Annotated in this window: 52 protein-coding genes, 2 tRNA genes and 1 riboswitch (1 of these 55 cut by a window edge); of the genes, 31 read left to right on the forward strand and 23 right to left on the reverse strand. The window is 70.6% G+C overall.

Annotation, left to right across the window (positions count from 1 at the left end; translation table 11 throughout):
* Nucleotides 1-157 precede the first annotated feature (157 nt).
* Nucleotides 158-358: a hypothetical protein gene (locus ACFV9O_RS23295; RefSeq protein ID WP_385420798.1), complete on the forward strand. Its 201-nt coding sequence runs from the start codon at nt 158-160 to the stop codon at nt 356-358.
* Nucleotides 359-443: 85 nt separating this feature from the next.
* Here the strand turns inward: ACFV9O_RS23295 and ACFV9O_RS23300 are convergent, their stop codons facing one another.
* Nucleotides 444-1,841 carry an ABC1 kinase family protein gene (locus ACFV9O_RS23300; RefSeq protein WP_385420800.1) on the reverse strand — a complete coding sequence of 466 codons (1,398 nt, stop codon included), beginning with the start codon at nt 1,839-1,841 and terminating at the stop codon, nt 444-446.
* Between the two features lie 41 nt (nt 1,842-1,882).
* Entirely contained in the window at nt 1,883-3,037 is a 1,155-nt protein-coding gene (locus ACFV9O_RS23305) for a ThiF family adenylyltransferase (RefSeq protein WP_385420924.1), read from the reverse strand.
* Nucleotides 3,038-3,272: 235 nt separating this feature from the next.
* Between ACFV9O_RS23305 and ACFV9O_RS23310 the strand changes: the two genes are divergently transcribed.
* From ACFV9O_RS23310 to ACFV9O_RS23325, 4 genes are all read left to right on the forward strand, one after another.
* Nucleotides 3,273-3,869: a M48 family metallopeptidase gene (locus ACFV9O_RS23310; protein ID WP_385420801.1), complete on the forward strand. Its 597-nt coding sequence runs from the start codon at nt 3,273-3,275 to the stop codon at nt 3,867-3,869.
* Between the two features lie 111 nt (nt 3,870-3,980).
* Nucleotides 3,981-5,630, forward strand: coding sequence for a TerD family protein (locus ACFV9O_RS23315; protein WP_385420803.1), 1,650 nt, complete (start codon nt 3,981-3,983; stop codon nt 5,628-5,630).
* A gap of 14 nt (nt 5,631-5,644) precedes the next feature.
* On the forward strand, nt 5,645-6,325 hold the full coding sequence (locus tag ACFV9O_RS23320; RefSeq protein WP_385420805.1) for an AIM24 family protein: 681 nt from the start codon (nt 5,645-5,647) through the stop codon (nt 6,323-6,325).
* 19 nt (nt 6,326-6,344) lie between these two features.
* Nucleotides 6,345-7,100 (forward strand): AIM24 family protein, encoded by a 756-nt coding sequence (locus ACFV9O_RS23325; protein ID WP_385420807.1) that lies wholly within the window; start codon nt 6,345-6,347, stop codon nt 7,098-7,100.
* Between the two features lie 73 nt (nt 7,101-7,173).
* On the opposite strand, the gene ACFV9O_RS23330 is transcribed toward ACFV9O_RS23325, so the two are convergent.
* Nucleotides 7,174-7,695, reverse strand: coding sequence for an NUDIX hydrolase (locus ACFV9O_RS23330; RefSeq protein ID WP_385420809.1), 522 nt, complete (start codon nt 7,693-7,695; stop codon nt 7,174-7,176).
* Nucleotides 7,692-9,155 carry a zinc-dependent metalloprotease gene (locus ACFV9O_RS23335; protein ID WP_385420811.1) on the reverse strand — a complete coding sequence of 488 codons (1,464 nt, stop codon included), beginning with the start codon at nt 9,153-9,155 and terminating at the stop codon, nt 7,692-7,694. Before ACFV9O_RS23335 ends, ACFV9O_RS23330 begins: the two co-directional genes overlap by 4 nt.
* A gap of 191 nt (nt 9,156-9,346) precedes the next feature.
* On the opposite strand from ACFV9O_RS23335, the gene ACFV9O_RS23340 reads away from it, so the two are divergent.
* The 4 genes from ACFV9O_RS23340 (at nt 9,347) to ACFV9O_RS23355 (ending at nt 12,558) form a co-directional block, all read left to right on the forward strand.
* On the forward strand, nt 9,347-10,459 hold the full coding sequence (locus tag ACFV9O_RS23340; RefSeq protein ID WP_385420813.1) for an SDR family oxidoreductase: 1,113 nt from the start codon (nt 9,347-9,349) through the stop codon (nt 10,457-10,459).
* Between the two features lie 109 nt (nt 10,460-10,568).
* Complete coding sequence (locus tag ACFV9O_RS23345) at nt 10,569-11,030, forward strand: molybdenum cofactor biosynthesis protein MoaE (RefSeq protein WP_385420815.1); 462 nt, start codon at nt 10,569-10,571, stop codon at nt 11,028-11,030.
* Between the two features lie 163 nt (nt 11,031-11,193).
* Complete coding sequence (locus tag ACFV9O_RS23350) at nt 11,194-11,364, forward strand: hypothetical protein (protein WP_385420816.1); 171 nt, start codon at nt 11,194-11,196, stop codon at nt 11,362-11,364.
* Between the two features lie 105 nt (nt 11,365-11,469).
* Complete coding sequence (locus ACFV9O_RS23355; RefSeq protein ID WP_385420818.1) at nt 11,470-12,558, forward strand: PDZ domain-containing protein; 1,089 nt, start codon at nt 11,470-11,472, stop codon at nt 12,556-12,558.
* A gap of 162 nt (nt 12,559-12,720) precedes the next feature.
* Here the strand turns inward: ACFV9O_RS23355 and ACFV9O_RS23360 are convergent, their stop codons facing one another.
* On the reverse strand, nt 12,721-13,278 hold the full coding sequence (locus ACFV9O_RS23360; protein WP_385420819.1) for a PPA1309 family protein: 558 nt from the start codon (nt 13,276-13,278) through the stop codon (nt 12,721-12,723).
* 146 nt (nt 13,279-13,424) lie between these two features.
* Here ACFV9O_RS23360 and ACFV9O_RS23365 point away from each other — a divergent pair, with 146 nt between their 5' ends.
* The 4 genes from ACFV9O_RS23365 to ACFV9O_RS23380 all read left to right on the forward strand — a co-directional run bounded on the left by ACFV9O_RS23365 (nt 13,425) and on the right by ACFV9O_RS23380 (nt 19,060).
* Nucleotides 13,425-16,346 (forward strand): UPF0182 family protein, encoded by a 2,922-nt coding sequence (locus ACFV9O_RS23365; RefSeq protein WP_385420926.1) that lies wholly within the window; start codon nt 13,425-13,427, stop codon nt 16,344-16,346.
* A 117-nt stretch (nt 16,347-16,463) separates the two neighbouring features.
* A tRNA-Met gene (locus tag ACFV9O_RS23370) sits at nt 16,464-16,537 on the forward strand.
* Nucleotides 16,538-16,753: 216 nt separating this feature from the next.
* Nucleotides 16,754-18,856, forward strand: a complete 2,103-nt coding sequence (locus ACFV9O_RS23375) for a tetratricopeptide repeat protein (RefSeq protein ID WP_385420821.1) — start codon at nt 16,754-16,756, stop codon at nt 18,854-18,856.
* A gap of 130 nt (nt 18,857-18,986) precedes the next feature.
* A tRNA-Met gene (locus ACFV9O_RS23380) sits at nt 18,987-19,060 on the forward strand.
* Between the two features lie 127 nt (nt 19,061-19,187).
* Here ACFV9O_RS23380 and ACFV9O_RS23385 read toward each other — a convergent pair.
* Complete coding sequence (locus tag ACFV9O_RS23385) at nt 19,188-19,604, reverse strand: Fur family transcriptional regulator (protein ID WP_385420823.1); 417 nt, start codon at nt 19,602-19,604, stop codon at nt 19,188-19,190.
* Between the two features lie 162 nt (nt 19,605-19,766).
* On the opposite strand from ACFV9O_RS23385, the gene ACFV9O_RS23390 reads away from it, so the two are divergent.
* A complete protein-coding gene (locus ACFV9O_RS23390) occupies nt 19,767-21,218 on the forward strand; it encodes a catalase (protein ID WP_385420825.1) in 1,452 nt (483 codons plus the stop codon).
* Nucleotides 21,219-21,309: 91 nt separating this feature from the next.
* Here the strand turns inward: ACFV9O_RS23390 and ACFV9O_RS23395 are convergent, their stop codons facing one another.
* A complete protein-coding gene (locus ACFV9O_RS23395; protein WP_385420827.1) occupies nt 21,310-21,720 on the reverse strand; it encodes a cyclic nucleotide-binding/CBS domain-containing protein in 411 nt (136 codons plus the stop codon).
* Between the two features lie 156 nt (nt 21,721-21,876).
* Nucleotides 21,877-22,677, reverse strand: coding sequence for a histidinol-phosphatase (gene hisN, locus ACFV9O_RS23400; protein ID WP_385420828.1), 801 nt, complete (start codon nt 22,675-22,677; stop codon nt 21,877-21,879).
* Nucleotides 22,678-22,835: 158 nt separating this feature from the next.
* Here hisN and ACFV9O_RS23405 point away from each other — a divergent pair, with 158 nt between their 5' ends.
* Nucleotides 22,836-23,465, forward strand: a complete 630-nt coding sequence (locus ACFV9O_RS23405; RefSeq protein WP_385420830.1) for a TetR/AcrR family transcriptional regulator — start codon at nt 22,836-22,838, stop codon at nt 23,463-23,465.
* On the opposite strand, the gene ACFV9O_RS23410 is transcribed toward ACFV9O_RS23405, so the two are convergent.
* From ACFV9O_RS23410 to ACFV9O_RS23425, 4 genes are all read right to left on the reverse strand, one after another.
* Complete coding sequence (locus ACFV9O_RS23410) at nt 23,431-23,754, reverse strand: DMT family transporter (RefSeq protein WP_385420831.1); 324 nt, start codon at nt 23,752-23,754, stop codon at nt 23,431-23,433. The two genes, ACFV9O_RS23405 and ACFV9O_RS23410, sit on opposite strands and share 35 nt — an antisense overlap.
* A 96-nt stretch (nt 23,755-23,850) precedes the next feature.
* A complete protein-coding gene (gene rsgA / locus ACFV9O_RS23415; protein ID WP_385420833.1) occupies nt 23,851-24,864 on the reverse strand; it encodes a ribosome small subunit-dependent GTPase A in 1,014 nt (337 codons plus the stop codon).
* A 16-nt stretch (nt 24,865-24,880) separates the two neighbouring features.
* Nucleotides 24,881-26,230, reverse strand: a complete 1,350-nt coding sequence (aroA, locus tag ACFV9O_RS23420) for a 3-phosphoshikimate 1-carboxyvinyltransferase (RefSeq protein ID WP_385420835.1) — start codon at nt 26,228-26,230, stop codon at nt 24,881-24,883.
* Nucleotides 26,231-26,278: 48 nt separating this feature from the next.
* A complete protein-coding gene (locus tag ACFV9O_RS23425; protein ID WP_385420837.1) occupies nt 26,279-26,971 on the reverse strand; it encodes a M50 family metallopeptidase in 693 nt (230 codons plus the stop codon).
* 49 nt (nt 26,972-27,020) lie between these two features.
* Here ACFV9O_RS23425 and ACFV9O_RS23430 point away from each other — a divergent pair, with 49 nt between their 5' ends.
* The 9 genes from ACFV9O_RS23430 (at nt 27,021) to ACFV9O_RS23470 (ending at nt 35,628) form a co-directional block, all read left to right on the forward strand.
* Complete coding sequence (locus tag ACFV9O_RS23430) at nt 27,021-27,836, forward strand: SOS response-associated peptidase (protein ID WP_385420839.1); 816 nt, start codon at nt 27,021-27,023, stop codon at nt 27,834-27,836.
* Between the two features lie 47 nt (nt 27,837-27,883).
* A complete protein-coding gene (locus ACFV9O_RS23435) occupies nt 27,884-28,519 on the forward strand; it encodes an alpha/beta family hydrolase (RefSeq protein WP_385420841.1) in 636 nt (211 codons plus the stop codon).
* A 313-nt stretch (nt 28,520-28,832) separates the two neighbouring features.
* The gene (locus ACFV9O_RS23440) at nt 28,833-29,480 is read left to right on the forward strand and encodes a sigma-70 family RNA polymerase sigma factor (protein WP_385420843.1); all 648 of its coding nucleotides are present in this window, start codon (nt 28,833-28,835) and stop codon (nt 29,478-29,480) included.
* Nucleotides 29,477-29,797 (forward strand): mycothiol system anti-sigma-R factor, encoded by a 321-nt coding sequence (rsrA, locus tag ACFV9O_RS23445; RefSeq protein ID WP_385420845.1) that lies wholly within the window; start codon nt 29,477-29,479, stop codon nt 29,795-29,797. The genes ACFV9O_RS23440 and rsrA overlap by 4 nt, the downstream gene beginning before the upstream one ends.
* 236 nt (nt 29,798-30,033) lie before the next feature.
* Nucleotides 30,034-31,596, forward strand: coding sequence for an HD-GYP domain-containing protein (locus ACFV9O_RS23450; RefSeq protein WP_385420847.1), 1,563 nt, complete (start codon nt 30,034-30,036; stop codon nt 31,594-31,596).
* On the forward strand, nt 31,593-32,843 hold the full coding sequence (locus tag ACFV9O_RS23455) for an HD-GYP domain-containing protein (RefSeq protein ID WP_385420849.1): 1,251 nt from the start codon (nt 31,593-31,595) through the stop codon (nt 32,841-32,843). The genes ACFV9O_RS23450 and ACFV9O_RS23455 overlap by 4 nt, the downstream gene beginning before the upstream one ends.
* A gap of 187 nt (nt 32,844-33,030) precedes the next feature.
* Nucleotides 33,031-34,011: a tetratricopeptide repeat protein gene (locus ACFV9O_RS23460; RefSeq protein ID WP_385420851.1), complete on the forward strand. Its 981-nt coding sequence runs from the start codon at nt 33,031-33,033 to the stop codon at nt 34,009-34,011.
* 61 nt (nt 34,012-34,072) lie between these two features.
* The gene (gene def / locus ACFV9O_RS23465; RefSeq protein WP_385420853.1) at nt 34,073-34,714 is read left to right on the forward strand and encodes a peptide deformylase; all 642 of its coding nucleotides are present in this window, start codon (nt 34,073-34,075) and stop codon (nt 34,712-34,714) included.
* Between the two features lie 176 nt (nt 34,715-34,890).
* Nucleotides 34,891-35,628: a D-Ala-D-Ala carboxypeptidase family metallohydrolase gene (locus tag ACFV9O_RS23470; protein ID WP_385420855.1), complete on the forward strand. Its 738-nt coding sequence runs from the start codon at nt 34,891-34,893 to the stop codon at nt 35,626-35,628.
* Between the two features lie 34 nt (nt 35,629-35,662).
* Here ACFV9O_RS23470 and ACFV9O_RS23475 read toward each other — a convergent pair whose 3' ends face one another.
* The 7 genes from ACFV9O_RS23475 to ACFV9O_RS23505 form a co-directional block, all read right to left on the reverse strand.
* Nucleotides 35,663-36,628 carry a GlxA family transcriptional regulator gene (locus ACFV9O_RS23475; RefSeq protein WP_385420857.1) on the reverse strand — a complete coding sequence of 322 codons (966 nt, stop codon included), beginning with the start codon at nt 36,626-36,628 and terminating at the stop codon, nt 35,663-35,665.
* A 276-nt stretch (nt 36,629-36,904) separates the two neighbouring features.
* Nucleotides 36,905-37,921, reverse strand: a complete 1,017-nt coding sequence (locus ACFV9O_RS23480) for a ribonucleotide-diphosphate reductase subunit beta (protein ID WP_385420858.1) — start codon at nt 37,919-37,921, stop codon at nt 36,905-36,907.
* Entirely contained in the window at nt 37,921-40,299 is a 2,379-nt protein-coding gene (locus tag ACFV9O_RS23485; protein WP_385420859.1) for a ribonucleoside-diphosphate reductase subunit alpha, read from the reverse strand. The genes ACFV9O_RS23480 and ACFV9O_RS23485 overlap by 1 nt, the downstream gene beginning before the upstream one ends.
* Before the next feature lie 131 nt (nt 40,300-40,430).
* A riboswitch (cobalamin riboswitch) is annotated at nt 40,431-40,563 on the reverse strand.
* 61 nt (nt 40,564-40,624) lie between these two features.
* Nucleotides 40,625-41,137 carry a GNAT family N-acetyltransferase gene (locus ACFV9O_RS23490; RefSeq protein ID WP_385420861.1) on the reverse strand — a complete coding sequence of 171 codons (513 nt, stop codon included), beginning with the start codon at nt 41,135-41,137 and terminating at the stop codon, nt 40,625-40,627.
* A 352-nt stretch (nt 41,138-41,489) separates the two neighbouring features.
* The gene (mctP, locus tag ACFV9O_RS23495; RefSeq protein WP_385420863.1) at nt 41,490-43,115 is read right to left on the reverse strand and encodes a monocarboxylate uptake permease MctP; all 1,626 of its coding nucleotides are present in this window, start codon (nt 43,113-43,115) and stop codon (nt 41,490-41,492) included.
* Nucleotides 43,112-43,366, reverse strand: a complete 255-nt coding sequence (locus ACFV9O_RS23500; protein ID WP_385420865.1) for a DUF3311 domain-containing protein — start codon at nt 43,364-43,366, stop codon at nt 43,112-43,114. Before ACFV9O_RS23500 ends, mctP begins: the two co-directional genes overlap by 4 nt.
* A 222-nt stretch (nt 43,367-43,588) precedes the next feature.
* Complete coding sequence (locus tag ACFV9O_RS23505) at nt 43,589-44,356, reverse strand: GntR family transcriptional regulator (protein ID WP_385420928.1); 768 nt, start codon at nt 44,354-44,356, stop codon at nt 43,589-43,591.
* A 294-nt stretch (nt 44,357-44,650) separates the two neighbouring features.
* Here ACFV9O_RS23505 and ACFV9O_RS23510 point away from each other — a divergent pair, with 294 nt between their 5' ends.
* The 4 genes from ACFV9O_RS23510 (at nt 44,651) to ACFV9O_RS23525 (ending at nt 49,423) form a co-directional block, all read left to right on the forward strand.
* Complete coding sequence (locus tag ACFV9O_RS23510) at nt 44,651-45,934, forward strand: extracellular solute-binding protein (RefSeq protein ID WP_385420867.1); 1,284 nt, start codon at nt 44,651-44,653, stop codon at nt 45,932-45,934.
* A 76-nt stretch (nt 45,935-46,010) separates the two neighbouring features.
* Complete coding sequence (locus tag ACFV9O_RS23515) at nt 46,011-47,021, forward strand: carbohydrate ABC transporter permease (RefSeq protein ID WP_385420869.1); 1,011 nt, start codon at nt 46,011-46,013, stop codon at nt 47,019-47,021.
* A complete protein-coding gene (locus tag ACFV9O_RS23520; RefSeq protein ID WP_385420871.1) occupies nt 47,018-47,878 on the forward strand; it encodes a carbohydrate ABC transporter permease in 861 nt (286 codons plus the stop codon). Before ACFV9O_RS23515 ends, ACFV9O_RS23520 begins: the two co-directional genes overlap by 4 nt.
* A gap of 9 nt (nt 47,879-47,887) precedes the next feature.
* On the forward strand, nt 47,888-49,423 hold the full coding sequence (locus tag ACFV9O_RS23525) for a glycoside hydrolase family 3 protein (RefSeq protein ID WP_385420873.1): 1,536 nt from the start codon (nt 47,888-47,890) through the stop codon (nt 49,421-49,423).
* 255 nt (nt 49,424-49,678) lie between these two features.
* Here the strand turns inward: ACFV9O_RS23525 and nagB are convergent, their stop codons facing one another.
* Nucleotides 49,679-50,464, reverse strand: coding sequence for a glucosamine-6-phosphate deaminase (gene nagB, locus ACFV9O_RS23530; protein WP_385420875.1), 786 nt, complete (start codon nt 50,462-50,464; stop codon nt 49,679-49,681).
* Between the two features lie 157 nt (nt 50,465-50,621).
* Here nagB and ACFV9O_RS23535 point away from each other — a divergent pair, with 157 nt between their 5' ends.
* Together ACFV9O_RS23535 and ACFV9O_RS23540 are read left to right on the forward strand one after the other, a co-directional pair.
* Nucleotides 50,622-51,692, forward strand: a complete 1,071-nt coding sequence (locus ACFV9O_RS23535; RefSeq protein WP_385420877.1) for an SIS domain-containing protein — start codon at nt 50,622-50,624, stop codon at nt 51,690-51,692.
* Nucleotides 51,693-52,009: 317 nt separating this feature from the next.
* Nucleotides 52,010-53,476, forward strand: coding sequence for a histidine kinase N-terminal domain-containing protein (locus tag ACFV9O_RS23540; RefSeq protein ID WP_385420929.1), 1,467 nt, complete (start codon nt 52,010-52,012; stop codon nt 53,474-53,476).
* A 184-nt stretch (nt 53,477-53,660) separates the two neighbouring features.
* Here ACFV9O_RS23540 and ACFV9O_RS23545 read toward each other — a convergent pair whose 3' ends face one another.
* Nucleotides 53,661-53,918 carry a WhiB family transcriptional regulator gene (locus tag ACFV9O_RS23545; protein WP_003953983.1) on the reverse strand — a complete coding sequence of 86 codons (258 nt, stop codon included), beginning with the start codon at nt 53,916-53,918 and terminating at the stop codon, nt 53,661-53,663.
* 315 nt (nt 53,919-54,233) lie between these two features.
* Nucleotides 54,234-55,202, reverse strand: a complete 969-nt coding sequence (locus ACFV9O_RS23550) for a diacylglycerol/lipid kinase family protein (protein ID WP_385420879.1) — start codon at nt 55,200-55,202, stop codon at nt 54,234-54,236.
* A gap of 81 nt (nt 55,203-55,283) precedes the next feature.
* On the opposite strand from ACFV9O_RS23550, the gene ACFV9O_RS23555 reads away from it, so the two are divergent.
* Nucleotides 55,284-55,700 carry a hypothetical protein gene (locus ACFV9O_RS23555; protein WP_385420881.1) on the forward strand — a complete coding sequence of 139 codons (417 nt, stop codon included), beginning with the start codon at nt 55,284-55,286 and terminating at the stop codon, nt 55,698-55,700.
* A gap of 39 nt (nt 55,701-55,739) precedes the next feature.
* Here the strand turns inward: ACFV9O_RS23555 and ACFV9O_RS23560 are convergent, their stop codons facing one another.
* Nucleotides 55,740-55,931: the end of an RNA polymerase sigma factor SigF gene (locus ACFV9O_RS23560; RefSeq protein WP_385420882.1), read on the reverse strand. Its footprint extends 768 nt past the window's final position; the window shows 192 of its 960 coding nt (coding positions 769-960); its start codon lies off the right edge, out of view; the stop codon is at nt 55,740-55,742.

Below are 55,931 nucleotides of genomic sequence, written 5' to 3' on the forward strand. Positions count from 1 at the left end.
ATCTGTTGTTTTAGTTGGTCCGTCGGGGGTAAGAGAGGCCCAGCCCCCGGACAACAACTGCTAGAGACGGCCCTGTCGGGGGGGTCGGCGAGAGCGGCCCCTCCCCCCGCGGTGCGTTGTCCCTGCCAGTTGCACCGCACGGGGTTATCGTCACGAGGTGGACGACCAGCACACTCATCACCCTGTTCAGCCGGGTGCCGAGAACGCCGTGTGTTCCCGGTGCGGCAAGGTCGCCGAGGGCACTCCACCGACCTGGACCTGCTCCGTGGAGAACGGCCGGCGCCACTACTTCTGCGACGACTGCGCCCGCGCCAACATCAGGGCGATCGAGGGACGGCTCGACTCCGCCTGGTGGTGAGGGACCCGTGCCCGCCCGACCGTCGCGATGGACCCGTGCGACGGCCCCGGGCGTACGAGCCTGCGGCGTCGGCGGTTGCGGTGGCTCAGGCCTCCGCGAGGACCGCGTCCCCGTCCGCGTCCCCGTCCGCCTCCGTGTCCCACTCCGCCTCCGGCACGAAGCCCGGCAGCCATGCCTCCAGCTCGTCGCGGAGGCGCACCGTCGCGTTCAGTTGACAGAGGACCCCGATGGTGCTCAGCGTCACGCGATGTATCAGCAGATAGGCGGGCGGCAGATTGAGCTGCTTGCCCAACTGGTGTGCGGGGGAGCGGGGGTCGGCGATGCGCGCCGCCTGGTTCCGCATCCAGCCACGGGTGAACGTGAAGGTGTCCGCCTCGGCCGGCTCGATGATCGGCAGCAGATACTCGAGCACCGCGTCCGGGTCGAGGTCGATCGACTCCTTGACGAAGCCCTCCTCGCACAACAGCCCGTACACCGCTTCGGCCTCGCCCTCCAGGGTCATCCGCAGAGAATCGCCGATGGTGACGGGCAGCCCGCCCGGAAGCCGGTCGACCGTTCCGAAGTCCAGCACTCCCAGCCGCCACTCCCCGTCGCTGCTCTCGTCGTCCGACGGGAGCAGCCGGAAGTTCCCCGGGTGCGGATCCGCGTGGAGCAGCCCCGTGCGCGCCGGGCCGGAGAAGAGGAAGCGGGCCAGCAGCTGCCCGGCGCGGTCCCGCTGCTCCTGCGTCCCGTCGTTGATCACCTCGGCGAGCGGTATCCCGTCGATCCACTCGGTCACCAGCACCTGGTCGCCCTGATGGACCACATCGGGCACCACCACATCGGGATCGTCCGCGAACTCCGCCGCGTGCTCCCGCTGGGCCTGGGCCTCCAGCGCGTAGTCCAGCTCCTCCGAGACCCGGTCCCGTAGCTCGGAGATCAGCGGCTTGATGTCCATCCCCGGGATCAGCGGACCCAGCAGTCGCGCGAACCGGCTCAGCTGGGTCAGATCCGAGAGGAGCGCCTCACCGGCCCCCGGGTACTGCACCTTCACCGCGACCTCGCGACCGTCGTGCCAGACCGCCCGGTGTACCTGGCCGATCGACGCGGCTGCCGCGGGCTTGTCCTCGAACTCCAGGAAGAGCTCGCGCCAGTCCTCGCCCAGCCGTTCCGCCAGCACCTCGTGGACCGTGCTCGTCGGCATCGGGGGAGCGGCGTCCTGGAGCTTGGTCAGTGCGGCCCGGTAGGGGCCGGCGACCTCCTCGGGCAGTGCCGATTCGAAGACGGACATGGCCTGCCCGAACTTCATCGCGCCGCCCTTCAGCTCACCGAGGACCTTGAACAGCTGCTCCGCCGTGCGCTGTTGCAGTTCGCGGGCGACGATCTCCGCGGACTTGCCACCGATCCGCTTGCCCAGCCCCCACGTGGCCCGGCCGGCGAAGCCCAGTGGCAGAGCGGCCAACTTGGCCGTGCGGGTGACCGCTTTCCGGGGAAGATCAGACATGCGCCCCTCCAAAACCCAGACTGCCGTGCCGCGTGCGGCGGTTACCCGGCCATTGTGTCCTGCGGTGTCCCGGCCCCCGAGGCGCGCTCCCCCTGAGTCTGCCCGGCCGCACCACAGGTACAGTCCCCATGAGCTGTGATCTGCTCCGAGCGCCAGTCCAGCAGGGGCAGCGTCGCCTCCCACCGCGCCCCCGTGCTCGCCGGGAGGTCGCCGTCCAGGAACGCCAGTGCGTGTGCCGCCGCCAGCCCGGCGACCGCGGTGGCGAGGCCGAGGTCGCAGGGGCCCGCCTCCTCGCCGCGGCTGCCCGAGCGCCACTGTGCCAGCATGCGTGGCCACGCCGGATCCCGCTCCGCCCTGGCCAGTTCGACGCATCCCGCGCACGCGCTGCCGCCCGGCAGAACGAGTGGCCCCACCACTCCGGTCGCTTCCACGACCCCCGCATAAAGATGGGGAGTCCCGGTGGCGATCCATTCCTCGGCGGCCGGGACATCCGGTGCGTACGCCGCGAGCCCGTCCCGGGGAGCGACCACGACCAGGGAGAGCGGGGGCTCGTCCAGTGGGGGACCACCGGGTGGACGCCGCACCGCCCGGGGTGCCTTGACCGGGGCCGCCTCGCGCACCAGCCGGCCCGCCGCCGCAAGCCTGCGCTCGCCGATCGCCTCCGCCGGGAGCACACCGGGCGCCACGTCCCACGCCTGCACACGCCCGCCGTCGAGCACCTCGACCAGACCCACACCCGAGGCGGACAGCACCGCCGCGACCGCCGCCCCGACCCGCCCCGCACCGCGCACCTGGACCCGCATGGCACCCCGGGCCGCCAACCGGGCCATCGCGCCGCCCGGTTCCGGATGGACGACGGAGAGCGAGGCATGGTCGGACCGGAGCCGGTCGACCGTGGCGCCCGCCCGCTGCCGTAACGCATCGGCCGCCGGCCCGCCGCCCGTCGCGTCGTCGATCAGTCCCGCCTCCGTCAACCGCCCCAGCAGCGCGTCCACCTGGCCGTCGGGCAGCCCTATCACCCGGGCCTCCTCGCGCAGCCGGGGCAGCCCGCGTGTCCCGTCGAAGAGCGAGAGCAGGCTCCCGCTCGCCGTGTCCACCGGGCCGACCACCACCGCATGTGCGGGCGTGGAACCGAACTGCACGTACTGAAGATTCCGCCAGGCACGCCGAAGCGCCGGCTTGACCATCGGATGCATATCCACACCGCCCCCGTAACGGTCCTGTTCGGACCCTGTTCCGTCCCCGTTCCACCCGTCGGTCTTTCGGATGGATCTTTCCGGCATCAGAATGCACGGCCCCGGCAGTGGGTGCCGAAAGTTATCCACAGGCATCGGGCATTAGTCGTTCAAATGGTGCACGCCGTCGAGTGGATCAAGCTCGAACCGACCCGGGGGCGGGACTTCCCGCACTGGCAGCGGGTAACGTCGGGGCGTGTCCGCCGACCGACCGCACAGCGCCGAAAGCCAGCAGCGCAGCGTGACCCGACTTCCGCCCCGCTCGTCCGCGACGAGCGCTGTAGAGGTCCGCAGGAGCGCACGGCGCAGCCGAACGGTTTCCGCGTACCGGGAGGGCGACCGGACCATCGTCCTCATCCCGGCCCGGATGTCCGAGGCGGAGGAGCGGCGCTGGGTGTCGGTCATGCTCGACAAGCTGGCCGCACAGGAGAGCAAGCGGACCCTGGGGGACGCCGAACTGGCAGAGCGCGCCGAGCGATTGTCCGAGCAGTACTTCGACGGGCGGGCCCGGCCCACGTCCGTGCGGTGGGTGACCAATCAGAACACCCGCTGGGGGTCCTGCACTCCGGCGGAGGGCAGCATCCGCCTGTCGCACCGGCTGCAGGGCATGCCGGAGTACGTCGTCGACTACGTGCTCGTCCACGAGCTCGCCCATCTGCTCGTGCCGGGTCACGGGCCGCGCTTCTGGCGGCTCCTGGAGGCGTATCCGCGTACCGAACGGGCCCGGGGATACCTCGAAGGTGTGGTCGCCGCGGAGCGCCTTCCCCATCTGCCCGCCGCGCGCGGGGAGTGAGTTTCGCCGATCCTGTACCGATGATGTCCCGACTTGGCTCATTGTCGTTCCGAGCCGTTAGCCTGGCGCGACGTATTCGTATTTCGTCGGGATGGGGGACGGTCGTTACGCATGGCCAGGGAATTCCAACGAGGCCACAAGGCCAAGATCAGTGACCTGACTCCGGGGACCGACCTGTACGTAGGTGTGCAGATCGCCGCGCCCGGACTGACCTTCGACATCAGCTGCTTCGGCCTCGACGCCAACGAGCAGCTTTCGGACGACCGGTATTTCATCTTCTTCAACCAGCCGAAGTCACCCGAGGAGTCCATCCAGCTGCTCGGCGCGCAGGCCGGTGACACCGAGTCGTTCCGGGTCACGCTGGACCGCATCCCGGCGAACATCCACAAGCTGTCCTTCACGGCCACGATCGACGGTGCCGGGCAGATGTCCCAGGTCGGCCCGGGGTACATCAGGATCGTGGCGGGCGGTGAGGAGGTCGTCCGGTACGCCTTCACGGGCTCGGAGTTCTCCACCGAACGTGCCGTGATGCTGGGTGACTTCTACCTGAAGGACGTATGGCGGTTCGCCGCCGTCGGCCAGGGCTTCGACGGCGGTCTCGACGCGCTGCTGAAGAACTTCGGCGGCGAGGTCGCCGAGGAGCAGCCCGCGGCGCAGCAGCCGCAGCAGGCCGCTCCCGGGTTCGCCCCGCCGGCCTCGGCCGCCCCCGCTCCCGCGTTCGGAGCGCCGGCTTCGACCCCTGCTTCCGCGTTCGGCGCGCCTGCCGCGCCCCAGGCTCCTCAAGCCCCGCAGCCCGCCCCCGCGTTCGGCGCGCCGGCTGCCCAGGCCCCGGCGCCCGCGCCGGCGAGCCCGCAGATGCATGCCGCGCCGACGATCGCCGCACCGATGAGCCCGCCCGCCGGCACGGTTCCGCCGCAGGCCCCGCCGTCCCCGTACGGACAGCCCCCGCAGCAGCCGCAGTTCGGCCAGGTCCCCGGTGCGGCCCCGGGCCAGATCCCCGGACAGGTCCCGGGCGTCCCCGCCCCGTACGGCCAGCAGCCCGCCCCGTACGGCCAGCCCGGTGTGCCTCAGGGCGTCCCCCAGGGAGCGCCCCAGACCGGAGCCGGACTCCAGGCGGCGCTCCAGCCGTACAAGGAGCAGCCCACCGGCCAGCGCTGGACCCCGCAGAACCAGCAGCTCATGCGGGTCGATCTCGCCATGGGCGGCACACCCGTGCTCGCCCGCCAGGGCAGCATGGTCATGTACCAGGGCAAGGTCGACTTCAGCTACAAGAGCGCCGGTTTCGCCGGCCGTGTCGTCGGCAACGCCACGGGCCAGGAGATGCAGCTCATGCGCTGTACCGGCCGAGGCCAGGTCTTCCTCGCCGAGAACGGCGCGCATCTGCACCCCATCGAGCTCCAGGGCGACGGCATCTGCGTCTCCGCGGAGAACGTCCTCGCGTTCGACGAGTCGCTGCAGCACGAGGTCCGCCGCATCGAGGGCCACGGCATTCCCGGCGGCGCCCTGTTCACCATGCAGTTCCAGGGCACCGGCACGGTCGTCGTGAAGACCCACGGCATCCCGGTCGTCCTTCCCGTCACCCCGACCACGTTCGCCGATTCCAACGCCATCGTGGCCTGGTCGTCCGCGTCCCAGGTGATCCTCTCCAGCCAGGTCCGGCTCCGCCGCAACGCCTACCCCGGCCACAGCGGAGAGACCGTGAACCTGCAGTTCCGGGGCGCCCCCGGCAACTTCATCGTCGTCCAGCCGTACGAGGTCTGAGGGAGCCCGAAGAAATGAACCAGCAACTCGCGGGCTACGCCCCGACACCCGTCACGGCCCGGATGGAGAACCACGGACGCGCGATGCTCAAGGTCGCCATGGCCTCCGGCCAGGACCTGTACGCCCGCACCGGCTCGATGGTCGCCTACGAGGGCTTCGTCCAGTACGAGCCCAACCCGCCGGCCGTCCGGCAGATCGCGTCCCAGTGGGCCACGGGCGAGGGTGCGCCCCTCATGAAGTGCTCGGGCGACGGACTGCTCTACCTCGCCGACTACGGCGCGGACGTCGTCGTCATCAACCTCAACAACGACTCCCTCTCCGTCAACGGCACCAATGTGCTCGCCTTCGACGCGCACCTCCAGTGGGGCGTCGAGCGGGTCAAGGGCCTTGCCAAGTTCGCCGGACAGGGACTGTGGAACGTCGAGATCGCGGGCACCGGCTGGGTGGCGCTGACCTCCCGCGGCACCCCGATCGTCGTCGACTGCGGCCGCGGCGAGGACGAGACGTACGTCGACCCGGACGCCCTCGTCGCCTGGTCGCCGAACCTGAAGGTGAAGGGCAAGCGCAGCTTCAAGGCCTCGTCCCTCATCGGGCGGGGCAGCGGAGAGGCGTACCAGATGGCCTTCTCCGGGCAGGGCATCGTCGTCGTACAGCCGAGTGAGGACAGCACCGACCGCCTGCGGATCCGGGGCTGAGGGGGAGCGAGAACACACCATGCAGAGCCCGCTTTTCAGCTACGCGGAACAGCAGTCCCAGGAGCGGTACGCCGTCCAGAACCCGCAGCTCCTGCGGGTGGCACTCACCGGGCACGACGACGTCCTCGCCCGCAAGGGCGCCATGGTCGCCTACCAGGGGCTGATCGACTTCGACGGTGAGTACCAGTCGCAGGGTCAGCGGCGCGCCCATGCCCGCACCGGGGAGGGCCTCGACCTGATGCGCTGCTCCGGCCAGGGCACGGTCTACCTTGCCAACCTCGCGCAGTACATCCACGTAGTGGATGTCGATCAGGAGGGCATGACCGTCGACAGCGCCTACGTGCTGGCGCTGGACTCCTCGCTGCACACCGAGGTCATCGCCGTGGACAGCCAGTACGGCATCTCCGGCTCCGGCAAGTACCAGCTCAACATCTCGGGGCGGGGCAAGGTCGCTCTGATGACCTCGGGCCAGCCGCTGATGATGCAGGTCACCCCGGACAAGTACGTCAACGTGGACGCCGACGCGATCGTCGCCTGGTCGTCCTCGCTGCGCGTCCAGATGCAGGCCCAGACGCACTCCACGGGCGTCTGGCGCCGCCGGGGCAACACGGGGGAGGGCTGGGAGCTGAGCTTCCTCGGTCAGGGCTTCGCCCTCGTCCAGCCCAGTGAGGTCCTCCCGCCGCAGAACGCCCAGATCGGCCAGGGCGTGCGCGCCCAGTTCGGCATGGGCCAGCACGGCTCCCACGGCCAGAACCAGAACAACGCCTGGAACTAGCCCCTGAGCGGTAAGGGGCGGCCGCCCGTGGCGACCGCCCCTTACACGTCTGCCGGCGGCGCACCACCCGCGGCTACAGCCTCGCGCGCGTCCGCTCCATCAGCCGCACCACCGAATCGTCGGCCACTGCCGCCACCTCGTCGTACGCGAACCAGCGCAGATCCAGCGACTCGTCGCTGATCTCCTCGACGGAGCCCGACGGCGCCAGCGCCGCGTACTGCACATCGAGATGCCAGTGGCAGGGCGCCGGAATCGCGTGCCGGTCCAGCCTCACCGGGCCACCCGCCAGAAGCGTCAGACCGGGCACCCCGGACTCCTCCGTCGCCTCACGCAGCGCCGCGGCGGCCAGCGTCGCGTCCCCCGGCTCGCAGTGGCCGCCCATCTGCAGCCACATGCCCAGCTTCTTGTGCAGCGTCAGCAGCACCTGCCCGCGCTCCGGGTCGATCACCAGCGCGCTGGCTGTCAGATGCCCGGCCTCGCACGCCTTCCACATGCCGTCGGGGTGGGCGTCGAGGTGATCCAGATACGTCTGGCGCAACTCTTCCTGGTCCTCGTACTCCTTCAGTACGCGGACGGCGTCGTCGAACAGGCTCACTTGTCGGTGTCGTCCTCGTCGTCGTCCCGGCCGGACGTGTCCTGGTCCTTGGCGTCCTGCCCCTTGCCGAACCGGCCCTTGGCGGCCTCGCCGAGCATCTTGTCCAGCTCCGAGAAGTCGAGCTGCTCGCGATGCACGAAGCCGTCCGGGTCGTCCAGGTCGGACGCGGTCGGCAGCATGTCCGGGTGCGCCCACAGGCCGTCACGGCTGTCGAGCCCGCGCGCGTCGGTCAGCGACGCCCACAGCCGGGACGCGTCCCGCAGCCGGCGCGGACGCAGCTGGAGGCCGATCAGCGTGGCGAAGGTCTGCTCGGCCGGGCCGCCGGACGCGCGGCGCCGCCGGAGGGTTTCGCGCAGGGCGTCCGCCGAGGTCAGCCGGTCCTTCGCGGCCTCGTGCACCACGGCGTCCACCCAGCCCTCGACCAGCGCGAGCGCCGTCTCCAGGCGGGCCAGCGCCGCCTTCTGCTCAGCGGTGTCCTCCGGCTGGAACATGCCCTGCTGGAGCGCCTCCTGCAGCTGCTCGGGGTGCGTCGGGTCGAACTGGCCGACGACGTCCTCCAGCTTGGTCGTGTCCACCTTGATCCCGCGCGCGTACCCTTCGACCGCACCGAACAGATGCGAGCGGAGCCACGGCACATGGGCGAAGAGCCGCTGGTGGGCGGCCTCGCGCAGGGCCAGGTACAGCCGCACCTCGTCCTTGGGGACGCCGAGGTCCTTGCCGAACGCCTCCACGTTCAGCGGAAGCAGGGCGGCCTTGCCGGCCGGGCCCAGCGGCAGACCGATGTCCGTCGAGCCGACGACCTCGCCCGCGAGCACGCCGATAGCCTGACCGATCTGCTGGCCGAACATGGCGCCGCCCATGGAGCGCATCATGCCGATCAGCGGGCCCGCCATCGCCTGCATCTCCTCGGGCAGCACATCGCCCATCGCGAGGCCCACGCGCTCGGCGACCGGGTCGACGAGCTGCTGCCACGCCGGGAGGGTCGCCTCGACCCACTCCGCGCGGCTCCACGCCAAGGCGGTGCCCGCACCTGAGGGCAACGACGTCACGCCGTCCAGCCACAGGTCGGCGAGACGGACGGCCTCCTCGACGGCGGCGCGCTCGGAGGGGCCGACGCTCGCGTCCTTCGTGCCGTCCTGGGTGCCCTGGGAGACCGTCTGGCGGGCGATCTGCTTGGCCATGTCCCAGTTCACCGGCCCGCCCTCGTAGCTCAGCATCTGGCCGAGCTGCTGGAAGGCGGCGCCGAGGTCGGTGGGGTTCAGCGAACCGAACATCGCGGCGAACGGATTGTCGCCACCGCCCGCCCCGGCACCGGGGAACCCGAACGCGAAGGGGTTGGCCGGGCCGCCGCTCTGGCCGCCGGAACCCTGCCCACCTCCGGCGGGGTCCTTCTTCTTGCCCTCGTCGCCGTGCTCCGGCTCCTCCGGCGGAAGGCCGAATCCGAATGGGGTGTCACTCACGGGTTTCCTCGGCTCGTAGGGCCACCGGCTTTCTGCCGGCGGCGGCTGCCCGACAACACCACAAGCGTAGACATCAGGGCCGGACTGCGGGCTCGATGCCCCGTCGGCTCATGGCCTGCGGCAGGATGGACGCCACCTGGTACGTACGCGTCATTCGTGTATCTACTGAAGACAACCGCTGGAGACGCCCGGTGAGTTCCCCAGATCCACAGGTTCGCGCAGCGCGAAACCACTCAACCCCGGCCATGGGGCGCGGCCCCGTGGTCGCGGTCACCGGTGCCGCATCGGGCGCCGGTGACCTGCTGACCAGGCGCCTCGTCGCGTCCGACGAGATCAAGCAGGTCATCGCCATCGACGAGCGGCGTGGCGACATCCCCGAGGCGCACTGGCACATTCTCGACGTCCGCGACCCGGCGATCGCCGAGAAGCTGCGCGGAGCCGACGTCGTCGTCCACCTCGCGCTGGACCTGGACCTGGAGACCGACCCGGCGGCCCGTACCGCGTACAACGTACGCGGCACCCAGACCGTGCTCACCGCCGCGGCGGCCGCGGGCGTCCACCGGGTCGTCCTGTGCACCTCGACGATGGTCTACGGGGCACTGCCCGACAACGACATCCCGCTCTCCGAGGACGCGGAGCTGCGTGCCACGGCCGAGGCGACCGGCGTCGGCGACCTGCTGGAGATCGAACGTCTGGGCCGTCGCGCGCCCCGCGCGCACCCGGGGCTGAACGTCACGGTGGTCAGGCCAGCCGTCCTGGTGGGCGGTACGGACACGGCGCTCACGCGCTACTTCGAGTCCCCGCGTCTGCTCGTGGTCGCCGGATCCCGTCCCACCTGGCAGTTCTGCCATGTCGAGGACCTGGTCAGCGCCCTGGAGTACGCGGCCCTGGAGAAGGTCGACGGGGAGCTCGCGGTCGGCTGCGACGGCTGGCTGGAGCAGGAGGAGGTGGAGGAGCTCAGCGGCATCCGCCGCATGGAGCTGCCCTCGGCGGTCGCGCTCGGCGCGGCGGCGCGGCTGCACCGGATCGGTCTCACCCCGTCCCCGGCGGGGGACCTCGCGTACACGATGCACCCCTGGGTGGTCAGCGTCGGCCGGCTGCACGACGCCGGGTGGCGGCCGCAGTGGACGAACGAGGAGGTGCTCGCCGGGCTCCTGGAGGAGGTCGAGGGCAGGCACACCGTCGCGGGCCGGCGTCTCGGCCGCAAGGACGCCACGGCCGCCGCAGGTGCCGCGGGAGCGACCGTCGCTCTGCTCGGTACGGCCGCGCTCGTACGCCGTGCCCGCAAGCGGCGCGGCATCTGACGGCGCCGCCCGCGCCCGTGCCTCCCTGTAGGAGGCTCCAAGCCCGGCTCTGCCCGCCCGGTCGAACGCGCTATTCCGCGATGTCAGCGGCGTACGGCACGATGGGGCCATGGCACGCACGAACGAGCACCCCGGCGAGCAGGCGGCAGCGGACCCGATCCGACTCCTGGAGATCCGCGACGCCCCGCTCTCCGTCGACGAGGTCTTCCGCGCCGTCGGCGACGACGCGGCCGGGGGTACGGCGCTCTTCGTCGGCACCGTGCGCAACCACGACGGCGGCGCCGATGTCGACACGCTGAGCTACTCCTGCCACCCCACCGCCGAGGCGGAGATGCGCAGCATCGCGGAGAAGGTGGTCGCTGAATATCCGGTCCGCGCCCTGGCCGCCATCCACCGTGTGGGTGATCTGGAAGTCGGGGATCTGGCGGTCGTCGTCGCGGTCTCGTGCCCGCACCGCGGCGAGGCGTTCGAGGCCTGCAGGAAGCTGATCGACGACCTGAAGCACGAGGTCCCGATCTGGAAGCACCAGCGATTCTCCGACGGTACGGAGGAGTGGGTGGGGGCCTGCTGACACCGTCGTCGGGATGAATGAAGGGGTCCGCTGTCGACGCGCAGGGCGAGTCGATTTGCGTAACCGCCCCCCTGCCCCGAGCGTTGAACCGACGGATGGTTAATCTGCTGATCGGTCAGCTGTTTGCAGCAGTTGCTCCAGCTCGTGGGGTTGGGAGGTCGGGATGGCGGCACTTGCCTGGTTGCTGATTCCGCTGTTCGCTGCCATCGGTGCGGCGATATGGGGAAGCTGGGCCTCGCGTAATCGAACCAGCGGGGACGTGGCCGAGCTCGCCGGCTACGCACGCTTCCGGGATGCCATGGAGAAGTCCCACTCCGGCACTGACGCCGCCTGAGGCAGTCCTTCCGTCCGCACGCCTGCGTCCGTACGCCCCTGTCCCGGGCCCCGTACGGACCGGCCCGACAGGTGCACTGACAGACCAGTCCCGTACTGTCGTTCCATGCCACGCCGCACTGCGACGATGCTCGCCTCCACCCTCGTCCTCATTGTGCTGCTCTGCGTGGGCGTGTTCATGACACCGCCCTACTCCGAGATGACGCCCGGACCGACGGTGAACACGCTCGGCGATTCCGGTGGCGAGCCGGTGCTGCAGATCTCCGGCCGCAAGACGTACCCGACGGCCGGGCACCTCAACATGACGACGGTCCGGGTGACCGGTGCGGACTACAGGATGAACCTCGCCGAGGTCGTCTACGGCTGGCTGGCACACGACAACGTGGTGGTTCCGCACGACACCCTCTATCCGGACGGCAAGACGGAAGAGCAGTCCAATCAGGAGAACGCCGAGGAGTTCACCCAGTCCCAGGAGAGCGCCAAGGTCGCGGCGCTGCGGGAGCTGGGGATCCCGGTCAGCACCCGTGTGGTCGTCTCCTCCGTCCGCAAGGACAGTCCCGCTCAGGGCGAGCTGCACGCCGGTGATGTGATCAAGGCCGTGGACGGCACGCCGGTCACGGCGCCTGACGACGTCGCCAAGGCCGTCACCAAGCACGATCCCGGCGACAAGGTGGTCTTCTCGATCGTCCCGGCGAAGGAGGCGGCCGCCGCGGAGAAGGCGGGCAAGGAGCCGACCGCCGCGCAGGACGTGACCGTGACCACCGTGAAGTCGGACGAGGGCGACCGGGCCATCGTCGGTATCACCGCCGGTACGGACCACACGTTCCCGTTCACCATCGACATCAAGCTCGCCGATGTGGGCGGACCCAGCGCTGGACTGATGTTCGCGCTCGGCATCGTCGACAAGCTCACCCCGGCCGATCTGACCGGCGGCAAGTTCGTCGCCGGCACCGGCACGATCGACGACAAGGGCGCGGTCGGCCCGATCGGCGGCATCGAGATGAAGCTGGTCGGCGCGCGGAACGCGGGCGCGGAGTACTTCCTGACGCCCAGCGACAACTGCGAGTCCGCCGCCTCCGACATCCCGGACGGCCTCACCCTGGTCAGGGTCAAGACCATCGACGACGCCATGAAGTCGCTGGACAAGATCCGCAGCGGCGACACGGCCGGCCTGCCCAGCTGCTCCACGGGCTGACCGGGCGGCGGGGGCGGGGCCGCGCCCATGGCTGAGCGCGCCCCGTGCCCCCTGCACCGCACCGCGTCGCCCACGTGCCCAGCGCACGCACCGCGTCGCCTCCGCGCCCCCGCGAGGGCGACGCGCCACCTGCGACAACGGGCGTGCGCCTCCGCCCGTCGGCTACGCCTCGAACGTCGCCGACAGTGCCTCGGCCAGCCCCGGCACCAGGTCCGCACCGGTCAGGACCTCCGTCGGGGAGTCCTTCTCGCGCAACCTCAGCGCCGACTCCCGCGCGCCGTCGCGGAGCACCGCCACCGTCATCCGGACCTCCTGGCGGTCCGGGTGCCCGGCGACCCACTTGGCCAGACCGGCCTGGTCGAGGCCCTCCGGCACGGACGTCTCGGCGGAGGGCGGCAGCATCAGCCGCTCGACCGTCAGCGCGCAGCCCGCCACCGCGTCGGGCCAGGCGATCGTGGCGAGGAACTCGTCGAGCGGGGTGCCGGAGGGGATCTCGTCCTGCTCGACCGGGGTCAGCGGAGCGGCCGCGTCACCTTCGTCGAGACCGAGCTGGGCGGCGAGGCCCGGCTCCTGGGAGCGCAGCTGCGCGGTGTCGACGAGGGCGAAGAGCCTCGCCGGCTGGTCCCAGCCGAGGCCGGACGCGTACTCGTCGATCTCGAGCACCGCTCGCGTGAGCGGGCTCGCGGCCATCGGGGGGCCTGAGGGAGAAACGTTGGACATGGTCAATATCCTGCCTCCTTCGGGCCCGGAGTCGGGAACTAGGTAAAGCGTCAGTAAGTTGCATGTGTGGGCCCTACGATCGCTGGGCCTGCGTTACACACGACTTACACGACCGCGAACTCGAGGGGCGCACGTTGGCTTTCCAGATGCCGGACCGCGGCGGAGGCCCTACCGGGCCACGGATCAGAGTCGGCCGGCCGTCCCGGCGGGCCCGCACCCTTCTCATGACTCTGGGTGTGCTGGCCGTTCTGGCCATGGCCTTTGTCATGTTCGCCGGGTTCTGGACCGACTGGCTCTGGTACCGCTCGGTGAAGTACTCGTCGGTGTTCACCACCACCCTCTGGACCAAGATCGGCCTGTTCGCCGTCTTCGGCCTGCTGATGGCCGGCGCGGTCGGGGTGAACATCTGGCTGGCCCATCGGCTGCGTCCGCCGCTGAGCGCGATGTCGATGGAGCAGCAGAGCCTCGACCGCTACCGGATGGGCATCGCTCCGTACAAGAAGTGGGTGCTCCTCGCGATCACCGCGCTCGTCGGGCTGATCGCCGGAGCCTCCGCCTCCTCCCAGTGGCGCACGTGGCTGATGTGGGTCAACGGTGTGCCGTTCGGGCAGAAGGACCCCCAGTTCCAGATGGACGTGGCGTTCTACGCGTTCGATCTGCCCTGGTACCGCTTCCTGCTCGGCTTCGGCTTCGCCGCCGCCGTGCTCTCGCTGATCGCGGCCGCGCTCACGCACTATCTCTACGGCGGGCTGCGCATCACCAGCCCGGGCGCCCGGGCGACCGCCGCAGCCACCGGCCATCTGTCGGTGCTGCTCGGCTTCTTCGTCGCCCTGAAGGCCGTGGCGTACTGGCTGGACCGGTACGGCCTGGCCGTGAAGTCCAGTGACTTCAAGGCGACGGGCAACTGGACGGGCCTGCGGTACGTCGACGCCAACGCATATCTGCCGGCCAAGACGATCCTCTTCTGCATCGCCGTGATCTGCGCGGTGCTGTTCTTCGCGACGCTGTGGCGCCGCACCTGGCAGCTGCCGGTGATCGGCTTCGGTCTGATGGTGCTGTCGGCGATCCTGATCGGCGGCCTGTACCCGGCCATCGTGCAGAAGTTCCAGGTCCAGCCGAACGAGCAGGCCAAGGAAGCGCCGTACATCCAGAAGAACATCGACGCCACGCGCGAGGCGTACGGCATCGACAAGGCCAAGGCCGAGAACTACGCCGGCAAGGGCGACCCGAAGCGCAAGGCGGAGCAGCGCGACCAGGCGACGTCCGCCGCCAGCTACCGGCTCGTCGACTCCAACGTCGTCTCGCCCGCCTTCCAGCAGCTCCAGCAGGAGCGCAAGTACTACCAGTTCCCCGCGACCCTGGACGTCGACCGGTACACCGGCCCCGACGGCAAGCCGCAGGACACGGTCATCGGTCTGCGCGAGCTCAACATCAAGGGCATCCCCAAGCGCAACTGGATCAACGACCACTTCACCTACACCCACGGCTACGGAGCGATCGCGGCCAAGGGGACGAGCACGGTCACGGACCCCGACAAGGGCACGGTCGGCGCGCCCGACTTCACCGAGTCCGGACTGCCGACGACGGGCCAGCTCGGAAAGTACGAGCAGCGGATCTACTACGGCGAGAAGACCGAGCAGTACTCGATCGTGGGCGGCCCGCAGAAGGAGCTCGACTACGAGAAGAACGGTGAGGAGACCACCAGCTACAAGGGCCGGAGCGGGGTCAACCTCTCCAACGCGTTCAACCGCGCGGCGTACGCGGTGGCCTTCAACGAGCCGCAGATCCTCTACTCGGGAGCGATCGGCGAGGGCTCGCGGATCCTGTACAACCGCACGCCCAAGGAGCGCGTCGAGGCGGTGGCCCCCTGGCTCACCATCGACGGCGACGCCTACCCGGCGGTGGTCGACGGCCGCATCAAGTGGATCGTCGACGCGTACACCACCACGAACGGCTACCCCTACGCCTCGCGTACGACGCTGGGGGAGACGACGGCCGACTCGCTGACCGATAGTCAGCGGGCCGTCGTCGCGCAGCAGAACCAGGTCAACTACATCCGCAACTCCGTGAAGGCCACCGTCGACGCGTACGACGGCACGGTCGACCTGTACCAGTGGGACACGGAGGACCCGGTCCTCAAGACCTGGATGAAGGCCTTCCCGGACACGGTGAAGCCGAAGGGCGACATCGACCCGGGGCTGCTGGCCCATCTGCGCTACCCGCAGGACATGTTCAAGGTCCAGCGCGAGCTGCTCACCCGCTACCACGTCACGGACCCCGAGCAGTTCTACAGCGGCAGTGACGCCTGGCAGGTGCCGGACGACCCGACGAACCAGGACAGCAGTGCGGTCCCGCCGTACTACCTGAGCCTCAAGATGCCCGGCGAGAACGAGCAGAAGTTCTCCCTGACGACGACCTTCACGCCCAGCGGACGCCCCAACCTCGGTGCGTTCATGGCCGTCGACGCGGATGCGAACAGCAAGAACTACGGCTCGATAAGGCTGCTCAGGGTCACGTCGACCGTGCAGGGGCCCTCGCAGGTGCAGAGTGAGCTCAACAGCGTGCCCGAGGTCGCGACGTTCGTCCGCGACCTGAGGGGTACGGACTCGGAGATCGACTACGGCAACCTCCTCACGGTTCCGCTGGACGGCGGGTTCCTGTACGTCGAGCCGGTGTACGCCCGAGGCGGCGCCGCGAACTATCCGCTGCTGAAGAAGGTGGCCGTCTCCTACGGCGGCAAGCCGGTCTTCAAGGACAGCCTGGCGGAGGCGCTGAACGCGGTCTTCGGTGTCGACGGTGCGGAGCAGCCGCCCACGACGCCGCAGCCGCCGAGTGACACGACGAAGCCGCCGGTCACCGGTGATGTGGCGCTGAAGCAGGCCATCGCGGACGCGCAGAAGGCGTACGAGGAGGGTCAGGCCGCGCTCAAGAAGAACGACTGGGCGGCGTACGGCAAGGCCCAGGCCGACCTTCAGGCGGCGCTGGAGCGAGCGGCCGCGGCGCAGTCGCAGCAGTCCCAGCAGCCGCAGTCACCGCCGCAGGGAGAGTCACCGCCCGAGGGCGACTGACCGCCGCAGGCATCGACCGCAGGCCGAGCGGATGACTGCCCGGTGGCCGTAGGGCCGCCGGGCAGTCACCACCGGGAAATGGCCGCCACGCACCGTGGTACGGTTGGTTCACAACGACGCGGGGTGGAGCAGCTCGGTAGCTCGCTGGGCTCATAACCCAGAGGTCGCAGGTTCAAATCCTGTCCCCGCTACTGAAGTCGAGGGCCCGGATCCATTGAGGATCCGGGCCCTCGACGTGTGTCTGTGAGGCGTCCAGGGGAAGTGGGCGCCGGGTGGGGCGAGTTGGTCGGGGCGGGTTGGGGTGAGTCGTGTTTGACTTATCTCTCTGTGGGCATGTCGACAAACCGCTGAAGTGACCTCACTGGCTGCGGTATACCAGGTGTACGCGGGTTGCAGGTGGTGCGACGATGGGATTTATGGGGGACAGGGCAACTCTGTTGACGACAGGGCGGTTTGCGCAGCGGCATACCGGGACCGCGATGAGTGCGGTCGGGATCGATGCCGCGGAGGCGGCAGGCGCTCTGGATCTTGCCGAGCCCTACGACGCTCTGGCGCCCGCCGACCTCACGGAATCCGTCGCGTCCGCCGACCACCTGGAGCCCAACGAGCCCGCCGAAACAGTCGAGCCCGGTGAGTCCGTCGAGTCCGTGGACGGCGCCGACACCGTCGAGTCGGCCGAGGCGGAGACCGAGGCCCGGCACCGTCGTGCGGCCGAGGCCGGGGACGTCGCGTCCATGAGCGTCCTCGGGGCCATGCTGCTGCGACGCGGAGACCTCGACGGCGCGGAGCCGTACCTGCGTGGCGCGACCGCCGAGGGCGACCGCGCCGCCGCGAACAATCTGGGGGTGCTGCTCCACCAGCGCGGGTACGCGGACGAGGCGGCCGGCTGGTGGCGCATCGCCGCCGTCGCGGGCTCCGCGGCCGCCGCACACGCGCTGGGCCGGCACTACCGCGAGCGCGGGGACGAGCCCGCCGCCGAGTACTGGCTGCGCCAGTCCGCCGAGCAGGGCCATGCGCTCGGGGCGTACGCACTGGCCGACCTGCTGGAGCACCGCAGCGAGCCCGGCGCGGAGCGCTGGCTGCGCGCGGCCGCGGAGCAGGGCCACCGGGAGGCGGCCTACCGGCTGGCCCGTGCGCTGGAGCGCCACGCCGTGACCGCGGACGTACGCGCGGGCCGCCCGCAGGGCGCCCCGCTCGACAACGTCGGCCGCACGGCCGAGCGCCGGGCCCGTGGTGCGCATGCGGAGGGCGCGGGCGCGCGTGTGCCCGGGCGCGTCGACACCGGCGCCGGGGCGCGGGCGCTCTGGCGGGAGGCCGAGCAGTGGTACCGGCAGGCAGCCGCGCGGGGACACCGGCGGGCCGCGCTGCATCTGGGCGTCATCCTGGAGCGGCGGGGTGAGCTGAAGGAGGCCGGGCGGTGGTACCTCACGTCCGCGAAGGACGGCGAGGCGCGTGCCGCCTGCGCGCTCGGGTTCCTGCTGCGGGACGCCGGCGACGAGGAGAGCGCTGCCGTGTGGTGGCTGCGTGCCGCGCAGGACGGTGACGGCAACGCGGCCAACGCCCTCGGTGCGCTGCACGCCGCCCGCGGCGAGCAGCAGACCGCCGAGCGCTGGTACCGCGCGGCCATGGACGCGGGCGACGTCAACGGTGCGTACAACCTCGGTCTGCTCTGCGCCGCCCAGGACCGCACCGCCCAGGCGGAGCAGTGGTACCGCCGTGCCGCGTACGCCGGCCACCGCGAGGCCGCCAACGCGCTGGCCGTGCTGCTCCTCCAGGCCGGTGACGCGGCCGGGGCGGAGCCCTGGTTCTCCAAGGCCGCGGAGGCCGGCAGCGTGGACGCCGCGTTCAACCTCGGAATCCTGTACGCCGGCCGGGACGACGACCGTACGGCCCTGCGCTGGTACGAGCGCGCAGCGGCGGCCGGCCACACCGAGGCCGCCCTCCAGGTCGGCATGGCGTTCCTGCGTGACGGCGAGGAGCAGGAGGCGGAGCGGCACCTGCGGCGCGCGGCGGGCAGCGGCAGTGCCGAGGCGGCGTTCCGGCTCGCGGCCGTCCTCGACGCGCGTCAGGCGCCCCCCGGCCCGCCGGCGCTCGGGGAGCCGGTGACCGAGAAGACCGAATGCGAGGAGTGGTACGAGCGGGCGGCCGAGCAGGGGCACCGGCGTGCGCAGGTGCGCGTCGGCATGCTCGCCGCGGCGCGCGGTGACCTCGCGGATGCGGCGCGGTGGTACCGGGAGGCCGCGGAGGCGGGCAGCCGCAACGGCGCGTTCAACCTCGGGCTGCTGCTCGCGCGTGAGGGAAACGAGCGCGAGGCGGCTCTGTGGTGGGCGCGCGCCGCCCGTGCCGGGCACGGACGTGCGGCGCTGCGGCTGGCGCTGCTCGCCGCACGGCGGGGGGAGCTCACCGAGGGGCAGAAGTGGTGCGCACGGGCCGTGGAGCTGGGTCCGGAGGAGGTCGCGGCGCGGGCGGCGGCGCTGCGGGAGGCGCTGCACCAGGAGCTCACGGCGTGACGGACCGTGGCGGCTGCGCCACGGGCGGCATGCCTGCTGCTGCTCTCGCGCTGTCTGCGGCCGTGACGAACAGGCGAACGGTTATCGATTTGCGCTGGTCGGCGGGGTGACGTACTGTTGGGTTCACCGACGCGGGGTGGAGCAGCTCGGTAGCTCGCTGGGCTCATAACCCAGAGGTCGCAGGTTCAAATCCTGTCCCCGCTACTGAAACCGAAGGCCCGGATCCTCTGGATCCGGGCCTTCGGTGTGTGTGTGCGTCTCCGACTGCGGGCCGGTGGGCCAGATGGTGGGTGGCCTTGCGGTGGGTGGCCTTGCGCCCACCCGCCGTGGGCTACGCGCTCGCGCAGTCCGGGCAGATGCCCCGGTAGGTGACCTCGACGTCGGAGATCGTGAAGCCGAAGCGCTCCCCGTCCGGGAGGTCCGACAGGGGGTTGCCCGTCGGGTGGACGTCGCGGATGGCGCCGCAGCGTGCGCAGACCAGGTGCTGGTGCGGACGGTGCGCGTTCGGGTCGTACCGCTTGGCGCGGCGATCCGTGGAGACCTCCAGGACCTCGCCCAGCGACACGAGCTCACCCAACGTGTTGTAGACCGTCGCCCGGGAGATCTCCGGGAGCCGCTCGACGGCACGTGCGTGCACCTCGTCGGCGGTCAGATGGACGTGCTCACCGTCGAGGACCTCGGCCACGACGCGCCGCTGCGCGGTCATACGCCAACCGCGTCCGCGCAGTCGTTCCAACAGGTCGCTCATACGTATCAGCCTAACAGCAGGGGAACCGTGTCCCGAACAGGTGTGAGTTTGGATGTCCACTTGACCTAGACAATGTCTATTGTAGGATCGGGAACGGCATTGGCCAAGGGACAGGACTTGAAGGCGATGACGCAGGATTCGCCGGACACGCAGGAGGCGCACGTGACCCAGGGACCGCTCACCACGGAGGCAGGCGCACCGGTCGCCGACAACCAGAACAGCGAGACCGCGGGCGTCGGCGGTCCGGTTCTGGTCCAGGACCAGTTGCTGCTCGAGAAGCTCGCGCACTTCAACCGTGAGCGCATTCCGGAGCGCGTCGTCCATGCTCGCGGCGCCGGCGCCTACGGCACGTTCACCGTGACCGCCGACGTCACCCAGTACACCCGCGCGAAGTTCCTCTCAGAGGTCGGCAAGCAGACCGAGACCTTCCTGCGCTTCTCCACGGTCGCGGGCAACCTCGGTGCGGCCGACGCGGTCCGCGACCCGCGCGGCTTCGCGCTGAAGTTCTACACCGAGGAGGGCAACTACGACCTCGTCGGCAACAACACCCCGGTGTTCTTCGTCAAGGACGCCATCAAGTTCCCCGACTTCATCCACACGCAGAAGCGCGACCCGTACACGGGCAGCCAGGAAGCGGACAACGTCTGGGACTTCTGGGGCCTCAGCCCCGAGTCGACCCACCAGGTGACCTGGCTCTTCGGCGACCGAGGCATCCCGGCGTCGTACCGCCACATGAACGGCTACGGCTCGCACACGTACCAGTGGAGCAACGAGGCCGGCGAGGCCTTCTGGGTCAAGTACCACTTCAAGACCGACCAGGGCATCAAGAACCTGACCCAGGCGGAGGCCAACAAGCTCGCGGGCGAGGACCCGGACAGCCACCAGCGCGACCTGCGCGAGGCCATCGAGCGCGGCGAGTTCCCGAGCTGGACCGTGCAGGTCCAGATCATGCCGGCGGCCGAGGCGGCGAACTACCGCTTCAACCCGTTCGACCTCACCAAGGTGTGGCCGCACGAGGACTACCCGCCGATCGAGATCGGCAAGCTGGAGCTCAACCGCAACCCGGAGAACATCTTCGCGGAGGTCGAGCAGTCCATCTTCAGCCCCGCCCACTTCGTGCCGGGCATCGGCCCGTCCCCGGACAAGATGCTCCAGGGCCGCCTCTTCGCGTACGGCGACGCCCACCGCTACCGCGTCGGCATCAACGCCGACCACCTGCCGGTGAACCGTCCGCACGCCACCGAGGCGCGGACCAACTCCCGTGACGGCTTCCTCTACGACGGCCGCCACAAGGGCGCCAAGAACTACGAGCCGAACAGCTTCGGCGGCCCCTTCCAGACGGACAGGGCCCTGTGGCAGCCGACCCCCGTCTCCGGTGCCACCGGCGAGCACGCGGCCCCGTCGCACGCCGAGGACAACGACTTCGTCCAGGCGGGCGATCTCTACCGCCTGATGTCCGCGGACGAGAAGGGCCGGCTGATCGAGAACCTGGCGGGCTTCATCGCCAAGGTCTCCCGTGAGGACATCGCCGAGCGCGCGATCAGCAACTTCCGTCAGGCGGACGGCGACTTCGGCAAGCGGCTGGAGGCCGCGGTCCAGGCCCTGCGCGGCTGACACACCAGCACTGGACCGCTTGTCGTAGAGAGAGGGCCGGATCCCCTTCCGGGGGTCCGGCCCTCTCGCATGCTCCGATCCTTGTCCGCCGCTATCCGCTGAGCGTGGCTGCCGCCGCGCGCCGCCGGGCGGCCGGCGTCCAGCACCGGATGATGTCGCGTACGGAGACGATGCCGACGGGACCGTCGGCGTCGAGCACGATGAGATGGCGGAAGCCGCCGTGCGTCATGGCCTCCGCGGCCTCCTCCAGCGTCCAGGAGGGCGCGGCGAAGACGACGTCGGTGGTGGTGTGGGTGCCTGCGGTTTCGCGGTCGGGGTCCTGACCGGCGCCGAGCGAGTTCAGGATGTCCCGCTCGGTGAGGATGCCGAGACCACTGGTGTCGGTGTCGAGGACGACGGCCGCCCCGACGCGGCGTGCGGCCATCAGCCGGGCAGCCTGCCGGAGGGTGTGCGCGGGGCCGATGGTGAGGACCACCGTGCTCATGGCGTCACGGACGAGCATGGATGGAGCCACCTCCTTGGTGAACCGTTCAACGAGAAGCGATTCACAAGTTCACAAGTGGGGGACTCTCAGGGTCGCAGTGATTCCGGATGCCAACAAGAGGGAGTGCGTCGCCCTTTGGGGGGAACGTGAGCGGTGGCTCCCGGGGGCCGCCGGTCAGTAGCGCTGGTTGAGATACCCCAGCAGCTCCTCGTGCAACAGCCCGTTCGACGCTGCAGCATTGCCGCTGTGCGGACCGTGCACCCCGTCCAGGCCGGTGAACGTGCCACCCGCCTCCTGGACCACGATCGCGGGCGCCGCCATGTCCCAGAGGGACAGCTCCGGCTCCGCGCACATGTCCACCGAACCCTCGGCCACCATCATGTACGGCCAGAAGTCGCCGTACGCGCGCGTGCGCCACACCGCCCGGGTCAGATCCAGGAAGCCGTCCAGCCGCCCGTACTCCTCCCACCCGCCGAGCGAGGAGTACGCGAACGACGCGTCGGCGAGCCGGGAGACCTTCGAGACCTGGAGCCGGGTCGCCGACGACAGGCTGCGGCCCGTGTACGCGCCCGCGCCCTTCGCCGCCCACCAGCGGCGGCCCAGCGCCGGTGCCGACACGACACCGACGACCGGCTGGTAGCCGCCCTCGCCGGCTTCCATCAGGGAGATCAGCGTCGCCCAGACGGGCACCCCGCGGACGTAGTTCTTCGTGCCGTCGATCGGGTCGACGACCCAGCGCCGCGGGCCGGTGCCCTCGATGCCGTACTCCTCGCCGAGGATCGCGTCACGCGGCCTGGCGCGCTGGAGCTGGGAGCGGATCAGCTCCTCGGCCGCCTTGTCGGCCTCGCTCACCGGAGTCATGTCCGGCTTGGTCTCGACCTTGAGGTCGAGCGCCTTGAACCGGTCCATCGTCGCCGCGTCGGCGGCGTCCGCGAGGACATGGGCGAGACGCAGATCATCGTGATAGTCGGCCATGGTCGAACTCTATCCCCGCAGGCGCGGGGCCGGTCCGGCCCCACCTGACTCCTGGTCGGGAGCGGCCGAAGGGCGCGGGCGGTATTGACAGCGCGTGTCCGCCCGTCAACTCTGAGCGCAGAGCCGCAGGGCCCCGGAGGCCCGCCCGGGAGGCCACGATGCCCACAGCTCGAGAAGCGCTGCTGAACGCCGCGCTCACCGCGCTTGCCCATCTGCCCTGGTCCGGGATCCGGATGGTCGATGTCGCCTCCACGGCGGGGGTCTCGCGCCAGACGCTCTACAACGAGTTCGGCAGCAAGGACGGCCTCGCCCGCGCGCTCGTGCGGCGCGAGGCCGACGCGTACCTCTACGGGGTGGACCGGCTGCTGCTCCAGGAGCGCGCCGCGGGCGGCGCCGAGCAGCTCGTGGCCGTCGCCGAGTGGACCGTCGGCGAGGCCCGCGCCAGACCCCTGCTGCGTGCCCTGCTCACCGGCTGCTGGGGAGAGCGCCTGCCCGCACCGGGTGCCGTGCGGCCCCCTTCACGCTCCGGGGTGCCCGCGCAGCGCCGCGCGGACGCCGGGCATCCTGCCCCCGCCGAGCTGGCCGTGGCCGTACGGGACCGCTCGCTCGCCGCACTGGAGCAGGGCGCCCGCAGCCGTACCAAGGAAGAGGCCGCCGAGCTCGCCCTCCGCTGTGAACTGGCCGTGCGGCTCGCGCTGTCGTGCGTCGTCGCGCCCGCGCCCGAAGGGGTTGGTCGGCTCGTCCGTACGGCCCTCAGTGGGCCGGGCTCGAGAGCTGCAGGCCGATGACGCCGCAGATCACCAGGACGATCGAGACGATCTTCAGGGTCGAGGCCACTTCCCCGAGGAAGATCATTCCGTAGATCGCGGTGCCGGACGCGCCGATGCCCGTCCACACCGCGTACGCGGGCCCGACGTCGAGCTTCCGCAGCGACAGCGTCAGCAGGCCGAAGCTGCTCATCGCGAAGATGGCGAACGCGATCGTCGGCCACAGACGCGTGAAGCCGTGCGACAGCTTGAGGCAGATCGCGAATCCCGTTTCCAGGAGCCCGGCGACGATTACGAGCAGCCACGCCATGGTCAGGTGCCTCCCGTGTCCGCGTCAGTGACTGCTTCGTCTCACTTGGTGCGAGTATGCACTTACCAGTGGCGGTCGCTCGCAAACGTGCGCGGCTCAGTCGCCTTCGCGTCGCTCGCGGGTGGCCAGCAGTCGCCTCAGTGAGTACAGACGCGCGGGATCGGCGTTTCCCTGAGCCACCCACTCGTCGAGTGCGCAGTCGGGCTCGTCGTGCGAGCAGGCGCGCGGACACCCCTCCGTGCCCGGCTCCAGATCCGGGAAGGCGTGGATGACGAGGGACGGGTCGACATGGTGCAGCCCGAAGGAGCGCACGCCCGGGGTGTCGATCACCCAGCCGCCGTCCTCGCCGGCGAGGGGGAGTGCGAGCGCCGAGGTGGTGGTGTGCCGGCCGCGGCCCGTGACCGCGTTCACCACGCCGGTGCTGCGCCACCGGTCCTTCGGGACGAGGGCGTTGACCAGGGTCGTCTTGCCGACGCCGGAATGGCCGACGAACGCGGTGGTCCGGCCCCTGAGGTGCTCGTAGACCCGCTCGGCCGCGACGCCGCCCACGAACTCGTCGCGGGTGGTGACGACATGGGGGATACCGAGCGCGCCGTACATCTCCAGCAGCTCGTCGGGCGGGGCCAGATCCGACTTGGTCAGCACCAGCAGCGGCTCCAGGCCGCCGGCGAAGGCCGCGACCAGACAGCGGTCGATCAGCCGCGGGCGCGGCTCCGGGTCGGCAAGGGCGGTCACGATCGCCAGCTGGTCGGCGTTGGCGACGACGACACGCTCGTACGGATCGTCGTCGTCGGCCGTGCGGCGCAGGACGGACCGGCGCTCGTCGATCCGGACGATGCGGGCGAGGGTGTCCTTCTTGCCGGACAGATCGCCGACCAGCTGGACCCTGTCGCCGACCACGGCGGCCTTGCGGCCCAGCTCGCGGGCCTTCATCGCCATGACCGTGCGGTCGTCGACGAGGCAGGTGAGCCGGCCCCGGTCGACGGTCAGGACCATGCCCTCCGCCGCGTCCTCGTGCTTGGGGCGGATGTTCGTACGGGGACGGTTGCCCTTGGGGTTGGGGCGCTGGCGGATGTCGTCCTCGTCGGTGTGCTTGCCGTAGCGGCGCATCTCGTGCCGTCCCTGCTCAGTTGCCCGCGAGCATGTCGGTCCACATCCTCGGGAAGTCGGGCAGGGTCTTGGCGGTCGTCGCCACGTTCTCGATCTCCACTCCCTCGACGGCGAGGCCGATGACCGCGCCGGCCGTCGCCATCCGGTGGTCGTCGTACGTGTGGAACACCCTGCCGTGCAGCGGGCGCGGGCGGATGTGCAGCCCGTCCTCGGTCTCGGTGACATCGCCGCCGAGCTCGTTGATCTCCTTGGTGAGCGCGGCCAGCCGGTCCGTTTCGTGGAGGCGCAGATGGGCGACGCCGCGCAGCGTCGACGGGGAGTCGGCGAGCGCCGCGACCGCGGCGATGCCCGGGGTCAGCTCGCCCACCTCCCTCAGGTCGACGTCGATGCCATGGATCCGGCCGGTGCCCGTGAACGTCAGCCCGGCGTCGGTCAGCTCGCAGGAACCGCCCATTTCGGTGAAGATCTCACGCAGCGCGTCACCGGGCTGGGTGGTGTGCTCGGGCCAGTCGCGGACGATGACGCGCCCGCCCGTCACGAGCGCGGCCGCCAGGAACGGCTGGGCGTTGGACAGATCCGGCTCGACGGTCAGGTCCCGGCCCAGCAGCGCGCCGCTGCGCACCCGCCAGACGTTCGGCTCGCCCCCGGTCTCCGGCTCGTCGACCTGCGCCCCGACCGTACGGAGCATGTCGACGGTCATCCGGATGTGCGGCATCGACGGCAGCGTGGAGCCCACGTGCCGCACCTCCACACCCTGGTTGAAACGCGGTGCCGACAGCAGCAGGGCGGACACGAACTGCGAGGACGACGAGGCGTCGATCTCCACCGGGCCACCGTCCAGCGCCCCGCCGCCGTGCACGGTCATCGGGAGGGCGCCGCGCCCGTCGTCGTCGATCCGGGCGCCCAGGGCACGCAGCGCGTTGATCACCCCGCCCAGCGGACGCTCGTACGAGCGCGGGTCGCCGTCGAAGCGGATCGGGCCGTCCGCGAGGGCGGCGACCGGCGGCAAAAAGCGCATCACGGTGCCCGCGTTGCCGACGTCGACCGTGGCGGGGCCGTGCAGCCCGGCAGGGATGATCCGCCAGGCCTCGCCGCTGTCCGGGCCGCCGGTGGAGGTGGAGCTGGAGGAGACGGTCTCCTCGATGCCGACGCCCATGGCCCGCAGGGCCTCGGCCATCAGCAGCGTGTCGCGGGAGCGAAGCGGGCGGCGCAGCCAGCCCGGCTCGGCGGCCAGCGCCGCGAGGACCAGTGCGCGGTTGGTGACCGACTTGGATCCGGGCACGGTCACCGTCGCAGCGACGGGCCCGCTCGCATGGGGGGCGGGCCAGAGGGCGGGGTGCTCGGTGTGCGCGGGGGTATCGGTCATGGCCTTCACTTTAGTGGGCGGCAACCACCCCGGGCGTTCCCCGACCGGTCACAGACCGAGCAACCAGCTACCGCCGCCGATCAGCGAGCACAGCGACACGGCATGGAAGAGGAAGAACCACATCGCGGGCGGCACATGCGTCAGCCGGGCCAGCTGGTCCGCGTCCGAGTCGGGCGCACCTCCGTGCCGGCGCTTCGCCTGCAGCTCGAAGGCCGGCCGTACGCCGCCGAGCAGCAGGAACCACACCGCGGCGTACGCGAACGCCGACTGCACCGCCGGCTCGGTCAGCCAGGACACCAGCAGGAAGGCCGCACCGGTGAGGATCACCGTGAGCGCCCCGTACACATTGCGGATCATCACCAGCATCGCGATCAGCAGCGCGGTCGCCACCCACAGGAGCAGCGTGATGCGGTGTGCGGCGAGCAGCCAGGCACCGCCGAGGCCGAGCAGCGGCGGGGCCGTGTAGCCCGCCGCCGCGGTGAGGATCATGCCGGGGCCGGTCGGCTTGCCGCGGCTGACGGTGAGGCCACTGGTGTCGGAGTGGAGCCGGATGCCCTGCAGGCTGCGGCCGGTGACCAGGGCGATCAGGCCGTGCCCGCCCTCGTGGGCGATCGTGATCGCGTTGCGGGACAGCCGCCACAGGGCGTGCGGGACCACCGCGACGAGGGCGAGCGCGGCCGTGGCTATGACCAGCCACTGCTCGGGCGCGGGCTGGGTGCCGAAGACTTCGGGAGTGGCCATTTCCGGGGTGGCTCCTCAGGACGCTCGGGGTCGTGGCAGTGTGGCACTTATGTGCGGACGGTATGCAGCGAGTCGCAGGCCCGAGGACCTGACGGGACTCTTCCAGATCGAGAAGTGGGAACCGGCGGAGACCCTGGCACCCGACTGGAACGTGGCCCCGACGAAAGAGGTCTACGCGGTACTCGAACGTCCTCTGAAGGACGCGGACGAGCGCCGTCCGGTTCGCCAGCTGCGGAAACTGAAGTGGGGACTGGTCCCCTCCTTCGCCAAGAACCCCGAGGGCGCGGCCCGGTTGATCAACGCCCGTGCGGAGACCGTCCACGAGAAGCCCTCGTTCCGCCGGCCCTTCCTCGCCCGCCGCTGCATCCTGCCCGCCGACGGCTACTACGAGTGGGTCACCGGCTCCGACGAGCGGCAGCTGGAGGTGGAGGGGAAGAAGAAGCGGCCCCGCAAGCAGCCGTACTTCGTCACCCCGGCCGACGGCTCGGTCTTCGCGATGGCCGGGCTGTACGAGTTCTGGCGCGACCGGACGCTGCCGGACGACCACCCGCAGGCCTGGTGGGTGACCTGCTCGGTGATCACGACGGAGGCGGAGACGAGCCCGCTGGCGGTCGCGCCCGCCGACGGCCCGCACTCGCTGTCCGACATCCACCCGCGGATGCCGCTGATGCTGACGGAGGACCGCTGGGACGCCTGGCTCGACCCGCGGCGTACGGACGTGGACGAACTGCGGGCGCTGCTCGCACCGCCGCCGCCCGGGCTGATGCGGGCATATCCGGTGACGACGGCGGTCAGCAACGTCCGCAACAACGGGCCCGAGCTGGTGGAGGAGCTGGAAGCTCCTGAGGTGGGCACGCTCTTCTGAGATCTCCCTTCCGGGACCTCCGGGGCCGGTGGTGTGACACTGCTTGTGTGACACAGAGCGAGATCGTCGAGACGCCCGCGGGAGACGCCCGCATCACCTGGCACCCCGCTGCCGGCAGGGCCCGGCTCGTGCTGGCCGCCGGCCATGGCGCGGGTGGTGGCATCGGGGCGCGTGACCTGCAGGCACTCGCCGCGGAGCTGCCGGCCGCCGGGGTGACCGTAGCCCTCGTGGAGCAGCCGTGGCGGGTGGCCGGCAAGCAGGTCGCACCCGCACCGAAGACCCTCGACACCGGCTGGCGGGGGCTGTGGCCCGCGCTGGAGAAGAAGGGCCTGCCGATCGTCGCGGGCGGGCGCAGCGCCGGGGCGCGCGTGGCCTGCCGCACGGCACGTGAGCTGGGCGCCCGTGCCGTACTCGCGCTGAGCTTCCCCCTGCACCCGCCGGGCAGGCCGGAGAAGTCCCGGGCGGACGAGCTGCTGGGTGCCGGGGTGCCCGTACTCGTCGTCCAGGGCGGCAAGGACCCCTTCGGGAAGCCGGAGGAGTTCCCCGAGGGGGAGTACGAGCTGATCGAGGTGGAATCCGCCGATCACGGGCTCTCCGTGCCCAAGCGGGCGGCGCTGACCCAGGAGGAGGCGCTGGCCACGGTCGTCGACGGCGTACGGAAGTGGATCACTGCTCTGGCCTGAACCTGCTCGGGTGCCGGCCCGGCCCTGCCTGGTCGTCCGGCGTGATCCTGCCCGGCGAGGACGGCCGCGCACGCCCGGGGAATAGCCGAGGGCCGGACCTCTGTTGACCCCCACGTCAGTGCAGGAGCTTGGAGAGGAAGTCCGTCGCATGGGTTCGACCATCTGCCCCAGTCGCTCGCACGCCTCTGACCTGGAGTGGACGGTCCTTCCGGCGGTCGGGACCGGCGCCCTTCGGGCGGCGGGCGGAGCGGTTGGTCGTCTATCCTCCGATTCGAGCGGGTCCGGTTTCGGTCTCGCCACAGCGTTGGAGGAGGTGGGTCCGGTCACTGGGACCGACGACGGCCGTACGGAAGAGACGACTGCCGAGCGCAACGCACGATTCGAGCGGGACGCTCTCGGTTATCTCGACCAGATGTATTCGGCCGCGCTGCGCATGACGCGGAACCCGGCCGACGCCGAGGATCTCGTACAGGAGACGTACGCGAAGGCGTACGGCTCGTTCCACCAGTTCCGCGAGGGTACGAACCTCAAGGCCTGGCTGTACCGCATCCTCACGAACACCTTCATCAACTCGTACCGCAAGAAGCAGCGCGAGCCGCAGCGCAGTGCCGCCGAGGAGATCGAGGACTGGCAGCTCGCGCGTGCCGAGTCCCATATGTCGACCGGCCTGCGCTCCGCCGAGTCCCAGGCGCTCGACCACCTGCCGGACTCCGACGTGAAGGAAGCCCTGCAGGCGATCCCCGAGGAATTCCGTATCGCCGTCTATCTGGCGGACGTAGAGGGCTTTGCCTACAAGGAGATCGCGGACATCATGGGAACACCCATCGGTACGGTGATGTCCCGACTGCACCGGGGCCGCCGCCAGTTGCGCGGAATGCTCGAGGACTACGCCCGTGAGCGCGGGCTGGTACCCGCGGGCGCCGGGGAGTCGACGAACGATCTGAAAGGCTCGGGCTCATGAGCTGCGGAGAGCCGCACGAGACGGATTGCGCAGAGGTACTCGACCATCTCTACGAGTTCCTCGACCGTGAGATGCCCGACGCCGACTGCACCAAGTTCGAGGTGCACTTCGAGGAGTGCTCCCCGTGCCTGGAGAAGTACGGACTGGAGAAGGCGGTCAAGAAGCTCGTCAAGCGCTGCTGCGGCCATGACGACGTGCCGGTCGATCTGCGGGCCAAGGTCATGGGCCGGATCGAGCTGATCAGGGCGGGCCAGTCCGTGCCGGAGCATGACGTGACGGCGGCGGAGGCGGATGTGCCGACCGCGAAGGCGGAGTAGCCGCTGCCGTAGAAGACGTGGCGAGGGGCGCACCGATGGGTGCGCCCCTTTCTCGTGCGCTGGGGCGTCGCCGGTCCTCCCGCCGGATTCCCGCCCTGGCGCACCTCGGGAATCGAGCCTGTGGAGATCGCTCGTGTCACCCGATGGTGCTAATCGGTCGTTTCCAGCCGCCGCGGATCGGTCAACTCGCTAGCCTGACGCTCTATTTGGGGGCGGCCGAGGAGGGCTGAGAGCGGGTGAGAGACATCCCGGGCGGGGCGCGTGCGCTCATTGTCTGCGCCGTGGCGTGCGCCGCCGTCTGTGCGCTCCCCTCGGTGCTCTCCGGAGGCGGCGTCTCCTGGAGCGCGGTCGCGCTGCTCGCCGGGGTCTACGCGGTGTGCGAGATGCCCGCCCGCTCCCCGTTGCTCGGGCGGGCCCTGGGCGGGGCCGTGCCCATGTGTGCCGGATCGTTCTTTCCCGTGCTTCTGGCGGCCGCACTGCTCCTGCCGCCCGCCGCGGCGGCGCTGGCCGCGGTGCCGGGCGCGCTGGTCGCCCACGTCGAGCAGCGGCCCGCGGGCGTACGGCGGATCTGGCGCACCGCCCAACTCGCCCTGGCCTCCTGGGCCGCCTCCTGGGCGGCCCTGCTGTGCGGGGGGATCGGCACCACGCCCGCCTTTCCCCGGGCGCTGCTCCCGGCCGGGGCCGCCGCGCTGGCGTTCTGCCTGGTCCTCGGCGTGCTCGACGGGGCCATCCTGACCACCGCCGAGCGACTGCCGGTACGGGCGGCCTGGCGCGGGCTCCTGCCCGGCTCGCTCGCCCCGCACACCGTCCACGGGCTGGCCGGGCTGATGATGGCCGTGCTGTGGCGCAGCCCGTACGGCCCCGCCTCCGCGCTGTTCGTCCTGCTGCCCATGTACATCTCCTGCTGGGTCTTCGCCCAGTACCACCGCGAACAGAGCGCCCACCGCTCGACCATCCGGGCCCTCGTGCAGGCCGTCGACATCAAGGACAAGTACACGCGCGGGCACAGCGAGCGCGTGGGGCGGGCGTCCGTACTGATCGCGCGGGAACTGGGCATGGACGAGGAACGGCTGGAGGTGCTCCGCTTCGCCGGGATCCTCCACGACGTGGGCAAGCTGGGCGTGCCCACGCGGGTGCTGCGCAAGGACGGTCCCCTCACACCGGACGAGCGGCGCGTCATCGAGCTGCACCCGGAGTACGGGCACGAGATCGTGCGCGGGATCGGCTTCCTCGGCGAGGCCAGGGCGGCGATCCTGCACCACCACGAACGCCTCGACGGCAGCGGCTACCCGTACGGACTGGCCGGCCGCCAGATCCCCGAGTTCGCCCGTGTCGTGGCCGTCGCCGACGCCTTCGACGCGATGACCTCGACCCGCTCCTACCAGCGGGCCCGCCCGGTCGAGACGGCGGTCGAGGAGCTGAAGCGCTGCGCGGGCACCCAGTTCGACCCCAAGATGGTCCGCGCCCTCGTGCGCGCCCTGACCCGCCACGGCTGGCAGACGGCCGTCACCGCGGACGAGCCCCTGCCGGGCCCGGTGGGTCACCCCTCCGGCGCCCCGGCCCCGGCAGGAGCCCCGGCGCCCGCGACCGGGTCGAGCCGCGCCGCCGGGGCCTCCCGGACGCCGTCGGAGCCCCAGGGACCCGTTCCCGCCCCGGCCGCCGTCATGCACCAGGCGCGCACCCCCGGACATACGGGGACCCCCGCTCCGGCCCCCGGCGACCGGGTGCGCCGCGTGGTCGATGCCGTCGTCGGGGCGCGGGCCGCCCGGAGCCTGGCCGAGAGGCGGCGGGGCGGATGAGACGGCGGGTCCCCCCGACCGTCGCGGGCGTGTACGGGGCCGCCGCGGCGCTCACCGGTGCCGGGCTCGGGTGGACGGGGTGGACCGGGCTCGAGGACCCCGGGATCGCGCTCGCGTTCGGGGTGCTCATCGCCGTCGGGGAGCTGGCCCGCTGGGGCGCGCTGCCGGGGGAGCGCGAGCCCGCGCCGCTCGGCTCGGCCGGTGCGCTGGCCTACGCGCTGCTCGACGAGAGCGCCGGCAGGAGCAGCACGCACGGCGTCCTCCAGGTCGTCGCGGTCGTCGTCGCGGGCGCCCTCGCGGGCCTCGTCCCGCACATCGCGCGCGGCCGCGGCCCCGAGCTCGACCAGGTGGCCCGCCGCGTGCTCACCGTCGCGTTCGCGGCGGTGTGCTTCCAACCGCTCCACCACTCGGGCGAGTTGGCCGACCGCATCGGCAAGGGCCCGTACTACGTGCTCTACCTGCTGCTCCTCCTCGTGCTCACCGCGCTCTGCGACGCCGTGCTGGCCGCTCTGATGCTGCGCGCCCGCACCCGCTACCCGTACGGCCCGCTGCTCCGCGACGAACTGCGCTCGCTCCTCGGCATCGGCTCCGCCGTCTGCGCCACCGGCGCCGTCATGGCGCTCGGCGTCGCCGTCGCCGGACTCTGGGCGCTCCCCGTCTTCTGCGTACCGCTGCTGCTGACCCAGCTGTCCTTCCGGCGCTACGCGGCGGTACGGACCACCTACCGCCAGACGATCGCCTCGCTCGCCCGGGCCACCGAGATCGCCGGCTACACCCCCCAGGGCCACGCCCACCGCGTGGCCGCGCTCAGCACCGCCGTCGGCCGTGAGCTGGGACTCTCCGGGCCCGAGCTCACCGTTCTGGAGTACGCGGCGCTCATGCACGACATCGGGCAGCTCTCCCTCGTCGACCCCGTACCGGAGGGTGCCACCGCCCGCCTGCCCGCCGCCGAGCAGCGGCGTATCGCCCTGCTGGGCGGCGCCGTGGTGCGCCAGACCGGTGTGCCCGCTGCCGTCGCGGTGGTCGTCGAGCGGCAGGCGGACCCGTACCGGGAGCAGCCGCTTCCCGCCCGTATCGTCCGTGCCGTCAACGCGTACGACGATCTCACCGGTGAAAGTGCGACAGGCGCGCTCGGCGCACTGGAGGAGCTGCGCCTCGGGACCGCCCGCGACTACCAGCCGGAAGTCGTGGAGTCCCTCGCCCGCGTCCTGGCCCGTGAAGGGCCGGGCCCGCAGGGCCTGCGTTGAGGGTGGTGGCGGGAGACGGGCGGGCGGTCTGGCCCCCGCCCAGTCTGGGTAACCCATGGGTAATGAGCGGGCGTCCGACCGGGCATGGTTGGATGCGAATGAAGGCAGAAACAGGAGACACGGCTACAAAGACACGGACGGCCATGTGTCCGGGGGAAGTGACCCGAGCGACCGGCAGGCGGGAATCGTGAGGATCTTCGGGAAGGTACGGCATCGGCCCTCCGCCTCTTGGCGGCAGGCCACCGACCGCGCGTTCACGCTGATCGGCGACGGCCGGTACGAGGACGCGGGTGCGCTGCTGACCCGCGCGGCGGACCTGGAGCCCTGGCTCTCGGAGTCCTGGTTCAATCTGGCGCTGCTGCACAAGTTCCGGCACGACTGGGAGCAGGCGCGCGCCGCGGGCCTGCGCGCCGTCGCGCTGCTCGACAAGGAGACCGGCGCCCCCGACTGGTGGAACGTCGGCATCGCCGCCACCGCCCTGCAGGACTGGCCGCTGGCCCGCCGCGCCTGGCAGGCGTACGGGCTGCGGGTGCCGGGCGACGCCGCCGCGAGCGGCGAGCCCGTCGGCATGGAGCTGGGCAGCGCGGCCGTACGGCTGTCGCCCGAGGGCGAGGCCGAGGTCGTGTGGGGTCGCAGGCTCGACCCTGCCCGCATAGAGGTGCTGTCCATCCCCCTGCCGTCGTCCGGCCGCCGTTGGGGCGAGGTCGTCCTGCACGACGGCGTACCGCATGGCGAGCGCACCACCGCCGCGGGACACAGCTTCCCCGTCTTCGACGAGATCGAGCTCTGGGCGCCCTCGCCCGTCCCGACCTGGGTGGTGCTGCTGGAGGCCGCCGACGAGGAGGACCGGGACGCGCTGGAGCAGCTCGCCGCGGACGCCGGCTTCGCCGCGGAGGACTGGTCGTCCTCCGTACGGCTGCTCTGCCGCGCCTGCTCCGAGAGCCGGATGCCGAGCGCCGAGGGCGACGGCGAGCACCTGGACCCGCACGACCACAGCGAACCGGGCCACCCGGGTCCGCTGGGCCACCGCACGGCCGGGGACCTGTGGGTGCCCGAGCGCGAATGCGGGATCGCGGCGCCCGCCGGTCTGGTGCGCGGGCTGCTCGACGGCTGGGTCGCGGACAGCCCGGACACCCGTGAGTGGCGGGATCTCGAGGAAGTCTGCTGACCCGGGGCCGTAGGCTGTACGGAACAACCAGACGGGCACCGAGGAAGGCGTACGGCGGACAATGGCGCAGCAGGAGACGGACCAGCAGACGGACCAGCAGGTCAACGATGGTTTCGTCGTGGACACGGAGGACTGTGAGGAGCGTGAGCGGGCCTACCGCGAGCGCGGCACGGCCCGTCCCATCACCGTCGTCGGCAACCCTGTGCTCCACAAGGAGTGCAAGGACGTCACCGAGTTCGACGACAAGCTCGCGGCGCTGATCGACGACATGTTCGCCAGCCAGCGGGCTGCGGAGGGCGTGGGCCTGGCCGCCAACCAGATCGGTGTGGACCTGAAGGTCTTCGTCTACGACTGCCCGGACGACGAGGGCGTACGTCACACCGGCGTCGTCTGCAACCCGGTGCTGCAGGAGCTGCCGCCGGAGCGCCGTGTGCTCGACGACTCGAACGAGGGCTGCCTGTCCGTCCCGACGGCGTACGCCTCGCTGGCCCGGCCGGACTACGCCGAGGTGCACGGGCAGGACGCCGAGGGCAAGCCGATCAAGGTGCGGGGCACCGGCTACTTCGCCCGCTGCCTGCAGCACGAGACGGACCATCTGTACGGCTACCTGTACATCGACCGGCTGTCGAAGCGTGACCGCAAGGACGCGCTGAAGCAGATGGCGGAGGGCACGCCGCGCTACGAGACCGTGCCGAACGACTGACGTCGCATTCCACGCGGTGAGGGCCCCGTTCCGGTGACCGGTGCGGGGCCCTCGCCTTGCCGCCAATGGGCGGACAAATGACGGCTGTCCATGCCCTGTTGACGCGCGTTGACCGGACCGCCAGTCTCAGGCGTGCACGCGCTCATCCCATCCGGTGGACTCGTCATGGAGGGCCGATGCCCAGACGTACCGCACGACTCCTGCTGTCCTTTGTCATGCTCATGGCTGCCTCACTCGGTGGTGTGATGGCCATGGCCGGCACCGCCCACGCCGACGGCTGCTACACCTGGTCCCGCACCCTCTCGCAGGGGACATCCGGCGCCGACGTCACCCAGCTGCAGATCCGGGTCGGGGGCTACCCCGGCTACGGTGCGGTCCTCGCCGTCGACGGCGACTACGGCCCGGCGACCGCCGCCGCCGTCAAGCGCTTCCAGTCGGCGTACGGACTAACCGCCGACGGCATCGCGGGACCCCAGACCTTCAACAAGCTCTACGCCCTCCAGGACGACGACTGCACCCCGATCCACTTCACCTACGCCGAGCTCAACGACTGCAACTCCACCTGGGCGGGCGGCGCGGTGAGCGCGGCCACCGCCAAGTCCAACGCGCTGCGCACGATGTGGAAGCTGGAAGCCATGCGGCACGCCCTCGGCGACCAGCCCATCACCGTGACCAGCGGCTTCCGCTCGTACGCCTGCAACAGCGCGGTCGGCGGGGCCTCCGACAGCCGCCATCTCTACGGCGACGCGGCCGACCTCGGCGCGGGCCCGCACTCCCTGTGCAAGCTGGCCCAGCAGGCCCGTAACCACGGCTTCAACGGCATCCTCGGCCCCGGCTACCCGGGCCACAGCGACCACACCCACGTCGACCACCGCGCAAGCCGCTACTGGTCGGCGTCGAGCTGCGGAATCTGACCCCGGCCGGACCGCTCCCCCGGCCCTGACGTGCTCACGCGGCCCTGACGGGCCCGCGGAAGGTACGCCGGTACGCATTCGGCGTCGTGCCGAGCGTACGGAGGAAGTGGTGGCGCAGGGCGGCCGCGTTGCCGAATCCGGCGCGGCCCGCGATCGCGTCCACCGTGTCGTCCGTGGCCTCCAGCAACTCCTGCGCCAGCAGCACCCGCTGGCGCAGGAGCCAGCGGTACGGCGTCGTGCCCGTCTCCTGCTGGAAGCGGCGCGCGAAGGTCCGCGGCGACATGTGCGCCCGCACCGCCAACTGCTCCACGGTCAGCTCACGGTCGAGATGGCGCTCCATCCAGGCGAGCACCTCGCCGACCGTGTCGCAGCGCGTGCGTGGCAGCGGCCGGTCGATGTACTGCGCCTGCCCGCCGTCCCGGTGCGGCGGTACCACCATCCTGCGGGCGATCTTGTTGGCGACCTCCGGACCGTACTCGCTGCGCACCAGATGCAGACAGGCGTCGATCGCGGCGGCCGTGCCGGCCGAGGTGATCACCGGCCCTTCGTCCACGTACAGCACATCGGGATCGACGAGCGCCCGCGGATGGCGGCGCGCCAGCGCGGCGGCATGGCGCCAGTGGGTCGTGCAGCGCCTCCCGTCCAGCAGCCCCGCGGCCCCCAGCACGAACGCGCCGGTGCACACCGACAGCACCCGCGCGCCCCGGTCGACGGCCGCGCGCAGCGCCTCCAGCAACGCCTCCGGGTACGCGCGCTGCACATAATTGCTCCCGGTCGGCACGGCGATCAGATCGGCCTCCGCCAGCCGGTCGAGCCCGTGCTCCACGTCCAGCGTGAACCCGGCATGGGTGCGCAGCCGCGGCCCCTCCGCAGAGGCGACGGCGAAGTCGAGGACAGGAAGTCCGTCGTCGCTGCGGTCCAGCCCGAAGACCTCACAGAGGACCCCGAGCTCGAAGGGATGCACACCGTCGAGCAGGACGGTCGCCACGTTCTTCAGCATGGATTCAGTGTGGCAGTAATTCGATGGTTGGCGACAGTCCTGCCACTGACGTTTCCGGGGCCCGGCGACGAGAGTGGAGGACATGAACACATTCCTCAGCTACCTCGTCATCCTGGGGGTCCTCGTCCTCGTCGGGCTGCCGTCACTCATCGGGTACGCGAGGGACCGCGCCATCGACCGTCAGCTGCACCAAGCGGAGCGCCGTGAGGCCGAGCGAACGGGGGCCCGGACCGTCACCCGGCCCGGGCCCCCGCCCGTAGGTGTCCGGCCTGGCCGTCAGAAGTCCTCGTCCAGGTCCACCGAACCCTCAACGGCCACCTGATACGCGGACGGGCGGCGCTCGAAGAAGTTCGTGAGCTCCTGGACGCCCTGGAGCTCCATGAAGGAGAACGGATTCTGCGAGCCGTAGACCGGGGCGAAGCCGAGCCGGGTGAGCCGCTGGTCGGCGACGCACTCCAGGTACTCGCGCATCGACTCGGTGTTCATGCCCGGCAGGCCGTCACCGCACAGATCGCGGCCGAACTGCAGTTCTGCCTCCACCGCCTCCCTGAGCATGTCGGTGACCTGCTGCTGGAGTTCGTCGTCGAAGAGCTCCGGCTCCTCCTTGCGGACCGTGTCCACGACCTCGAAGGCGAAGTTCATGTGCATCGTCTCGTCGCGGAACACCCAGTTGGTGCCGGTCGCCAGGCCGTGCAGCAGCCCCCGGGAGCGGAACCAGTACACGTACGCGAAGGCGCCGTAGAAGAACAGCCCCTCGATGCACGCCGCGAAGCAGATCAGGTTCAGCAGGAAGCGGCGGCGGTCGGCCCGGGTCTCCAGGCGGTCGATCGTCTCGACCGAGTCCATCCACTTGAAGCAGAACTGGGCCTTCTCGCGGATCGAGGGGATGCTCTCGACGGCGGCGAAGGCGGCCGTGCGGTCCTCGGGATCGGGAAGGTACGTGTCCAGCAGGGTCAGATAGAACTGGACGTGCACGGCCTCCTCGAAGAGCTGGCGGGAGAGGTACAGCCGCGCCTCGGGGGAGTTGATGTGCTTGTAGAGCGTCAGCACCAGGTTGTTCGCGACGATGGAGTCGCCGGTCGCGAAGAAGGCCACGAGCCGGCCGATCAGGTGCTGCTCACCGGGGGAGAGCTTGGCGAGGTCGGCGACGTCGGAGTGGAGGTCGACCTCCTCCACGGTCCACGTGTTCTTGATCGCGTCCCGGTAGCGCTCGTAGAAGTCCGGATAGCGCATCGGACGGAGCGTCAGTTCGAAGCCCGGGTCGAGCAGATTCTTCGTTTCCGTGGTCGTCATCACTGGCAGGCCTCGCAGGACTCGGGGTTCTCAAGGGAGCAGGCGATCGCGTCGGCGTCGGGGGCCGCCTGCTGTACGGGGACGGTGGTGGCGGCCGGCTTCGCGCCGGAGGCGGCGCGGGCGATGCGGGTCGCCGGGCGGGAGCGCAGGTAGTACGTCGTCTTCAGGCCCTGCTTCCATGCGTACGCGTACATCGAGCTGAGCTTGCCGATGGTCGGCGTCTCCATGAAGAGGTTCAGCGACTGGGACTGGTCCAGGAACGGGGTGCGGGCCGCCGCCATGTCGATGAGGCCGCGCTGCGGGATCTCCCACGCCGTGCGGTACAGCTCCCGCACATCCGCCGGGATCCAGTTGAGGCCCTGCACCGAGCCGCTGGAATCGCGCAGCGCCTCGCGGGTCTGTGCGTCCCAGACGCCGAGCTTCTTCAGGTCGTCCACCAGGTAGGAGTTGACCTGCAGGAACTCACCGGAGAGCGTCTCGCGCTTGAAGAGGTTGGAGACCTGCGGCTCGATGCACTCGTACACACCCGCGATCGACGCGATGGTCGCGGTCGGCGCGATGGCGAGGAGGAGGGAGTTGCGCATCCCGGTCGCGGCGATCCGGGCGCGCAGTGCCGCCCAGCGCTCGGGCCAGGTGAGCTCGACGTCGTAGTGGTCGGGGTGCAGCACACCGCGCGCCGCCCGGGTCTGCTCCCAGGCGGGCAGCGGGCCGTTGCGCTCGGCGAGGTCGCAGGACGCCTCGTACGCCGCCAGCATGATCCGCTCGGCGATACGCGTCGACAGGGCCTTCGCCTCCGCCGAGTCGAAGGGCAGCCGCAGCTTGAAGAAGACGTCCTGCAGGCCCATGGCGCCGAGGCCCACCGGGCGCCACCTGGCGTTGGAGCGGCCGGCCTGCTCGGTCGGGTAGAAGTTGATGTCGACGACGCGGTCCAGGAACGTCACGGCCGTACGGACGGTCTCGTCGAGCCGCTCCCAGTCGATGGCGCCGGCCGGCGTGACGAAGGCGCCGAGGTTGACCGAGCCGAGGTTGCAGACGGCCGTCTCGCCGTCGTCGGTGACCTCGAGGATCTCCGTGCAGAGGTTCGAGGAGTGCACGACTCGGCCCGGCTCGGCGGTCTGGTTCGCGGTCCGGTTGGAGGCGTCCTTGAAGGTCATCCAGCCGTTGCCGGTCTGGGCGAGCGTGCGCATCATCCGGCCGTACAGCTCACGCGCCGGAATGGTCCTGCGGGCGAGGCCCGCCGCCTCCGCCTTGCGGTACGCGGCGTCGAAGTCGTCGCCCCACAGGTCGACGAGCTCCGGCACGTCGGCCGGTGAGAACAGCGACCAGTCGGCGTCCTCCTGCACCCGGCGCATGAACTCGTCCGGAATCCAGTGCGCCAGGTTGAGGTTGTGCGTACGCCGCGCTTCCTCGCCCGTGTTGTCGCGCAGCTCCAGGAACTCCTCGATGTCCGCGTGCCAGGTCTCCAGGTAGACGCAGGCCGCGCCCTTGCGACGGCCGCCCTGGTTCACTGCGGCGACGGAGGAGTCGAGGGTCCGCAGGAACGGCACGATGCCGTTGGAGTGCCCGTTGGTGCCACGGATCAGCGAACCGCGGGAGCGGATACGGGAGTACGAGAGTCCGATCCCGCCGGCGTGCTTGGAGAGCCGTGCGACCTGGTGGTAGCGGTCGTAGATGGAGTCGAGCTCGTCCAGCGGGGAGTCCAGCAGGTAGCAGGACGACATCTGGGGATGGCGGGTGCCGGAGTTGAAGAGCGTGGGGGAGGAGGGCAGATAGTCCAGCCGGCTCATCAGCGCGTACAGCGAGGCGACTTCGTCGAGGGCGCGCAGGGAGTCGTCCTCGGCGAGGCCGGCGGCCACGCGCAGCATGAACTGCTGCGGCGTCTCGATCACCTTGCGCGTGATGGGGTGCCTCAGGAGATAGCGGCTGTAGAGCGTGCGCAGACCGAAGTAGCCGAAGCGGTCGTCCGCGGCGGTGTCGATCAGGGCGTCGAGCCGGGCGGAGTGGGTGCGGACGAACGCGGCCGTGCGGTCCGCGATCAGGCCCTCGCGGTGGCCGACGGCGATGGAGTCGGAGAAGGCGGCCGCCCCCTGTGAGGCCGCCTCCTCCGTGATCGTGAGGCTGAGCAGCCGGGCCGCCAGATGCGAGTACGCCGGGTCCTCGGAGATCAGCCCCGCGGCCGCCTCGGTCGCGAGCTCCCGCAGTTCGGCCTCGTCCGAGCCCGCGTGCCGGCCGCGCAGCGCGGCGGCGGCGACCCGGCCCGGGTCGGTGTCGGGGAGTTCGGCGGTGAGGTCGGTCAGGGTCCGCAGCAGCGCGGTGCCTGGACCGTCGGCTCCGTCGGCACGCTGCGTTGAGGCAGGATCGGGCGGCGCGATGGTCACGGGGTGCTCTCCCTCGCTCGGCTCGGGGCCGGCGGGGGCGCTCGGGGCACGGGCGCACGCCTGTGGGGGCAGGTGCGCCGCGTCCACCGGCCTTTTCCGCGAGGCCCGGACGTCTCGGCACCCGGGCCGGACGGTCCGGGTGCGCCGTCGGCAGGTCCTTGGACTCGCGGGCGCGCGCAAACGCACACCGGCACACCATTGCGGGACAGTTCCGGATTCGCACCGGATTCCCCTGTGGCGACAGCGAGCATGAGCATACATGTGGGGGCGGGGAGTTGCGTCACCCCCCACATGTTGTGTCGCGAGGGCCGTTGGAGCGCTGGAGCTATGAGCGCCGGAGCTCCAGGGCGTACGTCAGCAGGGGCAGCATCCCGGGGATCGGCTCCCAGTCCCGCTCGGGGGTCCGTACGAAGCCCAGGCGCTCGTAGATGCGGTGCGCGGTGTGCATGGTGCGCTGGGTGGACAGCACGAGGCGTACGCAGCCGTCGGTGGCCCGCGCCCGGTCGACGCACGCCCGGACGAGTGCCTCGCCGGCACCCCGGCCGCGCCCCTCCCTCGCCACGTCGAGCATCCGGAACTCGGCCTCGCCCGCGCGTGCGATGTCGGCCCATGGTCCGCCGGACGCGACGTACGTCACCCCGCCGAGCACCTGCCCCTCCGCGCTCGCGGCGACGAGCACCTCGGCGTCCGCGGCCCGTGCCGCCACGTCCCGCAGGACGTGCAGATACTCGTCGCTCTCCCCGAAGTCGAGCAGCCCGTCCCCGAGATACGCCTCCGCGGTGATGGCGCCGAGCACGTCGTACTCGGCGGGTTCGGCGCGCCTGATGATGAAGTCCATACCGGTCAGTCTTCCGCACCGGTACGACAGCGGTTCGGGGGACGGGGGCGCCTGCGGCGGAGCCGTACATCGGGCACTGCCCCGCCCCGCCCTTTCCTGAACTGGGGCTCCGCCGCAGACCCCGTATCCGGGGGCTCCGCCCCCGAGTCCCCTTCCCCGATGCCCTGGCGGGCGTGTGGGGGGGCTCATTCGAGCCCGTCCGGCGTTCGAGGACGGACACGCGGGCGGACCGTGCGGTACCGGGCACGTCCCTGGGGGTCCGGGGCTTGCCCCGGCTCGGGCAGGTGCCGCGAAAAAGCGATCGGCGCAGGCTCGTCGAGCCTGCGCCGATCGCCGGCGGGACCTCTGCGGGTCAGTGCGTGCTCGCGCCGAGCTTCGGGAGCTCCGCCTGGACGCCCGCGTCCCCCGCGTCCGCCGTGTAGTCCTCCGGGGACGTCTCGTCGACCCCGTCCGGTGCCTTCACCGCGCGCAGGACGAACGTCAGGACGACCGTGACCACCAGGTTCAGCACGAAGGCCGTCAGGCCGATGTAGCCGATCTCGCCGATGCCGGGGATCTCGGCCGAGGACCCGCCGAAGTGCTTCTGCGTGGGGCTCGCGACGCCGTACGCCGCCAGCGTGCCGTACAGCATGCCGGCCGCCCAGCCCGCGATCAGCGCCCAGCGGTGGAACCACGGCGTGAAGAGGCCGCCGACCAGTGCCGGGAAGGTCTGCAGGATCCAGATGCCGCCCAGCAGCTGGAAGTTGATGGCGACCGTCTTGTCCATCGTCAGGACGAAGACCAGCGCGCCCACCTTCACCAGCAGCGACACCAGCTTCGACACCTTGGTCTCCTGCTCCGGCGTCGCGTCCGGCTTCAGGAAGTCCTTGTAGATGTTCCGCGTGAAGAGGTTCGCCGCCGCGATCGACATGATCGCCGCCGGTACCAGCGCGCCGATGCCGATGGCCGCGAAGGCCACACCCGCGAACCAGTCGGGGAACATGTTCTCGAACAGCTGCGGGATGGCGAGCTGACCGTTGGTCACCTTCACCCCGGCCGCGATCGCCATGAAGCCGAGCAGCGCCAGCAGCCCGAGCATCAGCGAGTACAGCGGCAGGATCGTCGTGTTGCGGCGGATCACCTCACGGCTGCGCGAGGACAGCGTCGCCGTGATCGAGTGCGGGTACATGAAGAGCGCGAGCGCCGAGCCGAGCGCCAGCGTGGCGTAACCCCACTGGCCCAGCTCCCCGGGCACCAGCGCGCCTCGCGGCTTCTCCGTCACCGGGTTGATCTGCGCGAACGCGTCGCCCGCCTTGGCGAAGATGTCGTCGAAGCCGCCGAGCTTGATCGGGATGTAGATGATCGCGACCGCGATCACGATGTAGATCAGCGTGTCCTTGACGAAGGCGATCAGCGCCGGCGCCCGCAACCCGGACGAGTACGTGTACGCCGCCAGCACACCGAAGGCGATCAGCAGCGGCAGGTCCTTGATGAACCAGTGCGTGGTCTCGCCGCCGCCGACACCCATGACGTCCAGCACGGCCTGGATGCCGACGAGCTGCAGCGCGATGTACGGCATGGTCGCGAGGATGCCGGTCACCGCGACCGCCAGCGACAGCCCCTTCGAGCCGAAGCGCCCGCGCACGAAGTCGGACGTCGTCACGTAGCCGTGCTTGTGCGACACGGACCACAGCCGCGGCAGGAAGGTGAAGATCAGCGGGTAGACGAGGATCGTGTACGGCACCGCGAAGAAGCCCGCCGCGCCCGCCGCGTAGATCGCCGCGGGTACGGCGACGAAGGTGTACGCGGTGTAGAGGTCGCCGCCCAGCAGGAACCAGGTCACCCAGGTGCCGAACGAGCGGCCGCCCAGGCCCCATTCGTCCAGGCTGTTCTCGTTCTCGGCCCTGCGCCAGCGCGAGGCGAGGAAGCCCATGACCGTGACGGCCAGGAAGAAGAAGATGAAGACGGCGAGTGCGACGCCGTTCACGCCGTCCTTCACTTCGACGCCCCTTCCTTGCGGGCGCGCTGGTCACGGCGCCACAGCTGGTAGGCCACCATCGTCAGCGCCGTCGATACGACGACCCAGAGCATCTGGTACCAGTAGAAGAACGGGATCCCGGCGACGGTGGGCTCGACCTTCGCGTACGAGCCGACCCAGAGCATCGCGACGAACGGCGCGACCAGGCAGAGGGCCACCACCGCCCGGACCGGGGTGACGACCGGTTTTCTGTGTTCGGGTACTTCGGACATGAGCGGCTCCGTCCCGTCGCTGATCAGCGGTGCTGATGTAACGCGCACGAAATCTAGGGGACGGTTCCGCTTGATGGAACCCTTGTCCGGATAGCGGAGGAGGCAATCGCCGAACGGCTCGGCTCAGCCGCTCGGCGGCCGAAATCGACCGCTCGGCGGCTGATTCCGACCGCTCAACCACTCATTCGGACCGCTCGGCCCGCCTTCGGGGCTCAGTCCGCCTCAGTCCGCTTCGGGTCGCTGCAGCCTCGCCACGAACTTGTACCGGTCTCCCCGGTACACCGACCGCACCCACTCCACCGGTTCGCCGTTCCTGTCCAGCGAGTGCCGGGACAGCATCAGCATCGGCAGGCCCACGTCCGTACCCAGCAGTCCCGCCTCGCGCGGTGTGGCCAGCGAGGTCTCGATCGTCTCCTCGGCCTCTGCCAGATGGACGTCGTACACCTCGGCCAATGCCGTGTAGAGCGACGTGTACTTGACGAGCGAACGCCGCAGTGCCGGGAAACGCTTCGCCGACAGATGCGTCGTCTCGATCGCCATCGGCTCGCCGCTCGCCAGTCGCAGCCGCTCGATCCGCAGCACCCGTCCGCCCGGCGAGATGTCCAGCAGCCCGGCCAGCGTGTCGTCGGCTGTGACGTATCCGATGTCCAGCAGCTGGGACGTGGGCTCCAGACCCTGCGCCTTCATGTCCTCGGTGTACGAGGTGAGCTGGAGGGCCTGCGACACCTTGGGCTTCGCGACGAACGTGCCCTTGCCCTGGATCCGTTCCAGCCGGCCCTCGACGACCAGCTCCTGGAGGGCCTGTCGCACGGTCGTGCGCGAGGTGTCGAACTCGGCGGCCAGGGTGCGCTCGGGCGGGACGGGCGTGCCGGGCGGCAGCGTCTCCGTCATGTCGAGCAAGTGCCTCTTGAGCCGGTAGTACTTGGGCACGCGTGCGGTACGGGTTCCCGTCCCGCCTTCCGTCTCCGTGCCGCCCCCGTCCGTGGCCATGGCATGCCTTCCCGACTCGTGTGCTGCTGCCGTCACCGGCACCTCCGTCTGTTGCGGCTCACATGGTGGCACGGTCCGGTCACGGGTCGTCGCCCTCCCTCAGGTGTCGGTCCGATAACGGACGCGACAGCCCTTCTTATACACCCTTGACACCCCTAAAGGTCTAGGCCAAGCTCCCGAGTACTGGTCTAAACCATTAAAGACCAAGTCCCAGCCCCACGAGCAGTACTCGGCGTATGCCTCCGTATGTCTTCGCGGTGGGCGGGGGGTTGCAGCATCCCTGAGGAGGGTGGCGTGAAGCGCAAGCTCATCGCGGCGATCGGCGTCGCGGGCATGATGGTCAGCATTGCCGCATGTGGCTCCGACAGCGACAAGGGCGGGGACAAGGCCGGAGCGGACGTCAAGGAGCTCACCGTCTGGCTGACGGTCGACGCCCAGAACAACTGGCCCGAGCTCGTCAAGGCGGCCGACGACGCGGTCGTCAAGAAGCACCCCGGCATCAAGATCAAGCACGAGTACTACGGCTGGCCGGACAAGAACGCCAAGCTCGACGCCGTGCTCGCCACGGACAAGGCCCCCGACGTGGTCGAGATGGGCAACACCGAGATGCTCGGCTACATGGTGAAGGGTGCCTTCGCCGAGGTCGACCCGGCGAAGTTCGAGCAGTCCGACGCCTGGCTGGACGGCCTCAAGGAGTCCGTCACGTACGACGGCAAGGCCTACGGCGTTCCGTACTACGCCGGTGGCCGCGTGGGCAACTGGCGCAAGGACGTCGCCGCCGAGGCCGGCGTGAAGACCCCGCCGAAGACCTACGCCGAGCTGACCGCGGCCCTCGACAAGATCCAGGCGAAGAAGGGCAACAAGTTCAGTGCCTGGTACCAGCCTTCGCCGGACTGGTACGCCGCGATGTCCTTCGTCTACGACGCGGGCGGCGCCATCGCGAAGAAGGAGGGCGACCAGTGGAAGGCCAGCCTCTCCTCGCCCGAGTCCATCAAGGGCCTCAACGAGTACAAGAACGTCCTCGACAAGTACATGAAGGCCGACAAGACCAAGGACGAGTCGGACCGGTACATCGTGTACGGCCAGGGCAACGCCGGCATGATCTTCGGCGCGGCCTGGGAAGGCGCCACCTCCGAGGCCCCGGAGAACGACAAGACCGGCAAGCTCAAGGGCAACCTCGAGAACTTCGTGATGCCCGCCCCGTCCGGCAAGAACCTCCCCGTCTTCCTCGGCGGCTCGGACCTGGCCATCCCGGTCAAGTCCAAGGCGCAGGGCGTCGCCGCCGAGTGGATCAACGCCTTCACCGGCGCCCAGGGCCAGAAGGGTCTGATCGGCAAGGGCAACCTGCCGAACAACAAGACCGACCTGGCGACCCTCAAGGCCGACCCGAAGACGGTCGTCCCCGCCACCGCCGCCGAGTCCAACTGGTTCGTCCCGATGGCACCGGGCTGGGGCCAGGTCGAGAAGGCCCAGACCCTCAAGACGATGCTCCGGGACATCGGCACCGGCAAGAAGACGGTCGAGGAGGCCGCGAAGGCTGCGGACGCCGCGATCGACAAGGTCATCAACACCAAGTGACCTTCCGGCAGGGCTCCGTCGGTCGTCGACGGAGCCCTGCTCCCGTACGAGGAGAGGGACCGCTGAGGAGCGCCCGATGAGTGCCGCAGACACAACCACTGCCAAGGTGCCGCCGACGCGGCCATCGTCAACCAAGGGTGCCGGGACCGGGGCCGGATCCGGGGGAGCCGGGAATCCGGGGAAGCAGCGTGCGGGCGGCCGGGTCTCCGGACTGCCCTGGGCGCTCCTCGCGCCCTGCCTGGTCATCCTGCTGCTGGTCCTCGGCTATCCGCTGGTCCGGCTGGTCACCCTCTCCTTCCAGAAGTTCGGGCAGGCGCAGCTGTGGGGCTTCCAGGAGCCCGAGTCGGTCGGCTTCGACAACTTCACCAAGATCCTGGGCGACGGCGAGTTCTGGTCCGTCGTCGTCCGCACGGTGGTCTTCGCCGGCGGCGCGGTCGTCTTCACGATGGTCCTCGGCATGCTGATCGCCCTGCTGCTCCAGCGCGTCTCGGGCTGGGTGAAGACGCTCATCAACATCGCGCTCGTGGCGAGCTGGGGCATGCCCATCATCGTCGCCACCGCGATCTTCAAGTGGCTCTTCGACACCGACTACGGCGTCCTCAACTGGGTGCTCAGCCGGCTGCCCGGCGTCGACATGATCGGGCACAACTGGTTCGCCGGCGGCCCGCAGGGTCTCGCCGTCATCATGCTGCTGGTCGTCTGGGGCGCCGTGCCCTTCGTCGTGATCACGCTGAGCGCAGGACTCACCCAGGTGCCCAAGGAGCTCGAAGAGGCCGCCCGCCTCGACGGCGCCGGCGCGTGGGGCGTCTTCCGGTACGTCACGCTGCCGATCCTCAAGCCCATCATCGTGATGCTCACGACGCTCTCGGTGATCTGGGACATGGGTGTCTTCCCGCAGGTCTTCGTGATGCGCAACGGGCACCCGGAGGCCGAGTTCCAGCTGCTGACCACGTACTCGTACGACAAGGCCTTCGTCGTCAACGACTACGGCGGCGGCTCGGCGATCGCGCTTGTCACCGTGCTCCTGCTGCTCGGTGTGGTCGCGGTCTACATGCGCCAGATGCTCAAGATCGGAGAAGTCGAGTGAGCGCTGTGACTCAAGGCGCCGTACGCCGTCCCGCGAAGCCCCGCAAGAGCAAGCTCGGCTGGAACCTGCTCGGCCTGCTGGTCTTCGTCTCCGCGGGCTTCCCGGTCTACTGGATGCTCAACACGGCCTTCAAGCCGGCCAAGGACGCCATCGACCCGAACCCGCACTTCTTCCCCAGGACGTTCACCCTGGAGAACTTCTCGCGGGCCTTCGACATCGCCGACTTCTGGGGCCCCGTCGGCCGCAGTCTCGTCGTGTCGCTCGTCGTGGTCGCCATCGGCATCGTCGTCGGCATGCTCGCGGCGCTCGCCATCTCGCGCTTCGCCTTCCGCGGCCGCAAGATCGTGATCGTGGGCATCCTGGCCGTCCAGATGGTCCCGCTGGTCGCCATGATCATCCCGGTCTTCCTGCTGCTCAACGACCTCGGTCAGTACGACAAGCTCACCGGCCTGATCATCACGTACCTCACCTTCATCCTCCCCTTCACGGTGTGGACGCTGCGCGGGTTCATCGTCAACATCCCGCGGGAGCTGGAGGAGGCGGCCATGGTCGACGGCTGCACCCGCACCGGCGCCTTCGTGCGCGTGGTCTTCCCGCTGCTCGCGCCGGGCATGGTGGCGACGTCCGTGTACGGGTTCATCCAGGCGTGGAACGAGTACCTGTACGCGCTGATGCTGATGAGCCAGCAGAACCAGACGGCCACCGTCTGGCTCGGCAACTTCACCACCAAGCACGGCACCGAATACGCCCCGATGATGGCCGGCGCCACCATGATGGCCGTCCCCATCGTGATCCTCTTCCTCCTCGTCCAGCGCAAGATGGCCGCAGGTCTGACGGCCGGCGCAGTGAAGGGATGACGCCGCCTCATGACGACGCTCGCACACGGCACCGACACGCTCACTCGTGACGCACTCGCCGTCCTCCAGCCCGGCTTTCTCGGCACCACCGCGCCCGACTGGCTGCTGCGCCGGATCGGCGAAGGGCTCTCCTCCGTGGGCCTGTTCGGCCGCAACATCGCCTCGCCCGAGCAGCTCGCGGCGCTGACCGCGCAGTTGCGGGCCGAGCGGGACGACGTCATCGTCGCCATCGACGAGGAGGGCGGGGACGTCACCCGCCTGGAGGTCCGGAGCGGTTCCTCCTTCCCCGGCAACTACGCCCTCGGGTCCGTCGACGACGTCGAGCTGACCCGGGGCGTGGCCGCGGAGCTCGGCCGCAGACTGGCCGCCTGCGGGGTCGATCTGAACTGGGCTCCTTCGGCCGATGTCAATTCAAACCCGAACAATCCGGTCATCGGGGTGCGTTCCTTCGGTGCCGATCCCCTGCTGGTCGCCCGGCACACCGCCGCGTACATCGAGGGGCTGCAGTCCGCGGGAGTGGCTGCATGCACCAAGCACTTCCCGGGTCACGGTGACACGGCCGTCGACTCGCACCACGCCCTGCCCCGCATCGACGTGGACTTGGCCACGTTGCACGCCCGTGAGCTGCTGCCCTTCCGCGCAGCCATCGCAGCGGGTTCCAAGTCGGTCATGAGCGCGCATATCCTGCTGCCTGCGCTCGACCCGAACCGCCCGGCGACCCTGAGCCCGCAGATCCTCACCGGTCTGCTGCGCCAGGAGCTGGGCTTCGACGGACTCATCGTCACGGACGGCATGGAGATGCAGGCCATCGCCGCGACGTACGGGATCGAGCGCGGCAGTGTCCTCGCGATCGCCGCCGGTGCCGACGCGATCTGTGTCGGTGGCGGCCTGGCCGACGAGGACACCGTGCTGCGGCTGCGCGACGCGCTGGTCACCGCGGTACGCGAGGGCGAACTGCCCGAGGAACGACTGGCCGACGCGGCCGCGCGCGTGCGCGCGCTCGCGGACTGGACCAGGGGGGCCAGGGGGGCGGCATCGGAGCCGGGCGCGGCTTCACAGGAGGGGACCGCGCCCGGCACCGGCACCGGTAGCGGCATCAGCTCCGACATCGGCCTCGTGGCGGCGCGGCGGGCCCTGCGCGTCACGGCGGAGGAGCGGCCCTTCGAGCCCCTGACCTCGCCGCCGTACGTCGCCGCGTTCACGGCCGTCGCCAACATCGCCGTCGGGGACGAGACCCCCTGGGGCGTCGCGGCGGAACTGGCCCGGCTGCTGCCGGGCACGGAGACGGGGACGTTCACGGACGCTGCGGTCGACGACGTCCTGCTCGCCGCGGGAGACCGCCGGATCGTCGCGGTCGTCCGCGACGTCCACCGGCACGCGTGGATGACCGAGTCCCTGGACGCCCTTCTGGCGGCCCGCCCGGACATGATCGTGGTGGAGATGGGCGTCGACGAGGCCCCGCCGCGCGGCGCGCTCCACATCGCCACCCGGGGTGCGGCCAGAGTCTGCGGCATCGCCGCCGCGGAGGCCCTCACGGGCGCGTAGGCACGCTCACGGCCCCCGGTTCCGCGAGGCGGAACCGGGGGCCGTGGTGCTTGTGTGGCCGCACCGCTCCGCGGGTCGCAGCGGTGCGCACGGCGTCTTCGCCGGCATCCATTCCGTCGGGCCCTCAGGGCGAAGTCCGGGGGACGAACGGGTGGGCACGGACCGTCCACTGGCCCGCACCCGCACAGCCACGATGCCGGGCCGCTTCCCCGTGGGAGCGGCCCGGCATCGCCGTCGGCCGGTTACGGCAGGGGCCTACAGCCCCTGCCAGGCCGGCTTGTTCGCGTACGTGTGCCGGAAGTAGTCCGCGAGCTTCAGCTTGGACGCAGCCGCCTCGTCCACGACCACCGTCGCGTGCGGATGCAACTGGAGCGCCGAGGCCGGTACGACCGCGGCCACCGGCCCCTCCACGCTCGCCGCGACCGCCTCCGCCTTCCCCTCGCCCGTGGCCAGCAGCACCAGGTGCCGCGCCTCGAGGATCGTCCCGATCCCCTGCGTGATCACGTGATGCGGCACCTGCTCGATGTCGCCGTCGAAGAACCGCGCGTTGTCCACCCGCGTCTGCTCCGTCAGCGTCTTGATCCGGGTGCGCGACGCGAGCGACGAGCACGGCTCGTTGAACCCGATGTGCCCGTCCGTCCCGATCCCGAGCAGCTGCAGGTCCACCCCGCCCGCCTCCGCCAGCGCGGCGTCGTAGGCCTCGCACGCGCCCTGCACGTCGTCCGCCGACCCGTCCGGGCCGAGGAACGCCTCCGCCTCCAGCCCGAGCGGCTCGACGACCTCGCGCAGGACGACGGAGCGGTACGACTCGGGGTGCCCGGCCGGCAGGCCCACGTACTCGTCCAGCTGGGCGATCCGGGCGCGCGACGCGTCCACGTCGCCCGACCGCACCTTCCTGGCCAGCGCCTCGTAGACCGGCAGCGGGGTCGACCCGGTGGCCACCCCGAGCAGCGCGTCGGGCTTGCGGCGGAGCAGGTCCGCGACGCCCTGGGCGATGAGTTCTCCGCCGGCCTTGGCGTCCGGGACGATGACAACTTCCACGTTGGGCCCTGCCGATCGGTCGACGATATGTGGTATAGACCAATCTAGCAGAACGGGGTGGCGCCGCGGGGCGGTCCGGCTGGCGGGGGTGCGGTTCCCCGTGGTCGACTGGGCCCGACGGCGACGCCGGCCAACTCACGTTTGGGAGGCACTCAGCATGTCCGCCACGACGTCCGCCGGGCACAGCGAGCAGCCGGGACGGATCATGTCCGGCGAGATGGCGGAGCAGCCCGCGGTGCTGCGCCGGATCCTCGACGAGGGGGCTCCGCGGATCCGCGAGGTCGCCGCCGCGATCGCCGACCGCAAGCCCCGCTTCGTCCTTCTCACCGCGCGCGGTACGTCCGACAACGCCGCTCTCTACGCGAAGTACCTGCTGGAGATCCGGCTCGGGCTGCCCTGCGGGCTCACGTCCATGTCGACGACGACGGCGTACGGCGCGAAGCCGAACCTCACCGACGTCCTGGTCATCACCGTCAGCCAGTCCGGCGGCTCGCCCGACCTGGTGGCCTCCACGCAGGCCGCCCGGAACGCGGGTGCGGTCACCCTCGCGGTGACGAACAACCCGGACTCGCCGCTCGCCGCGGTCTCCGAGTTCCACATCGACATCCTGGCCGGTCCGGAGAGGGCCCTCCCGGCGACCAAGACGTACACCGCGTCCCTGCTCTCCCTGTACCTCTTCGTCGAGGGCCTGCGGGGCGGGGACGGCTCGGCGGCGCAGGTCCTGCCGGGGCTCGCCGAACAGATCCTGGCCCGCAAGGACGAGGTCAGGTCCCTGGCGGCGCGCTACCGCTTCGCCGAGCGCATGGTCATCACTTCCAGGGGATACGGCTACCCGACCGCCAAGGAGGCGGCCCTCAAGCTGATGGAGACGAGCTACATCCCCGCTCTCTCCTACTCCGGGGCCGATCTGCTCCACGGCCCGCTGGCCATGGTCGACAACATCTCCCCGGTGATCGCGGTCGTCACCGACGGCCGCGGCGGTGACGCACTCCAGCCGGTCCTCGACCGCCTCCGCGGGCGCGGGGCCGACCTCTTCGTGGTGGGCCCCAAGCGCCAGGTCGACACCGCATCCGCGGGCTTCGTCCTGCCCACGGAGGGGGTGGCGGAGGAGGTCCAGCCCGTCCTGGAGATCCTTCCCCTCCAGCTGCTGGCGTACGAGGTCACCATCGCCCGTGGTCAGGACCCGGACGCACCGCGCGCACTCGCCAAGGTCACCGAGACCCACTGACCCCCGGAAAGACCCGCGGGCCGCGGCGCCGGGACGGGACCCTCAACCCGTCCGGCACCGCAGCCCGGAGTTGCTCGGCCGGCGGGTGTGCGGTCCCACGCGGCCGTTTGGAGGCAGCGGCGCAGTCAGGGCAGAGAGCGCCGGGTACCTCGGTCCACCCTCCTGTGCGGGGAGGGCGGAAATCCATTAAAATCATTGTGGACTAGACCATTCTCGTCTGTCCATCCATACGTTCGGACTGATTCCGGGCCCATCCTCCACCACGGAGCCCCGTCCCGTCAGGTTCATAGCGAAGGTACGCTCGCAGCGTGCCCTCCATGAACGACCTCGTACGCCAGCACACCGCTCTGAGTGAGTCCGACCTCGAGTGGCTCCACCTGCTGGTCTCGGAGTGGCAGCTGCTCTCCGACCTCTCCTTCGCCGACCTCGTCCTCTGGGTCCCCACCCTCGACGGCACGCGCTACGTCTCCGTCGCCCAGATGCGGCCGAACACCGGCCCCACCTCCTATCAGGACGACATGGTCGGCCATTTGGTTCCCCGCGGCCGCCGCCCGCTGCTCGACGCCGCGCTCGACGAGGGCAGGATCGTGCGCGAGGGCGACCCGGAGTGGCGCGAGGAGGTGCCGGTACGGGTCGAGTCCATCCCCGTGCGCCGCGAGGGCCGGGTCCTCGGCGTCATCGCCCGCAACACCAACCTGCTCACCGTCCGCACCCCGAGCCGGCTGGAGCTCACGTACCTCCAGTCCGCCTCGGACCTCGCGCAGATGATCGCCGCCGGCACCTTCCCCTTCCCCGGCCAGCAGGTCGACATGGACGCCTCCCCGCGCGCCGGTGACGGACTGATCCGCCTCGACGCCGACGGGATGGTCCAGTACGCGTCCCCGAACGCCCTCTCCGCGTACCACCGTCTCGGCCTCGCCGCCGACCTCGTCGGACAGCACCTCGGCCAGATCACCGCCGAACTCGCCCCGTCGCGCGGCCCGGTCGACGAGGCCCTGGTCAAGCTCGCCAGCGGATACGCGCCCCGCGAGGCCGAGGTCGAGGGCAACGGCGGTGTGATCCAGCTGCGCGCCATCCCGCTGAAGCCCAAGGGCACCCGCATCGGCTCCCTCATCCTGCTCCGCGACGTCACCGAACTCCGGCGGCGCGAGCGCGAGTTGATCACCAAGGACGCCACCATCCGGGAGATCCACCACCGGGTGAAGAACAACCTCCAGACGGTCGCCGCGCTCCTGCGGCTGCAGGCCCGGCGGATGGACTCGGTACGCGGCCGGGAGGCGCTCAACGAGGCAGTCCGCCGCGTCGGCTCCATCGCGATCGTCCACGAGACGCTCTCTCAGAACCTGGACGAGCGCGTCGAGTTCGACGAGATCGCCGACCGGGTCATCGCGATGGTCGCGGAGATCTCCCCGGGGAAGGTCGAGTGCCGCCGTACCGGCCGTTGCGGAATCCTCGACGCCGAGGTCGCGACCCCGCTCTCGATGGTCCTGACCGAGATCCTGCAGAACGCCCTGGAGCACGCCTTCGCCCCGGGGGAGCACGGCACGGTCGAGGTCTCGGCGGTGCGAGGTGGCCCGCGTGGCCACGAGCGCCTGCTGATCACGATCCAGGACGACGGCCGCGGTCTGCCCGAGGGCTTCGATCCGCAGCGGGCCGGCAACCTGGGCCTTCAGATCGTCAGGACGCTGGTCGAGGGGGAGTTGGGCGGCACCTTCGACATGGTGCCGGGCCTCGAGCGTGGTACGCGCGTCGTGCTCGACATCCCCGTACAGAGCCAGAAGTAGCGGCGTAGCTGCGTACGAATGGGGACGCCGCAGCGCGAAGACGCCGAACAGCAGCGAGCCCCGGACCGTATGGACACGGTCCGGGGCTCGAACGCTGTGAGTTACTGCTGCGCGCTGCGGCTCGGGGGCGGTGAGTGCGTACTCGCCGTACGCGCCGCCGGGCTCAGGCTCGTAACAGGTGGCGTCAGGCGCTGGCGTTGCGCGCCCGGTTGCGAGCGGCGCGGCGCTTCATCGCGCGGCGCTCGTCCTCGCTGAGGCCACCCCAGACGCCGGAGTCCTGGCCGGACTCGAGCGCCCACTGCAGACACTGCTCCATGACGGGGCAGCGGCGGCAGACGGCCTTGGCTTCCTCGATCTGCAGCAGCGCAGGACCGGTGTTGCCGATGGGGAAGAACAGCTCGGGGTCTTCCTCGCGGCAAACGGCGTTGTGACGCCAGTCCATGGCTGCTACCTCTCTTGGTATTACGTGCAGGTTGCTTGTGAATGTGAACGCTTTCACGAATCCCCCCGCAAGGGAAGGGCCAACGCCCAGACGAACTGGTGCGGTCCGAGTTTGAGGAGGGGTTCTGGCTCTCAGGGATGCCGGTTCTGCGGGCCGTCCCGATCGCCATGTAGAGATTCGCAAACCTCGGCTGCGGATACAACCCCTTGCGGAAAGTTTTTTTTGATTCCTCGGTGTCGACTAGGTCACAGCCGTACTTCCATGGGGTGGACCCGCGCCTAAACGTTCGAGTGGAAGGACTTTTGCCCCTTCCGCTCACACAATCACACGCAGTGCACGGCGTACGCCTGTGAACGTCACGCTCGTTCGCAGGCCGAGGTGGTCACCGTCCATCTGGAACGGCATCGGGGCCTTGGAATGCAAGGTGAAGTCCGTCAGGTCATGAAGAGAGACGGCGTGCTTGCCGTGCGGGCCGCGCTCGGGGGTCGAGGTCAGCAGCTGGGTCGCGTAACGGGCCAGCGCGGGGGCCGAGAGCCGGCTCAGGGCGAAGACGTCGAGGGCGGTGTCGAAGGAGGCGTCGGGGGACGCGTACACCGGACGATTCCCCAGGTAGGTCCAGGGGGAGGTGTTGCAGACTATCGACAGCACAAGATCCTTCACCGGCTCCGCGCCGGGGCGCTCCAGGGTGATCGCGCCGCGCCGGCGGTTCGGGTCCTCGAGGAACTGACGGGCTGCCTGGCGTACGTAGAGGGCGTGCGTCGATCTCCTGCCGCGCTCCCGCTGCTGTTCGACCCGGCCGACGACGCCGGCGTCGAAACCGAAGCCGGCGCAGAAGGTGAACCAGCGGGGCGGGACCGCCTCGTCCTCCGTGCCGGGCGTGCCGGACGCCAGTCCCAGGCCGACCGTCCGTTCGGTTTCGTGGCTCAGCGCGTCCAGGATCGCGCCGGTCGCTTCCACTGCGTCGTTCGGGAGGCCGAGCGCGCGGGCGAACACATTCGTGGAGCCGCCGGGGACGACCGCGAGGCGGGGGAGGGCGTCGGGATCCGGCCCCGAGTGGAGCAGGCCGTTCACGACCTCGTTGACGGTGCCGTCGCCGCCGAGGGCGACGACCATGTCTATGTCCTCGGAGTCGGCCGCGCGCCGGGCGAGGTCCCGGGCATGGCCGCGGTACTCGGTCGTCACGGCCTCCAGCTTCATCTCGCTGGCGAGGGCGTGGATCAGAACTTCCCGGGTGCGTGCACTGGTGGTGGTTGCTGCCGGGTTGACCACGAGGAGTGCGCGCATGGTCGCCAGCGTACCTACCAGGGGGTACCGGGCCCAGCCCCGGGCCGGAGTGCGGACCCAGGCCGGGGCTACCCTGCTGAGGTGAGCAGCACTGAGCAGACCCCCGAGCCGCGTCCCGCCCGCCTGACCGCCGCGGCGGCCCTTTGCGGGCTCGAGGCCCTCGCCCTGATCGCCGGCGGCATCTACATGCTGGTGACCGGTCTCACGGGCGCCCCGGAGAGCACCTCCCAGGCGGAAACGGGCGGCGTCACGCTCATCGCGCTCGGCGTCATCCCGCTGCTGGCGGCCCGGGGCCTGCTCCTGCGCCGCAGCTGGAGCCGCGGCCCGGCGATCATCACCCAGCTCATGGCCCTCCCGGTCGCCTGGACCCTGCTCCGCTCCGAGGGCACCCTCCTGATCCCGGCCGGGATCGCCCTCGCGGTGGTGGCGGTGACCGGCCTCGTCCTCCTGGTCAACCCGTCGACGACCCAGGCGCTGGGCATCCGCGGACGCGAGTAGTCCCCGGCGGGGGCTACGGGCCCGGGGGCGGCACCGCCCCTACTCCTCCACCAGCAGTTTCTCGCGGAGCTGCGCCAGCGTCCGGGCCAGCAGACGCGACACGTGCATCTGCGAGATGCCGACTTCCTGCGCGATCTGCGACTGGGTCATGTTCCCGAAGAAGCGCAGCAGCAGGATCCGCTTCTCCCGCGGCGGGAGGTCCTCCAGCAGCGGCTTCAGCGACTCCCGGTA

Origin of the sequence: Streptomyces sp. NPDC059909 (assembly GCF_042730885.1) — a bacterium.
Taxonomy (GTDB): domain Bacteria; phylum Actinomycetota; class Actinomycetes; order Streptomycetales; family Streptomycetaceae; genus Streptomyces.

Excerpts from the sequence above, each read along its gene's own strand:
- ACFV9O_RS23300 (WP_385420800.1), bottom strand. The coding sequence starts at position 1,841 with ATGTCTGATCTTCCCCGGAAAGCGGTCACCCGCACGGCCAAGTTGGCC.
- ACFV9O_RS23305 (WP_385420924.1), bottom strand. The coding sequence starts at position 3,037 with ATGCATCCGATGGTCAAGCCGGCGCTTCGGCGTGCCTGGCGGAATCTT.
- ACFV9O_RS23315 (WP_385420803.1), top strand. The coding sequence starts at position 3,981 with ATGGCCAGGGAATTCCAACGAGGCCACAAGGCCAAGATCAGTGACCTG.
- ACFV9O_RS23320 (WP_385420805.1), top strand. The coding sequence starts at position 5,645 with ATGAACCAGCAACTCGCGGGCTACGCCCCGACACCCGTCACGGCCCGG.
- ACFV9O_RS23325 (WP_385420807.1), top strand. The coding sequence starts at position 6,345 with ATGCAGAGCCCGCTTTTCAGCTACGCGGAACAGCAGTCCCAGGAGCGG.
- ACFV9O_RS23345 (WP_385420815.1), top strand. The coding sequence starts at position 10,569 with ATGGCACGCACGAACGAGCACCCCGGCGAGCAGGCGGCAGCGGACCCG.
- ACFV9O_RS23350 (WP_385420816.1), top strand. The coding sequence starts at position 11,194 with ATGGCGGCACTTGCCTGGTTGCTGATTCCGCTGTTCGCTGCCATCGGT.
- ACFV9O_RS23355 (WP_385420818.1), top strand. The coding sequence starts at position 11,470 with ATGCCACGCCGCACTGCGACGATGCTCGCCTCCACCCTCGTCCTCATT.
- ACFV9O_RS23360 (WP_385420819.1), bottom strand. The coding sequence starts at position 13,278 with ATGTCCAACGTTTCTCCCTCAGGCCCCCCGATGGCCGCGAGCCCGCTC.
- ACFV9O_RS23365 (WP_385420926.1), top strand. The coding sequence starts at position 13,425 with ATGCCGGACCGCGGCGGAGGCCCTACCGGGCCACGGATCAGAGTCGGC.
- ACFV9O_RS23375 (WP_385420821.1), top strand. The coding sequence starts at position 16,754 with ATGGGATTTATGGGGGACAGGGCAACTCTGTTGACGACAGGGCGGTTT.
- ACFV9O_RS23385 (WP_385420823.1), bottom strand. The coding sequence starts at position 19,604 with ATGAGCGACCTGTTGGAACGACTGCGCGGACGCGGTTGGCGTATGACC.
- ACFV9O_RS23395 (WP_385420827.1), bottom strand. The coding sequence starts at position 21,720 with ATGCTCGTCCGTGACGCCATGAGCACGGTGGTCCTCACCATCGGCCCC.
- hisN (WP_385420828.1), bottom strand. The coding sequence starts at position 22,677 with ATGGCCGACTATCACGATGATCTGCGTCTCGCCCATGTCCTCGCGGAC.
- ACFV9O_RS23405 (WP_385420830.1), top strand. The coding sequence starts at position 22,836 with ATGCCCACAGCTCGAGAAGCGCTGCTGAACGCCGCGCTCACCGCGCTT.
- ACFV9O_RS23410 (WP_385420831.1), bottom strand. The coding sequence starts at position 23,754 with ATGGCGTGGCTGCTCGTAATCGTCGCCGGGCTCCTGGAAACGGGATTC.
- rsgA (WP_385420833.1), bottom strand. The coding sequence starts at position 24,864 with ATGCGCCGCTACGGCAAGCACACCGACGAGGACGACATCCGCCAGCGC.
- aroA (WP_385420835.1), bottom strand. The coding sequence starts at position 26,230 with ATGACCGATACCCCCGCGCACACCGAGCACCCCGCCCTCTGGCCCGCC.
- ACFV9O_RS23425 (WP_385420837.1), bottom strand. The coding sequence starts at position 26,971 with ATGGCCACTCCCGAAGTCTTCGGCACCCAGCCCGCGCCCGAGCAGTGG.
- ACFV9O_RS23430 (WP_385420839.1), top strand. The coding sequence starts at position 27,021 with ATGTGCGGACGGTATGCAGCGAGTCGCAGGCCCGAGGACCTGACGGGA.
- rsrA (WP_385420845.1), top strand. The coding sequence starts at position 29,477 with ATGAGCTGCGGAGAGCCGCACGAGACGGATTGCGCAGAGGTACTCGAC.
- ACFV9O_RS23455 (WP_385420849.1), top strand. The coding sequence starts at position 31,593 with ATGAGACGGCGGGTCCCCCCGACCGTCGCGGGCGTGTACGGGGCCGCC.
- def (WP_385420853.1), top strand. The coding sequence starts at position 34,073 with ATGGCGCAGCAGGAGACGGACCAGCAGACGGACCAGCAGGTCAACGAT.
- ACFV9O_RS23470 (WP_385420855.1), top strand. The coding sequence starts at position 34,891 with ATGCCCAGACGTACCGCACGACTCCTGCTGTCCTTTGTCATGCTCATG.
- ACFV9O_RS23475 (WP_385420857.1), bottom strand. The coding sequence starts at position 36,628 with ATGCTGAAGAACGTGGCGACCGTCCTGCTCGACGGTGTGCATCCCTTC.
- ACFV9O_RS23480 (WP_385420858.1), bottom strand. The coding sequence starts at position 37,921 with ATGACGACCACGGAAACGAAGAATCTGCTCGACCCGGGCTTCGAACTG.
- ACFV9O_RS23490 (WP_385420861.1), bottom strand. The coding sequence starts at position 41,137 with ATGGACTTCATCATCAGGCGCGCCGAACCCGCCGAGTACGACGTGCTC.
- ACFV9O_RS23500 (WP_385420865.1), bottom strand. The coding sequence starts at position 43,366 with ATGTCCGAAGTACCCGAACACAGAAAACCGGTCGTCACCCCGGTCCGG.
- ACFV9O_RS23505 (WP_385420928.1), bottom strand. The coding sequence starts at position 44,356 with ATGGCCACGGACGGGGGCGGCACGGAGACGGAAGGCGGGACGGGAACC.
- ACFV9O_RS23515 (WP_385420869.1), top strand. The coding sequence starts at position 46,011 with ATGAGTGCCGCAGACACAACCACTGCCAAGGTGCCGCCGACGCGGCCA.
- ACFV9O_RS23525 (WP_385420873.1), top strand. The coding sequence starts at position 47,888 with ATGACGACGCTCGCACACGGCACCGACACGCTCACTCGTGACGCACTC.
- ACFV9O_RS23535 (WP_385420877.1), top strand. The coding sequence starts at position 50,622 with ATGTCCGCCACGACGTCCGCCGGGCACAGCGAGCAGCCGGGACGGATC.
- ACFV9O_RS23540 (WP_385420929.1), top strand. The coding sequence starts at position 52,010 with ATGAACGACCTCGTACGCCAGCACACCGCTCTGAGTGAGTCCGACCTC.
- ACFV9O_RS23545 (WP_003953983.1), bottom strand. The coding sequence starts at position 53,918 with ATGGACTGGCGTCACAACGCCGTTTGCCGCGAGGAAGACCCCGAGCTG.
- ACFV9O_RS23550 (WP_385420879.1), bottom strand. The coding sequence starts at position 55,202 with ATGCGCGCACTCCTCGTGGTCAACCCGGCAGCAACCACCACCAGTGCA.